41 protein-coding genes (1 of these 41 cut by a window edge) are annotated in these 49,869 nt (G+C 60.8%); 15 read left to right on the forward strand and 26 right to left on the reverse strand.

Going from position 1 to position 49,869, the window contains the following annotated elements:
* The 10 genes from thrC to ffh form a co-directional block, all read right to left on the reverse strand.
* Nucleotides 1-522, reverse strand: the start of a protein-coding gene (gene thrC / locus BM70_RS0104165) for a threonine synthase (RefSeq protein ID WP_025854831.1). The gene continues 888 nt to the left of window position 1, outside the view; only the first 522 of its 1,410 coding nucleotides appear in the window; the start codon lies at nt 520-522; its stop codon lies beyond the left edge, outside the window.
* 67 nt (nt 523-589) lie between these two features.
* Entirely contained in the window at nt 590-1,894 is a 1,305-nt protein-coding gene (locus BM70_RS0104170) for a homoserine dehydrogenase (RefSeq protein WP_025854832.1), read from the reverse strand.
* Between the two features lie 129 nt (nt 1,895-2,023).
* On the reverse strand, nt 2,024-2,755 hold the full coding sequence (locus BM70_RS0104175; RefSeq protein ID WP_010207987.1) for a thioredoxin fold domain-containing protein: 732 nt from the start codon (nt 2,753-2,755) through the stop codon (nt 2,024-2,026).
* A gap of 153 nt (nt 2,756-2,908) precedes the next feature.
* Nucleotides 2,909-3,805 (reverse strand): site-specific tyrosine recombinase XerD, encoded by an 897-nt coding sequence (xerD, locus tag BM70_RS0104180; protein WP_025854833.1) that lies wholly within the window; start codon nt 3,803-3,805, stop codon nt 2,909-2,911.
* A 151-nt stretch (nt 3,806-3,956) separates the two neighbouring features.
* Entirely contained in the window at nt 3,957-4,370 is a 414-nt protein-coding gene (locus BM70_RS0104185; protein ID WP_016977715.1) for an acyl-CoA thioesterase, read from the reverse strand.
* A gap of 81 nt (nt 4,371-4,451) precedes the next feature.
* The gene (gene rplS, locus BM70_RS0104190; protein WP_003175895.1) at nt 4,452-4,802 is read right to left on the reverse strand and encodes a 50S ribosomal protein L19; all 351 of its coding nucleotides are present in this window, start codon (nt 4,800-4,802) and stop codon (nt 4,452-4,454) included.
* Between the two features lie 45 nt (nt 4,803-4,847).
* Complete coding sequence (trmD, locus tag BM70_RS0104195; protein ID WP_177326528.1) at nt 4,848-5,621, reverse strand: tRNA (guanosine(37)-N1)-methyltransferase TrmD; 774 nt, start codon at nt 5,619-5,621, stop codon at nt 4,848-4,850.
* On the reverse strand, nt 5,603-6,139 hold the full coding sequence (rimM, locus tag BM70_RS0104200; protein WP_025854835.1) for a ribosome maturation factor RimM: 537 nt from the start codon (nt 6,137-6,139) through the stop codon (nt 5,603-5,605). Before rimM ends, trmD begins: the two co-directional genes overlap by 19 nt.
* A gap of 5 nt (nt 6,140-6,144) precedes the next feature.
* Entirely contained in the window at nt 6,145-6,396 is a 252-nt protein-coding gene (gene rpsP / locus BM70_RS0104205; protein ID WP_025854836.1) for a 30S ribosomal protein S16, read from the reverse strand.
* A 251-nt stretch (nt 6,397-6,647) separates the two neighbouring features.
* Entirely contained in the window at nt 6,648-8,024 is a 1,377-nt protein-coding gene (gene ffh, locus BM70_RS0104210) for a signal recognition particle protein (RefSeq protein ID WP_003175900.1), read from the reverse strand.
* A gap of 234 nt (nt 8,025-8,258) precedes the next feature.
* On the opposite strand from ffh, the gene BM70_RS0104215 reads away from it, so the two are divergent.
* From BM70_RS0104215 to BM70_RS0104225, 3 genes are all read left to right on the forward strand, one after another.
* On the forward strand, nt 8,259-9,071 hold the full coding sequence (locus BM70_RS0104215; protein WP_025854837.1) for a cytochrome c biogenesis protein CcsA: 813 nt from the start codon (nt 8,259-8,261) through the stop codon (nt 9,069-9,071).
* A 12-nt stretch (nt 9,072-9,083) separates the two neighbouring features.
* Nucleotides 9,084-10,322 (forward strand): transporter associated domain-containing protein, encoded by a 1,239-nt coding sequence (locus BM70_RS0104220; RefSeq protein ID WP_025854838.1) that lies wholly within the window; start codon nt 9,084-9,086, stop codon nt 10,320-10,322.
* Nucleotides 10,323-10,693: 371 nt separating this feature from the next.
* Complete coding sequence (locus BM70_RS0104225) at nt 10,694-12,004, forward strand: MFS transporter (RefSeq protein WP_025854839.1); 1,311 nt, start codon at nt 10,694-10,696, stop codon at nt 12,002-12,004.
* Nucleotides 12,005-12,107: 103 nt separating this feature from the next.
* Here the strand turns inward: BM70_RS0104225 and purT are convergent, their stop codons facing one another.
* From purT to BM70_RS0104250, 5 genes are all read right to left on the reverse strand, one after another.
* Nucleotides 12,108-13,289, reverse strand: coding sequence for a formate-dependent phosphoribosylglycinamide formyltransferase (gene purT, locus BM70_RS0104230; protein WP_019817237.1), 1,182 nt, complete (start codon nt 13,287-13,289; stop codon nt 12,108-12,110).
* A gap of 69 nt (nt 13,290-13,358) precedes the next feature.
* Entirely contained in the window at nt 13,359-13,826 is a 468-nt protein-coding gene (locus tag BM70_RS0104235; protein WP_025854840.1) for a VUT family protein, read from the reverse strand.
* A gap of 165 nt (nt 13,827-13,991) precedes the next feature.
* Complete coding sequence (locus BM70_RS0104240; RefSeq protein ID WP_025854841.1) at nt 13,992-14,207, reverse strand: DUF1289 domain-containing protein; 216 nt, start codon at nt 14,205-14,207, stop codon at nt 13,992-13,994.
* Nucleotides 14,204-14,728: a gamma carbonic anhydrase family protein gene (locus BM70_RS0104245; protein ID WP_010207972.1), complete on the reverse strand. Its 525-nt coding sequence runs from the start codon at nt 14,726-14,728 to the stop codon at nt 14,204-14,206. The genes BM70_RS0104240 and BM70_RS0104245 overlap by 4 nt, the downstream gene beginning before the upstream one ends.
* Before the next feature lie 36 nt (nt 14,729-14,764).
* Entirely contained in the window at nt 14,765-15,367 is a 603-nt protein-coding gene (locus BM70_RS0104250) for a CoA pyrophosphatase (RefSeq protein WP_016971944.1), read from the reverse strand.
* Nucleotides 15,368-15,513: 146 nt separating this feature from the next.
* Between BM70_RS0104250 and BM70_RS0104255 the strand changes: the two genes are divergently transcribed.
* The 7 genes from BM70_RS0104255 (at nt 15,514) to nagE (ending at nt 24,013) form a co-directional block, all read left to right on the forward strand.
* A complete protein-coding gene (locus tag BM70_RS0104255) occupies nt 15,514-16,062 on the forward strand; it encodes an NUDIX hydrolase (protein ID WP_025854842.1) in 549 nt (182 codons plus the stop codon).
* A 20-nt stretch (nt 16,063-16,082) separates the two neighbouring features.
* Nucleotides 16,083-16,586 (forward strand): murein L,D-transpeptidase family protein, encoded by a 504-nt coding sequence (locus BM70_RS0104260; RefSeq protein ID WP_025854843.1) that lies wholly within the window; start codon nt 16,083-16,085, stop codon nt 16,584-16,586.
* A gap of 263 nt (nt 16,587-16,849) precedes the next feature.
* The gene (locus tag BM70_RS0104265) at nt 16,850-17,611 is read left to right on the forward strand and encodes a GntR family transcriptional regulator (RefSeq protein ID WP_025854844.1); all 762 of its coding nucleotides are present in this window, start codon (nt 16,850-16,852) and stop codon (nt 17,609-17,611) included.
* A 10-nt stretch (nt 17,612-17,621) separates the two neighbouring features.
* Nucleotides 17,622-18,728, forward strand: a complete 1,107-nt coding sequence (nagA, locus tag BM70_RS0104270) for an N-acetylglucosamine-6-phosphate deacetylase (RefSeq protein ID WP_025854845.1) — start codon at nt 17,622-17,624, stop codon at nt 18,726-18,728.
* On the forward strand, nt 18,709-19,731 hold the full coding sequence (locus BM70_RS0104275) for an SIS domain-containing protein (RefSeq protein ID WP_025854846.1): 1,023 nt from the start codon (nt 18,709-18,711) through the stop codon (nt 19,729-19,731). The genes nagA and BM70_RS0104275 overlap by 20 nt, the downstream gene beginning before the upstream one ends.
* A 36-nt stretch (nt 19,732-19,767) precedes the next feature.
* Nucleotides 19,768-22,281 (forward strand): phosphoenolpyruvate--protein phosphotransferase, encoded by a 2,514-nt coding sequence (gene ptsP, locus BM70_RS0104280; protein ID WP_025854847.1) that lies wholly within the window; start codon nt 19,768-19,770, stop codon nt 22,279-22,281.
* Nucleotides 22,282-22,306: 25 nt separating this feature from the next.
* A complete protein-coding gene (gene nagE / locus BM70_RS0104285) occupies nt 22,307-24,013 on the forward strand; it encodes an N-acetylglucosamine-specific PTS transporter subunit IIBC (protein ID WP_025854848.1) in 1,707 nt (568 codons plus the stop codon).
* A gap of 208 nt (nt 24,014-24,221) precedes the next feature.
* Here the strand turns inward: nagE and BM70_RS0104290 are convergent, their stop codons facing one another.
* Together BM70_RS0104290 and purL are read right to left on the reverse strand one after the other, a co-directional pair.
* Complete coding sequence (locus BM70_RS0104290; RefSeq protein ID WP_025854849.1) at nt 24,222-24,533, reverse strand: NGG1p interacting factor 3 protein, NIF3; 312 nt, start codon at nt 24,531-24,533, stop codon at nt 24,222-24,224.
* Between the two features lie 4 nt (nt 24,534-24,537).
* Complete coding sequence (gene purL, locus BM70_RS0104295) at nt 24,538-28,434, reverse strand: phosphoribosylformylglycinamidine synthase (RefSeq protein WP_025854850.1); 3,897 nt, start codon at nt 28,432-28,434, stop codon at nt 24,538-24,540.
* Nucleotides 28,435-28,721: 287 nt separating this feature from the next.
* Here purL and mltF point away from each other — a divergent pair, with 287 nt between their 5' ends.
* Nucleotides 28,722-30,182 (forward strand): membrane-bound lytic murein transglycosylase MltF, encoded by a 1,461-nt coding sequence (gene mltF, locus BM70_RS0104300; RefSeq protein WP_025854851.1) that lies wholly within the window; start codon nt 28,722-28,724, stop codon nt 30,180-30,182.
* Nucleotides 30,183-30,260: 78 nt separating this feature from the next.
* On the opposite strand, the gene BM70_RS0104305 is transcribed toward mltF, so the two are convergent.
* From BM70_RS0104305 to treP, 5 genes are all read right to left on the reverse strand, one after another.
* A complete protein-coding gene (locus tag BM70_RS0104305) occupies nt 30,261-30,551 on the reverse strand; it encodes a PTS transporter subunit EIIB (RefSeq protein WP_025854852.1) in 291 nt (96 codons plus the stop codon).
* 2 nt (nt 30,552-30,553) lie between these two features.
* A complete protein-coding gene (gene ptsP / locus BM70_RS0104310; RefSeq protein ID WP_025854853.1) occupies nt 30,554-33,070 on the reverse strand; it encodes a phosphoenolpyruvate--protein phosphotransferase in 2,517 nt (838 codons plus the stop codon).
* A 181-nt stretch (nt 33,071-33,251) separates the two neighbouring features.
* Nucleotides 33,252-34,472 carry a carbohydrate porin gene (locus tag BM70_RS0104315; RefSeq protein WP_025854854.1) on the reverse strand — a complete coding sequence of 407 codons (1,221 nt, stop codon included), beginning with the start codon at nt 34,470-34,472 and terminating at the stop codon, nt 33,252-33,254.
* Nucleotides 34,473-34,627: 155 nt separating this feature from the next.
* Nucleotides 34,628-36,274, reverse strand: a complete 1,647-nt coding sequence (gene treC, locus BM70_RS0104320) for an alpha,alpha-phosphotrehalase (RefSeq protein ID WP_025854855.1) — start codon at nt 36,272-36,274, stop codon at nt 34,628-34,630.
* A 118-nt stretch (nt 36,275-36,392) separates the two neighbouring features.
* Nucleotides 36,393-37,835: a PTS system trehalose-specific EIIBC component gene (treP, locus tag BM70_RS0104325; RefSeq protein WP_025854856.1), complete on the reverse strand. Its 1,443-nt coding sequence runs from the start codon at nt 37,833-37,835 to the stop codon at nt 36,393-36,395.
* Nucleotides 37,836-38,114: 279 nt separating this feature from the next.
* Here treP and treR point away from each other — a divergent pair, with 279 nt between their 5' ends.
* Nucleotides 38,115-38,819 (forward strand): trehalose operon repressor, encoded by a 705-nt coding sequence (gene treR, locus BM70_RS0104330; RefSeq protein ID WP_025854857.1) that lies wholly within the window; start codon nt 38,115-38,117, stop codon nt 38,817-38,819.
* 47 nt (nt 38,820-38,866) lie between these two features.
* Here the strand turns inward: treR and BM70_RS0104335 are convergent, their stop codons facing one another.
* On the reverse strand, nt 38,867-39,592 hold the full coding sequence (locus tag BM70_RS0104335; protein WP_025854858.1) for a Fic family protein: 726 nt from the start codon (nt 39,590-39,592) through the stop codon (nt 38,867-38,869).
* Entirely contained in the window at nt 39,585-40,277 is a 693-nt protein-coding gene (locus BM70_RS32985; protein ID WP_043274159.1) for a hypothetical protein, read from the reverse strand. The genes BM70_RS0104335 and BM70_RS32985 overlap by 8 nt, the downstream gene beginning before the upstream one ends.
* Nucleotides 40,278-41,189: 912 nt before the next feature.
* On the opposite strand from BM70_RS32985, the gene BM70_RS0104355 reads away from it, so the two are divergent.
* The 3 genes from BM70_RS0104355 to BM70_RS0104365 all read left to right on the forward strand — a co-directional run bounded on the left by BM70_RS0104355 (nt 41,190) and on the right by BM70_RS0104365 (nt 46,435).
* Complete coding sequence (locus tag BM70_RS0104355; protein WP_256220876.1) at nt 41,190-42,902, forward strand: TerD family protein; 1,713 nt, start codon at nt 41,190-41,192, stop codon at nt 42,900-42,902.
* 74 nt (nt 42,903-42,976) lie between these two features.
* Nucleotides 42,977-43,840 carry an alpha/beta hydrolase gene (locus BM70_RS0104360; protein WP_051556737.1) on the forward strand — a complete coding sequence of 288 codons (864 nt, stop codon included), beginning with the start codon at nt 42,977-42,979 and terminating at the stop codon, nt 43,838-43,840.
* A gap of 291 nt (nt 43,841-44,131) precedes the next feature.
* Nucleotides 44,132-46,435, forward strand: coding sequence for an autotransporter outer membrane beta-barrel domain-containing protein (locus tag BM70_RS0104365; protein WP_025854864.1), 2,304 nt, complete (start codon nt 44,132-44,134; stop codon nt 46,433-46,435).
* A gap of 129 nt (nt 46,436-46,564) precedes the next feature.
* Here BM70_RS0104365 and guaA read toward each other — a convergent pair whose 3' ends face one another.
* On the reverse strand, nt 46,565-48,142 hold the full coding sequence (gene guaA, locus BM70_RS0104370) for a glutamine-hydrolyzing GMP synthase (RefSeq protein WP_016971976.1): 1,578 nt from the start codon (nt 48,140-48,142) through the stop codon (nt 46,565-46,567).
* 80 nt (nt 48,143-48,222) lie between these two features.
* The gene (gene guaB, locus BM70_RS0104375) at nt 48,223-49,692 is read right to left on the reverse strand and encodes an IMP dehydrogenase (protein WP_010207937.1); all 1,470 of its coding nucleotides are present in this window, start codon (nt 49,690-49,692) and stop codon (nt 48,223-48,225) included.
* Nucleotides 49,693-49,869 lie beyond the last annotated feature (177 nt).

Below are 49,869 nucleotides of genomic sequence, written 5' to 3' on the forward strand. Positions count from 1 at the left end.
ACGCTGCACTTCCGACACGCGCTTGTGCGGGTGCAGGATGAAGATGTCGACGTTTTCGCAGTGCTTGCAGCCTTCGATGGCGGCCGAACCGGTATCACCGGAGGTGGCACCCATGATCACCACGCGCTCGCCGCGCTTCTCCAGTACGTAGTCCAGCAAACGACCCAGCAGTTGCAGGGCGAAGTCCTTGAACGCCAGGGTGGGGCCGTGGAACAGCTCCAGCACCCATTCGTTGCCGTTCAACTGGCGCAGAGGCGCGATGGCGTTGTGGGAGAACACGCCGTAGGTCTCTTCCAGAATCTTTTTAAAGTCCGCATCCGGGATGCTGCCGGTGACGAACGGGCGCATCACCCGGAACGCCAGCTCGTGGTACGGCAGGCCGGCCCACGAAGCGATTTCTTCCTGGGTAAAACGTGGCAGGTTTTCCGGCACGTACAGGCCGCCGTCAGTGGCAAGACCTGCCAGCAGGACGTCTTCGAAATTCAGGGCCGGTGCCTGGCCGCGGGTGCTGATATAACGCATGACTGGCTCCTCTAGAGCATTCCTGGACAAGGGCCGCCGAACCTGCGGGGCCCTTGTCGCAAAACGATTAGTTCAGGTGTTCGACGCGAATCCGCACCACCGGGCCGACCACGCCTTGCAGGGCTTCCAGGGCAGCGATGGCATCGTTGATGTGCTGCTCGAGCACGCGGTGAGTCAGCAGGATCATCGGCACCTGGCCGTTTTGCTCCTCGACTTCCTTCTGCATGATCGACTCGATGTTGATGCCGCGCTCCGACAGGATGCTGGCGACCTGGGCCAATACGCCCGGGTGATCCTGGGCCTGGATGCGCAGGTAGTAAGCGCTTTCGCAGGCTTCGATCGGCAGGATCGGGTGCGCCGACAGCGAATCCGGCTGGAAGGCCAGGTGCGGTACGCGGTTTTCCGGGTCGCTGGTCATGGCGCGGACCACGTCCACCAGGTCGGCGATCACCGACGAAGCGGTCGGTTCCATGCCGGCGCCGGCGCCGTAGAACAGGGTCGAACCCGCCGCATCACCGTTGACCATCACAGCGTTCATCACGCCATTGACGTTGGCAATCAGGCGATCGGCCGGGATCAGTGTCGGGTGCACACGCAACTCGATACCGGCTGGCGTGCTGCGCGCCACGCCCAGGTGCTTGATGCGGTAGCCCAGGGCTTCGGCGTAGTTCACGTCGGCGGTGGTCAGCTTGGTGATGCCTTCGGTGTACGCCTTGTCGAACTGCAGCGGGATACCAAAGGCAATGGACGCCAGGATGGTCAGCTTGTGGGCAGCGTCGATGCCTTCCACGTCGAAGGTCGGGTCGGCTTCGGCATAACCCAGGGCCTGGGCTTCGGCCAGCACGTCTTCGAAGGTGCGGCCCTTCTCGCGCATTTCCGTGAGGATGAAGTTGCCGGTGCCGTTGATGATACCGGCCACCCAGTTGATACGGTTGGCGGACAGGCCTTCACGGATCGCCTTGATCACCGGTATGCCACCGGCCACCGCGGCTTCGAACGCGACGATCACGCCCTTCTCACGCGCCTTGGCGAAGATCTCGTTGCCGTGCACGGCGATCAGCGCCTTGTTGGCGGTGACCACGTGCTTGCCGTTCTCGATCGCCTTGAGCACCAGCTCGCGGGCCACGGTGTAGCCGCCCACTAGTTCGATGACGATATCGATTTCAGGGTTGGTGGCAACGGCGAACACGTCGTTGGTAATCGCAATACCGGTCGTTTGGAACTGAGGCTTTGGCGAACGCGTGGCAATTTGCGCCACTTCAATCCCGCGCCCTGCACGGCGGGAAATTTCCTCAGCGTTACGCTGAAGTACGTTAAAGGTGCCGCCACCGACGGTCCCTAACCCACAGATGCCTACTTTGACCGGTTTCACTGAAGAACTCCCCATGAAACGGCCGACGCTAGGTCGGCCGTGGAAAACAGCCGCACAACTGCGGCTTTCAATTAATGGCCCGTCGACTTATCCACAGGCCATGATCGTCAAAGGTTCGACGATGCTGGTTTATTTGGCACTCAGCGCCAGTTTGGCAACTTGTGGCGCCGGCTGGTAGCCCGGAATCACTTGGCCGTCAGCCAAAACGATGGCCGGTGTACCGTTCACGCCGATGGACTGGCCCAGGGCGAACTGCTTGGAAACCGGGTTGGCGCATTTCGCCGCCTTGATTTCCTTGCCGTCGACCATTTTGTCCATGGCTGCTTTCTTGTCGGCCGAGCACCAGACGGCTTGCAACTGCTCGTCACCCGGCGAACCCAGGCCCTGGCGCGGGAACGCGACGTAGCGCACTTCCACACCCAGCTTGTTCAGCGCAGGTACTTCGGCGTGCAGCTTGTGGCAGTACGGGCAGGTGGTGTCGGTGAACACGGTGATGTGGGTCTTGGTCTCGCCGATGGCGGGGTAAACCACGGTTTCAGCCACCGGGATGCCATTGATCAGCTTGGACACGCCCAGGCGTTCGGCTTTCTCGGTCAGGTTGACCGGCTTGCCGTCCTTCAACTGGAACAGGTAGCCCTGGACGATGTACTGGCCGTCGGCACTGGCGTACAGCACACGGCTGCCCTTGAGCTTGACTTCGTAAAGGCCGGCCATCGGGCTGGCGCTGATGCTTTCGATCGGCGTGTCGAGCTGCAGGTTCGCCAGGCTCTTGCGGATGGTCTGCTCGGCCGCGTCATCGGCAAACGCAAAGGTGGAAACCAACGCAATGGCTGCGGCGGCAATAATCTGGGTCAAGCGCATGGGAACTCCTGAAGGCAGATGTAGGGACGGGAAGGAATACTGCTTGGAAAAACACAGCGCTGGGCCGTCCCCTTTGCTAACCGGCAAAGCCTACCACAGTTGGGCCGCAGGGCAGCCCGTGGCGGGATAAATTGGCTTTTTACAGGATGTTTTTCAGCCTCGCGGGTGATGCTTGGCGTGCATATCCTGCAAGCGTGCGCGCGCCACGTGGGTGTAGATCTGGGTTGTGGATAAGTCGCTGTGGCCGAGCAGCATTTGCACCACGCGCAAATCCGCGCCGTGATTGAGCAGATGCGTGGCAAATGCATGGCGCAACGTGTGGGGCGACAGGGCCTTGCCGATGCCGGCGACCTTGGCCTGGTGCTTGATACGGTGCCAGAATGTCTGGCGGGTCATCTGTTCGCCGCGCAGGCTGGGGAACAGCACATCGCTGGGGCGCCCGCCGAGCAGCTCACTGCGAGCATCGCGCATATAGCGCTCGACCCACACAATCGCCTCCTCGCCCATGGGCACCAGGCGCTCCTTGCTGCCCTTGCCCATCACCCGCAACACGCCCTGGCGCAGGTTCACTTGCTCCAGGGTCAGGCTGATCAGCTCGGTCACCCGCAGGCCGCAGGCGTACAGCACTTCGAGCATGGCGCGGTCGCGCTGGCCGATGGCTTCGCTCAGGTCGGGGGCGGCGAGCAAGGCATCCACGTCGGCTTCCGAGAGGGATTTAGGCAATGGCCTGCCGAGTTGCGGCATGTCGACTTGCAGGGTGGGGTCGAGGGCAATCAGCTTTTCTCGCAGCAGATAACGATAAAACCCACGCACACCGGAGAGGAATCGTGCGGTAGAACGTGGCTTGTAGTTCTGCTCCAGGCGCCAGGCGAGGTGATCGAGGATCAGCTCACGGCCAGCGTTGATCAGTTCGAGGTTTTTTTCCTGCAGCCAGCCATTGAACAGCGCCAAGTCGCTGCGGTAGGCCTGGCGCGTGTTGTCTGACAGGCCTTTTTCCAGCCACAGTGCGTCAAGGAAACGGTCTATCAGGGGGTGGTCAATGGCAGGCATGGAGGCTCAGGCGGATTTCTGTAATGTCTGTTAGATCCTATCGCAGGCAAGCCAGCTCCCACAGGGGTTTTGTGTCGGGCGCTTAGATGTGCCCGACACCGATCAAATGTGGGAGCTGGCTTGCCTGCGAAGGCCGCAACTCGGTCCCAGCTCAGTCGGCAAAGCCAGGTAACACCGGCACTGGGCGTTTGTCCGCATCAATGGCGACAAAGCTGAACACGCCCTGGATTGCTTTTTCGCGGCCATCGGCGCTCATGCTTTCGACGAACACTTCCACCTCGACCTTGAGGCTGGTGTTACCCACTTTGATCACACGGCCGATCAGCTCGACGATGGAGCCCGCCGGGATCGCGTGGTTGAAGTCGATACGATCGGTAGACACCGTCACCAGCGGCAAGCGGCAAAACCGCGTGGCGGTAATGAACGACACTTCATCCATCCACGCCAAGGCGGTGCCACCGAACAGGGTGTTGTGGTGGTTTGTGGTCGGCGGGAACACCGCCTTGGTCACGTGGGTGACGGACAGGTCAGTGCGGCGCTGGATTTCTTCGAGGCGGGTGGTCATGGACAAATACCGGCAATGGACAAATTTCAGGCACAAAAAAGCAGCCCGTAGGCTGCTTTTTTCTGCATCGGGAAGCTGGACTTAAGCCAGTTTTTCCTTGATGCGAGCTGCTTTACCGGACAGGTCACGCAGGTAGTACAGCTTGGCTTTACGTACGTCACCGCGACGCTTGACGGCCATGCTGTCGATTTGCGGGCTGTAGGTCTGGAAAGTACGCTCTACGCCAACACCGTTGGAGATTTTACGAACAGTGAAAGCACTGTTCACACCACGGTTACGCTTGGCGATTACCACGCCTTCGAACGCTTGCAGACGCGAACGGTCGCCTTCCTTCACTTTCACCTGAACGACAATGGTGTCGCCCGGGGCAAAGGTAGGGATCTCTTTGGTCATCTGCTCTGCTTCGAGTGCAAGGATGATTTTGTTAGTCATGCTGTGCTCCTAAGGTAAGTCAATGGACCTACCATCGATACGTTGTTAACTATCGTCCCGCGCGAGGATGTATTCCTCGAGCAGCTTCTTCTCTTCTCCAGAAAGCGAGCGGCTTTCCAGAAGATCGGCGCGTCGTTCATAGGTCCGACCAAGGGACTGCTGTAAACGCCAACGCCGGATGTGTGCGTGATTGCCACTTAGCAATACGTCGGGAACACGCTGATCCGCATACACCTCCGGGCGGGTGTAGTGCGGGCAATCCAGCAAACCATCCGTGAAGGAATCTTCCTCCGCGGAGTCCGCATGCCCTAAAGCTCCAGGCAGCAGTCGTGTAACCGCATCTATCAGGACCATCGCCGGCAGCTCACCGCCAGACAGGACATAGTCCCCAATCGACCACTCTTCATCGACATGAGCATCAATAAAACGCTCGTCAATGCCTTCATAGCGACCGGCAATCAGGATCAGTGCTTCCTCATTCGCCAGTTCGCGTACCGCAGCCTGTTTCAGCTGACGGCCTTGAGGGGACAGGTAAATTACCTTCGCCTTCTCCCCGGCGGCGGCCTTGGCCTGAACCAACGCGTCTTCCAGGGGCTTGATCTTCATCACCATACCCGGACCACCGCCAAATGGGCGATCGTCCACCGTGTGATGCCGATCCGTCGTGTAGTCTCGCGGGTTCCAACAGGTAAGCTGCAACAGCCCCTGTTTCACCGCCCGACTGGTGATGCCGTACTCGCTGATGGCGGAAAACATCTCGGGAAACAAACTGATCACTTCAATGCGCAAATTAGCCACGCTTAGAAGTCCGCGTCCCATTCCACCCTCATCTCGCCCGCTGCCAGGTCGACGGCCAACACGCATTGCTCGGTATACGGCAACAGGCGTTCGCGATCATCCAGGCTGCCAGCGCAAGGCTTGACCACCATTACATCATTGGCGCCGGTTTCCAGAAGATGATCGATTTTCCCGAGCAGTTGCCCGAGTTGATCAATAACCTTCAGACCTTCCAGCTGGTACCAGTAGTACTCGCCGTCGGTCAATTCAGGGAACAGGTTGCGTGGCACGCAGATCTCATAACCGGCCAGAAGACGAGCTTCTTCACGGTCATCAAGACCCTTGAGCTTCGCGACCAGGAACTTATCGCTCCCGCGTCCACTGACCAGCTCGACCTGTTTCACACTACCTTCGCGCTTGAGCGTCCAGGTCTTGTACTGCAACAGGTTTTCAGTCGGATCCGTAAAGGAATACACCTTCACTTCGCCGCGAACGCCATGAATAGAGTAAATCTTGCCGATAACGATCAAATCATCAGCAACAGCTGGCGTCGCGTTCATATTGCTCAGGCTGCGGCCTTAGCCGAGTCCTTCAACAGCTGAGCAACACGCTCAGATGGTTGTGCACCAACGCTCAGCCAGTAGGCTACGCGCTCTTGGTTCACGGACAGACGAACTTCTTGACCACGAGCGATCGGGTTGAAGAAGCCAACTTGTTCCTTGTGAGAGCCGTCACGTGGGTTGCGGCTGTCAGTTACGGTCAAGTGGTAAAACGGGCGCTTTTTGGAGCCGCCAAGGGCAAGACGGATTGTTAGCATGTGAACATCGTTCCTGTAGTCGGTGCTGCAAATCTAAATGCACAGCGGGCATAGGTGCCCGAAAGGCCGCATATTCTAAGGAATATCCGGACTTTTGCAAATGTCTTTTTCTGGCGCCTATCGGCGTGCCATTCAGATCTGCTATAGAGCCGTCGGTTAAAACGGCGAGTCAGCGCCCGCCAATCGCGGGTTTGCTGGAGATCCCACGTCCCTGTGGGTCGGAGCAGGAGCTGGGCTCCCGCTCGAATTCTTTACATTTTCGGCATGCCGCCGCCGGGCAACATGCCGCCCATGCCGCGCATCATCTTGGCCATACCGCCTTTGGCGGAGAATTTCTTCATCATCTTCTGCATCTGCTTGTGCTGCTTGATCAAGCGACCGATGTCCTGCACCTGGGTGCCGGAGCCCATGGCGATCCGGCGCTTGCGCGAACCGCTGATCAGCTCAGGGTCGCGGCGCTCGGCCGGGGTCATGGAGTTGATGATGGCTTCCATCTGCTTGAACTGCTTCTCTGCCGCGCCCTGGGCATTGCCCATTTGCGCCAGGTTCACACCACCGATGTTCGGCAGCTTGTCCATCAGGCCGCCAAGGCCGCCCATGTTCTTCATTTGTTGCAGTTGGTCACGGAAGTCTTCGAGGTCGAAGCCCTTGCCCTTCTTCAGCTTCTTGGCCAGTTTGTCGGCCTTGTCCTTGTCGAGGGTCGCTTCGGCCTGTTCGATCAGGCTGAGCACATCACCCATGCCGAGGATACGCGAGGCGATACGCTCAGGGTGGAACGGTTCGAGCGCTTCACTCTTCTCGCCCATACCGATGAACTTGATCGGCTTGCCGGTGATGGCACGCACCGACAGCGCAGCACCGCCACGGGCGTCGCCGTCGACCTTGGTGAGGATCACACCGGTCAGCGGCAATGCATCGCCGAAGGCCTTGGCGGTGTTGGCGGCATCCTGGCCCGTCATGGCGTCGACCACGAACAGCGTCTCGACCGGATTGATCGCGGCATGCAGCGCCTTGATCTCGCCCATCATCTCTTCGTCGATGTGCAGGCGACCGGCGGTATCGACGATAACCACGTCGATGAATTTCAGCCTGGCTTCTTTAATAGCCGCGTTGGCGATGTCGACCGGCTTCTGGCTCAGGTCGGACGGGAAGAAGGTCACGCCCACTTCGCCCGCGAGCATTTCCAATTGCTTGATGGCCGCCGGACGGTACACGTCGGCCGACACCACCATCACGGACTTCTTCTTGCGCTCTTTAAGGAAGCGCGCCAGCTTGCCGGCGGTGGTGGTTTTACCGGCACCCTGCAGACCGGCCATCAACACGACGGCCGGTGGCACGGCGCTGAGGTTCAGATCTTCGTTGGCGGCGCCCATCAGGCTTTCGAGTTCGGCCTGGACGATCTTCACAAAGGCCTGGCCCGGGGTCAGGCTGCGGGACACTTCGGTGCCGACCGCGCGTTCCTTGACCGAGTTGACGAAGTCCTTCACCACCGGCAAGGCCACGTCGGCTTCCAGCAACGCCATGCGCACTTCACGCAGGGTGTCTTTAATATTGTCCTCGGTCAGCTTGGCCTTGCCGGTAACGTGGCGCAGCGTCTGCGAGAGACGGTCAGTCAAGTTTTCAAACATGCGCGATCCTTTCAGGCCCTATTCATCGAAATGCATTGGTAGACCGAGGTAATGGCAGCCCAGGCTGTGGCAGATCGCTATTAACAACAGCGCTCGGCGAGCCTGCGGCGTGGGCAGATCACGGATTATAGCGAAGACTGCCGCCATGCACACCCGCTGTCTGGCCTGAGAGTCTTTCGTGTTACGCGGGGGTATGCCAAACTCAGCGCCTTTCGGGCCTGCTTAACAGGATTTATGCTCCCTTTGTCACCCAGTTTGCTACCCAGCCTCGCCGCCGCCATCTTGTATGCCGCTGCGACCCTTTATCAGGGCACTCGTCTGGCCAAAGGCGCCAAGGCCGACAAACGCCTGCTGGTAGGCCTTGGCGTTCTCGCCCTGCTGGCCCACGCCGCCAGCCTGTTCACGCATTTGATGACGCCCGTCGGCCTGGGCCTGGACTTTTTCAGCGCCGCCAGCCTGATTGCAGCCGCCGTCATCGCACTGACGCTGATGGCCTGCTACCGAATTCCCGTCGAGAACCTGCTGGTGCTGCTATTCCCGCTGGGAATGCTGACGGTGCTGCTGGCGCAATTCGCTCCCACCGGCACCGTGCAGGTGATTGATGAGGAGCCGGGCATCCTCGCGCATATCCTGCTGTCGATCCTGGCCTATGGCATGTTCACCATCGCGGTGTTCCAAGCCCTGCTCCTGCTGCTGCAGGACCACCAGCTCAAGCACAAGCACCCGTCCGGACTGATCAAGAACTTCCCGCCGCTGCAAACCATGGAGAGCCTGCTGTTCGGTTTCCTGTGGGCCGGCTGGACCCTGCTGTCGCTGTCGTTGATCTCCGGCTGGCTGTTCGTCGAAAACCTGTTCGCCCAGCACCTGGTGCACAAGACCCTGCTGGCGTGCCTGGCCTGGGTGGTGTTCAGCGTCCTGCTGTGGGGCCGTAACCGCCTCGGCTGGCGTGGGCACAAAGCGATTCGCTGGACCCTGGCCGGTTTCTGCCTGCTGATGCTGGCCTATTTCGGCAGCAAGCTGGTTCGCGAATACATCCTGCATATCTGACGGGCAGCGATCATGGACAACTTGCCCCTGGGGCCGATGCTTGCGGTAATCGCCTTGCTGGTTTTGTGGGCGGCGCTGTTTACCGCCATCGAAGCCGCGCAACAACACCTGCTGGCCCTGCGCCCCGGTACTCGCCAGGGCGACAAGGCTGCCGCCCGCCTGAACTTCCCGCGTCATAGCCTGATCCTGTGCAACAGCCTGTGCCGCGCTGCGGTAGTGATCCTCTGCACACTGCTGGCGATCTACGCCTGGGCGCAGAATGGCCCATGGCTCGGCTGGCTGATCGCCTGTGCACTTTTGCTGATTTTCGCCGACTACCTGCCCCGCGCCCTGGCCACCCGCTATCCACAAGCAGTGCTGGGCTTTGGCAATACACTGCTGGGCGTACCACTGAAAATCCTCTACCCGCTCGCCTGGCTGCTCAATGGCATCAGCCTGTTGCTGCTGCGCCCATTTGCGCGCAAGGCCGGCGTGGTGAAGAAGAGCGACGAACCGCTGCCCGACCAAGACGATGAGCCGGAACCCGAGTCTGACGAAGGCCGCACCCCAGGCATGCCCGGCATCCACGCGCTGGACAACATCACCGTCAATGACATCCTGGTGCCACGCAGCGAAGTGGACGGTATCAACCTGGATGACTCGGTCGAGGACATCATCGAGCAACTGCGCACCTCCCCACGTACGCGCCTGCCGGTGTTCCACAGCGACATCAACCAGGTCCAGGCCGTGCTCAACACCCGGCAGGTCCAGCACCTGCTGCCCGATGCCAGCCTGACCAAAGAGGCGCTGCTCGCCGCTTGCCACGAACCCTACTTCGTCCCGGAAAGCACGCCCCTGCAACTGCAACTGCTGAACTTCCACAAACAGCAGCGTCGCCTGGGCATGGTGGTGGACGAGTACGGCGAAGTGCTGGGCATCGTGACCCTGGAAGATATCCTCGAAGAAATCGTCGGCGAATTCGAAAGCGAACAGAGCGCCGACAACCCGCATATCGAGCCCCAGCCGGACGGCCGCTACATCATTGACGGTGCCGCGTCGATCCGCGACTTGAACAAGAGCCTGAACTGGCACCTGCCCAGCGATGGCCCCAAGACCCTCAACGGCCTGGTCACCGAAGCCCTGGAGACCATCCCGGACTGCGCGGTGTGCCTGAAAGTCGGTCGCTACCGCCTGGAAATCCTCGAGACCGAGGACAACCGGGTGAGCAAGGTGCTGATCTGGCACACCAGCAAAATGCCCGTTGCCGCCTGAATCAACTCGGTTCATGTGGGAGCTGGCTTGCCTGCGATAAAATCGCCTCGGTTTCACTGAATGACCGAGGTGCCTGCATCGCAGCGGTGCGACGACTCGACAAGCCAGCTCCCACACAGACCCAGTTCCAAACCTTAGATCCTCACCAGCCCACTTGTTGTATGTTCAAACCCCTTCCTATAATCCCAGCGGCTTACCAGAGCCCCGCCCGACCGCGTGCTACCCGCACTGAACGCGTCCAGGCACCGCTTAACTGTGTCTGACCGGTGTTCGCTCCCATCCCGAGCCGCCCCGCGCGCACCCCTGATCCATGGGTGTTCGACCAATAATAATCCGCGTTCAAACGCGCAATGACCGTCAGGGATACCGCCATGAGCACCACCTATAACGAGGCCGCGACCGCCGCCCCGACCAACTCGACTGCACGGGTCGCCACGGCGAGCATCGTCGGCACCGCCATCGAGTTCTACGACTTCTATATCTACGCCACGGCTGCTGCGCTGGTGATCGGCCCGGTGTTCTTCCCGCAAAGCTCCGGCACGGCGCAGATGCTGGCATCGTTCCTGACCTTCGGTATCGCCTTTATTGCCCGCCCACTGGGCTCGGCGCTGTTCGGCCACTTCGGCGACCGCATCGGGCGTAAATCCACCCTGGTGGCGTCACTGCTGCTGATGGGCGTGTGCACCACGCTGATTGGCTTGCTGCCCGGCTATGACAGCATCGGGGCCTGGGCGCCGATCCTGCTGTGTGTGCTGCGTTTCGGCCAGGGCCTGGGCCTTGGCGGCGAATGGGGCGGCGCGGCGCTGTTGGCGACCGAGAATGCGCCCAAAGGCAAACGCGCCTGGTTCGGCATGTTTCCCCAGCTGGGTCCTTCGATCGGCTTCCTGGCAGCCAACGGTTTGTTCCTGATTCTGGCCATGAGCCTGAACGACGAGCAGTTCCGCAGCTGGGGCTGGCGCATTCCGTTCATCCTCAGCGCTGCACTGGTGATGGTTGGCCTGTACGCACGCCTGAAACTGCATGAGACGCCTGTCTTCGCCAACGCCGTGGCCAAGGAAGCCCCGGTCAAAGTGCCGTTGGTGGAATTGTTCAGCCAACACTGGCTGCCCGTATTGCTGGGTGCCGCGTCGATGGTGGTGTGCTATGCACTGTTCTACATCACCACGGCGTTTTCCCTGAGCTACGGGGTTTCCACCCTGGGCTACAGCCGAGAAACCTTCCTCGGCCTGCTGTGCTTTGCCGTGCTGTTCATGGGGCTGGCGACACCGCTGGCGGCCTTGGCCAGTGATCGCTACGGGCGCAAGCCGGTGCTGATCGTCGGCGCGATCCTGGCGATTCTGTCGGGCTTTACCATGGAGCCATTGCTCACCCACGGTTCGACCTGGGCCGTGGCGCTGTTCCTGGCGCTGGAGCTGTTCCTGATGGGCGTGACCTTCGCACCGATGGGCGCGCTGTTGCCGGAACTGTTCCCGACCCGCGTGCGTTATACCGGTGCTTCGGCGGCGTATAACCTGGGTGGGATCGTGGGGGCATCGGCGGCACCGTTTTTCGCGACCAAGCTGGTGGCGATGGGTGGCCTGAGTTATGTCGGTGGGTATGTGTCGGCGGCAGCGCTGCTCAGCTTGATTGCTGTGCTGTGCCTGAAAGAGACGCGCAACAACGATTTGAATCGCGTGGGCTGATAGACCGCTATCGGGGGCAAGCCCCCTCCCACATTTGAATGTATTCACAAATCTAACTCTGTGAACTGGATCAAGTGTGGGAGGGGGCTTGCCCCCGATGCTTTTAGAGCTCTACCACCACTGCCTGGGAAGCCCGGGTAGCCTTGGCCCGGGCCGCTTCAATCGACTCATCCCGCGCCAACGCCACACCCATGCGGCGCTGGCCATTCACTTCCGGCTTGCCGAACAGGCGCAGCGCGGTATCAGGCTCGCTCAACGCAGCGCCCAGGTTGGCGAACGCGGTCTGGGTCGACTGCCCTTCCACCAGAATCACTGCAGAGGCCGAAGGCCCGAACTGACGGATCAATGGGATCGGCAGGCCGAGGATGGCACGTGCATGCAGGGCGAACTGCGACAGATCCTGGGAAATCAGGGTCACCAGGCCGGTGTCATGCGGACGCGGCGACACTTCGCTGAACCACACCTGATCACCTTTGATGAACAGCTCCACGCCAAACAGGCCACGGCCACCCAGGGCTTCGGTCACCGCTTTGGCAACGCGCTCGGATTCGGCCAGGGCAATCGGGCTCATGGCCTGCGGCTGCCAGGATTCCTGGTAGTCGCCCTTCTCCTGACGGTGGCCGACTGGCGCGCAGAAGGTGGTGCCGCCGATGTGACGCACGGTCAGCAGGGTGATTTCGTAGTCGAAGTCGATGAAGCCTTCGATGATCACACGGCCTTTACCCGCACGCCCGCCCTCCTGGGCGTAGTCCCAGGCTTTCTGCACGTCGTCGGTGCTGCGCAGCAGGCTCTGGCCCTTGCCCGACGAACTCATCACCGGCTTGACCACGCACGGGAAGCCCAGGTCCTGCACGGCCTTGCTGTAGTCTTCGAAGGTATCGGCGAAGTGGTACGGCGAGGTCGGCAGGTCCAGCTCTTCGGCGGCCAGGCGGCGGATGCCTTCGCGGTTCATGGTCAGCGAGGTGGCACGCGCGGTCGGGATCACGGTGAAGCCTTCGGCTTCCAGTTCCACCAGGGTGGCGGTGGCGATGGCTTCGATTTCCGGCACGATGAAGTGCGGTTTTTCCGCTTCGATCACCGCACGCAGGGCGGCGCCGTCGAGCATGTTGATCACGTGGCTGCGGTGCGCAACCTGCATGGCCGGCGCGTTGGCGTAGCGATCCACGGCAATCACTTCAACGCCCAGGCGTTGCAGTTCGATTACCACTTCCTTGCCCAGCTCACCGCAGCCACACAGCAAAACGCGGGTCGCGGTTGGCGACAATGGAGTTCCGATTCGGGTCATCTCAGGTCCTCAGGGGAGCGGATCATTTGGAGAAAGGCCGGCATTTTACATGAACTGCAGGAATTGGCCTCAGTTGGCGACGGCCCGCTTGCGCACACGCCACGCCATGATCAGCCACACCACCGTGACCCCGGCGAATTTCGACACCAGCGCGGTGCCCGCTACTGCTGGAGTGAGCGCGCCGATCAGGCCGAAGAAGATAAAGGTGTCGAGGGGAATGCTCAGCGCCGAACTTATCCACAGACGGTCGTGCAGCGGACGCCTGGTGATGCTGAACACCAGCCAGTCGATGCACTCGGACACCGCGAACGCCGTGGCGCTGGCCAGGGCGATGGACGGGTCGGAGGTGATATACGACAGCACCAGCGCCGCCAGCATGGCGATGATTGCGCCGTGGCCGAAGCGGGTTTGCACCATGTCACGCAGGATGAATACCAAGCCACCCCAGGCGGACCAGATAACGTCCAGGTGCGGGGCGGTGGAGAAGGCGAAGTTGATCAGCACGACGCTGCTGATGTAGGCGATCAGGAAGAGCATGGGAAAGTGGACCTGTGGGTTATGCCGCACAGGGTACTTCACAATTAGAAATATGTCGTCTGGGCGGGCCCTATCGGGGGCAAGCCCCCTCCCACAGGTGACCGCGTGTAATCTGTAGGAATGCGGTCAAAATGTGGGAGGGGGCTTGCCCCCGATAGCGGCGGTTCAGGCACCGGATTTGCCGGGAATCATCCACACCAACCCACTCGCCTTCGCCCGCTCATGACACAACCCCAACACCACCCGGCGCTCGGCATTGTCCATGCGACTCCAACGCGTGATCTCATCCACCGTGCGCTGGCAGCCGGTGCAAATGTCGTCATCGTCCAGCGCGCAGATGCTCACGCACGGCGAAGCGACAGGGCGCTCTACCGGGCTCATTCTTCCTGCTCGACCAAGTCCCGTGCGTAACGCTGGGAGTTATGCACATAGTGCGCAGCGCTGGCTTCGAGCATGCGCTTTTGCGCGTCGGTCAGTTCACGCACCACCTTGCCCGGCGAACCCATCACCAGCGAACCATCGGGAATTTCCTTGCCTTCACCGATCAGCGAATTGGCGCCGATAATGCAGTGCTTGCCGATCTTGGCACCGTTGAGGATCACCGCGTTGATACCGATCAGGCTGTAATCATCCACTGTGCAACCATGCAACATGGCGTTATGGCCAATGGTCACGCCGGTGCCGAGGGTCAGCGGATAGCCCATGTCGGTGTGCATCACGCTGCCATCCTGCACATTGCTGTTCTTGCCGATCAGGATCAGTTCGTTGTCGCCACGCAACACCGCGTTGAACCAGACGTTGGCGCCCTCCTCCAGCTTGACCTTGCCCACCAGCGTGGCATTCGGCGCCACCCAGCTCTGTGGATGAGTCTCGACGCGGGCGTCGCCCAGGCGGTATTTCATGGTTTTTCCTCACGGCGTTGCCATTCAGGCGATGGCTTAGATATTGATGAAGCTCTTGGGTGGCTGGTGCAGGCTGATCTTGGCGTCGTCATAGAGCAGATTGATCAGCTCCACGATCATGATGGCCGTCAGCCCCCAGATCTTGTATTCGCCGAACCGATAACTGGGCACGTACCAGCTGCGGCCCTGGTAATCGATCCGGTGGGTATGTTCACGCGGGTCCTGTCGGAAGAAGTCCAACGGCACGCTGAAAACGGCAGCAATCTCGGCATCGTTGGCCAGGTATTCGACGTAATCGGGAATGACGCCGACATAAGGTGTAACGCGAATGCCGTGCAGGGAGATCAAGGGGCTCAGTGGGCCGATCACCTCGACCAGTCCGGGCGGCAGGCCGATTTCTTCTTCGGCTTCGCGCAGCGCGGTGAAGATCAGGTCCGGGTCTTCGGGGTCGCGGCGTCCACCGGGGAAAGCCACTTCGCCACCATGGGTCGACAGGCCGCTGGCGCGCAGGGTCAGGATCAGCTCAGGTTCGTCACTGCGGGTAATCGGCACCAGTACCGCGGCCTCGGGGAAACGCCCGTCGGTTTCCAGCGTGTGGGGGGTGTGATTGCTTACCCGGCGAAGTAGCTCGTCCAGCATGAGTCATCTCGGTCTGTTGGCTACCTTGCATCATGCACCAAAGCGTGCGGGCGCCCAACCCCAAAACCCGCGCAGTGTCGCTAAACGACAACTTGCAGCGCCCAGCCCGTCACGCCAAGATAGACGCACTTTCCAGGAACCCCAGCATGAATTTCTGCAGCCAGTGCGGCAAACCGGTTACCCAGCGCATCCCCGAAGGCGACGGCCGCCTGCGCTTTGTGTGTGATCACTGCTCGACCATCCACTACCAGAACCCCAATATCGTCGCCGGCACCGTACCGGTGTGGGGCGATAAAGTGCTGCTGTGCCGCCGCGCCATCGAGCCGCGCCTGGGTTACTGGACCCTGCCCGCGGGTTTCATGGAAAACGGCGAGACGGTGGAACAGGCCGCCATGCGCGAAACCCAGGAAGAAGCCTGCGCCCGCGTACACAACCTGAGCATCTACACGCTGATCGACGTGCCGCATATCAATCAGGTACATATCTTCTACCGCGCCGACCTGCTCGACCTCGACTTCGCCGCCGGCCCCGAAAGCCTTGAAGTGCAACTGTTCGACGAAGCCGACATCCCTTGGTCCGAGCTGGCTTTCCGCACGGTCGGGCGTACCCTTGAATACTTCTTCGCAGACCGTCGGCAACAGTCGTTCCCGGTGCGCAGCGAGGCCGTGCCGCCAATGGGCAAGCCCGCGCCATGACACAAGGGATACCCGTTTTGATGCGTTGGTTGCTTGCTCTGCTCTGCCTATCATTCGCCACACTGGCGCCAGCCTCCACGGTGCAAACCCTGGGCGGCAAAACCGTCGAAAAAGTCCTGGTGCTCAAGTCCGCCCATCAACTTCAGTTGATCAACGACGGCAAGCCCTTCAAGACCTACCGTATTTCACTGGGTAAAAACCCCAAGGGCCACAAGCTGATCGAGGGCGACCGCCGCACGCCAGAGGGGCTCTACTGGATCGATTGGCGCAAGACCAGCGACCGCTTCAACCTGGCCATGCACATCTCTTACCCGAATATCAGCGACGCCGCCCGCGCCCGCCGCGAAGGCGTAAAGCCCGGCAGCATGATCATGATCCACGGCACGCCCGACACCGAGGAATACCCGGAACAGTGGTTCCACACCCTGGACTGGACCGACGGCTGCATCGGCATGCGCAACGTGGATATGCGCGAAGTGTGGAACCTGGTCAAAGACGGCACCCTGATCGAGATTCGTCCGTAATCTCGTACCGTTGGTAAAATAATTCAAAAATATTTCCTCCCCGGCCCTGCGCCCGCCGGTGAATACCAGTTCACCCCAGCGGGCTGCGCACTTCTGCGCGCGACAAAGACCTCTCTAATACCACTTGATACCAGGCACCATTAAAGGGCCCTAAAACCAGTGTATGCACCGTTTTCGCTGCATTGACATGGTATTTAAGTGGTATTAATTTCCGGCCAATACCGGGCGACAACACTCCAATAACCGCATCGGAAACCTGACAGATGAATTCCATCCTGGCCCTGCGCCCCGACGACAAACAATCCACGCCGCTGTACCTGCAACTGGCGCGCAAGCTGGAAGCGGCGATCCATGCCGGCCAGTGGACATCCGAGCAGGCGCTGCCGTCGGAGCGGGCGCTCAGTGAGCAACTGAGCATTTCCCGGGTCACCGCCCGCAAAGCACTGGAAGTGTTGTTTGCCCAAGGCCTGATCCGCCGCAGCCAGGGCTCCGGCACCTTTATCACGCCGCGCCTGGAGCAACCGCTGTCGCGCCTCTCGGGCTTCAGCGAGATGTTGCGCCTCAAGGGTTTTGTGCCCAGTTCCCAGTGGCTGGAGCGCGACATCACTCCGCCGACCCACGAAGAACTGATCCGCCTGTGCCTGTCGACCAACGATAAAGTGGCGCGGCTCAAGCGCCTGCGCAAAGCCGACGACACGGTCATGGCCATCGAGATGACCGCCGTGCCCGCTTCGGTACTGCCACAGCCACAGGCCTTGGGCAGTTCGCTGTACGAATACTTTGAAAGCATCGGCAAGCCCATCGTCCGCGCCTTGCAGCATGTACAAGCCATCAACGCCTCGGACGAGTTCGCCAGTCTCGTGGGCATCGCCCCCGGCACCGCCATGCTGCTGATGACCCGAGTCGGCTACACCGCCGACAACACGCCGATCGAAATTACCGACACCTACTGCCGCAACGACTACTACGACTTCGTCGCAGAGCTGCGCCGCCATGACTATTCCGCTGAACTGCGAACTTTTTAGAGAACTGCCCATGTCCGAAGACAACATCCTCACGCCCAACGGCTGGATTCGCGGCCGTCTGGTGCACGAGTACGGCAAGGTGGTCGCCATCGAAGGCACGCCGTGCGACCCGGCTGACAACGACTTGCCCTACCTGCTGCCAGGCTTTATCGACCTGCATGTGCACGGCGGCGGCGGCAAGGACATCATGGAAGGCGTTGCAGCCTTCGAGACCATCACCCGCACCCACGTGCGTTTTGGCACCACCTCGCTGCTGGCCACCACCATGACCGCACCGGCGGATGAGATCTCCAGCGTGCTCGGCCAGCTCGGCACTTTCTGCGAGCAACGTCCTGCTGGCAGCGCCCGTGTGCTCGGCGTGCACCTGGAAGGGCCCTACATCAATCCGGGAAAACTCGGCGCCCAACCCAACTTCGCCCACACCGCGTTGATGGCCGAAGTGGAAGCCTACCTGCGCCTGGCACCGATCCGGGTGATCACCATCGCCCCCGAAATTGCCGGGCATGACGGTCTGATCCGCGCCCTCAGCGAACGCGGCGTGCGCATGCAGATCGGCCACACCCTGGGCAGCTACGAAGAAGGCGTCGCCGCCCTCGCCGCCGGCGCCACCAGCTTCACCCATTTGTACAACGCCATGAGCCCGCTGCATCACCGCGAGCCGGGCATCGTCGGCGCTGCCCTGGCTCACGCCAAATACGCCGAGCTGATCCCGGATCTGCTCCATGTTCACCCTGGCGCCATGCGTGTGGCCCTGCGTTCGATCCCGTGCCTGTACTGCGTCACCGATTCCACCGCCGCCGCCGGCATGCCGGATGGCGAATACAAGCTGGGCAGCCACACCGTGACCAAATGCCTGGGCGGCGTGCGCCTGGCCGACGGCACCCTGGCCGGCAGCACGCTGACCATGGACCAGGCGCTGCGCAACCTGGTGAAGATCGGCCTGCCTATCAGCGAAGCCTCACAACGCCTGTCGCAATTTCCTGCGGACTACCTGGGCCTGGAAGAACGCGGTCGCCTGCAACCCGGCAGCTTTGCCGACTGCGTGCGCCTGGACCGCTCCCTGACACTCACCGACGTAATGGTCGAAGGAGAAACCATTGACTTCAAAAATGCTTGAAGAGGCCCTGGCCTCCTGCGACGCCGTCGCCGCTCAACTGCAACGCCTGGACCCGCTGCTGGAAGAAGTGGCCGGCCGCCTGCGCCGCCAGCCGCCGCAAGTGGCGATGACCATCGCACGCGGCAGCTCGGACCATGCCGCCAGCTACTTCGCCTACCTGGCCATGCAACACGTGGGTATTCCGGTGGCATCGTTGCCCATGTCAGTGGTGACGTTATTGCAGGCACCGTTGAAGGTCAGTGGCCAAGTGGCCTTTGGTTTCTCCCAGTCGGGCCAGAGCCCGGACCTGGTCAACAGCCTGCGCCTGCTGCGCAAGCGCGGTGCCTTGAGCATTTCGCTAGTCAACGCCGAAGAGTCGCCGCTGGAAGCCGCCTGTGAATTCCACGTGCCACTGTGCGCCGGGCCGGAAACGAGCGTGGCGGCCACCAAGAGTTTCATCGCCACCCTCAGCGCCAGCGCGCAGTTGATCGGCCACTGGAATCAGGAAGCCAATCTGCTGCAAGCCTGTCGCGCCCTGCCCGGCGACCTGCGCGCCGCCGCCCGACAGGATTGGACGATCGCCATCGACGCCCTGCGCGATACCCAGCAATTGATGGTCATCGGCCGAGGCGCCGGTTTTGCCATCGCCCAGGAAGCCGCGCTCAAGCTCAAGGAAACCTCGGCGATCCAGGCCGAAGCCTTCAGCAGCGCCGAAGTGCGCCACGGGCCGATGGCGTTGATCGACAAGAATTACCCCTTGCTGGTGTTCGCCCCACGCGGCGCCGAGCAAGCCGGCCTGTTGAGCCTGGCCGCCGATATGCGCCAACGCGGCGCCCGCGTGTTGCTGGCCGCGCCGGACGATATCGTCGAACGCGACCTGACCCTGAGCCGCGCCGAACACCCGAGCCTGGACCCGATCCTGGCCATCCAGAGTTTCTACGTCATGGCGGCAGGTTTAGCCGAAGCCCGGGGCATGGACCCGGACCAGCCGCGCCACTTGAGCAAAGTCACCCGCACTCACTGAGTCGATTGCCGTGTTTTCCTGATGAGTACCGTGCCCATGTCCAACAACAATAATGATCTGACCCTCAGCGCCCCTCTCACCGGGCCGGTGCTGACCCTGGGCAATGTTCCCGACGAGGTGTTCGCCAGCGGCGCCATGGGCGACGGCATTGCCATCGACCCGCTGAATGACTGCCTGCATGCGCCGTGTGACGGGGAAGTCATCCACGTCGCGCGCACCGGGCATGCGCTGACGATCCGCGCCGAGAACGGTGCCGAGGTATTGATGCATGTGGGCATCGATACGGTGGAATTGAATGGCGAAGGGTTCGCCTTGCTGGTGAAGGACGGCGCGCGCGTAACCAAGGGCCAGGCGTTGGTGCAGTTTGATCTGGACCGCATTGCGCGCCAGTGCAAGAGCCTGGTCAGCCTGATCATCCTGACCAATGGCGAGCGTTTTGAGTTACGCCAGGTTGCGGGAAAAACCGTCAAGGTCGGCGAGCCGTTGCTGCACATTGCCGCCCGTTCAGCGGCGCCGGTACCGGCGGCTGTGGACAACTCGTCGGTCACCGAAGTCCGCGCCAGTGTACGCATTACTCACCGTGGCGGTTTGCATGCACGCCCAGCCGCGTTGGTGCGCAAAACCGCGCAAGGTTTCAGCAGCCATGCGCAGTTGCACTTCGCCGGCAAGTCGGCGGCGTGCGACAGCCTGATCGGTTTGATGGGGCTGGGCATTGGTGAAGGTGATGAAGTACGGATCACCTGTCGCGGCAAGGATTGCGAGGCAGCGTTGCAGGCCTTGGTTGCCGCGTTGTCTGTGGCTGTCAGCGAAGAACACCACGCGCCGGTGGTGGTGGCTCCACGCAAGGCGAATACCGAAGCCGGCGTGCTGCAAGGTGTATGTGCCGCACCCGGCCTGGTCTGCGGACCGCTGTTCCGCCTGACTGGCATCGAACTGCCGGCCGACACCGGCAAGCATGTCGCCGACGAACAACTGCAACGCCTGGACGTGGCACTCGAGCAAGTGCGCGGCGAAATCCGCGCCACCCTGGATCACGCCCGCCAACGCAAGAGCGTCGATGAGGAAGAGATCTTCGCCGCCCACCTTGCGCTGCTGGAAGACCCGGCCCTGCTGGACGCCGCCACCATCGCGATCGAACACGGCAGCGCCGCCACCCACGCCTGGCGCGATGCAATCCAGGCGCAATGCGCGGTGCTACTGGCCTTGGGCAAACCGTTGTTTGCCGAGCGCGCCAATGACCTGCGCGACCTGCAACAACGGGTGTTGCGTGCCCTGCTGGGCGAAGCCTGGCATTTCGAATTGCCGGCCGGGGCGATTGTCAGCGCCCATGAATTGACCCCGTCTGACTTGCTGCAACTGAGCGCGCAACAGGCCGTCGGCATCTGCATGGCCGAAGGCGGCGCGACGTCCCATGTGGCGATCCTGGCCCGCGGCAAAGGGCTGCCCTGTGTGGTCGCATTGGGCGCTGACGTACTCGACGTGCCACAAGGCCAACGCGTGGTGCTGGACGCCGCGAACGGCCGCCTTGAACTGGCGCCGAGCGACGCTCGCCATGCCCAAGTGCACCAGATTCGCGATGCGCAAAACCTGCGGCGCCAGCAGCAACAGGCCCAAGCCCAGCAGCCGGCACGCACCAGCGATGGCATGACCATCGAGGTCGCCGCGAATGTCGCCTCCAGCGCCGAAGCCCTCGTGGCATTTGAAAACGGTGCCGATGGCGTCGGCCTGCTGCGCACCGAATTCCTCTTCGTCGACCGCCGCACCGCGCCGGATGAACAGGAACAACGCCACGCCTACCAAGCCGTTCTGGATGCCATGGGCGACAAGTCAGTGATCATCCGCACCATCGACGTGGGTGGCGACAAGCAACTCGACTACCTGCCACTGCCGGTCGAGGCCAACCCGGTGCTGGGCTTGCGTGGTATTCGCATGGCCCAGGTACGCCCGGAACTGCTCGACCAGCAACTGCGCGCGCTGCTGCAGGTCTCGCCGCTGGAGCGCTGCCGGATCATGCTGCCGATGGTCAGCGAGGTCGATGAACTGCTGCAGATTCGCCAGCGCCTGGATGAGCTGTGCGTGGAGCTTGAGCTGACCCAGCGCCCCGAACTGGGCGTGATGATCGAGGTGCCCGCCGCTGCACTGATGGCCGAGCAACTGGCCAAGCACGCGGACTTCCTGTCCATCGGCACCAATGACCTGTCCCAGTACACCCTGGCCATGGACCGCGATCACGCCGGCCTCGCCGCGCGGGTCGATGCCTTGCACCCGGCGCTGCTGCGGCTGATCGCCCAGACCTGCGCAGGGGCTGCAAAGCACGGGCGTTGGGTCGGCGTGTGCGGCGCCCTGGCGTCCGACCCGCTGGCCACGCCGGTACTGGTTGGCCTGGGGGTCAGCGAGCTGTCCGTCAGCCCGCTGCAGATCGGAGAAATCAAGGACCGCGTCCGCCACCTGGACGCGGCGCAATGCCGGCAACTGAGCCACAGCCTGCTCGACCTGAGCAGCGCCAAGGCCGTTCGCCAAGCCTGTCAACACCACTGGCCGCTGAGCTGATAACAACAACAAAAGGAGACACGCCATGTACCAACATTTCATCGAAGGCCTGCAACGCCTGGGCCGTGCACTGATGCTGCCGATCGCGATCCTGCCGATCGCCGGCCTGTTGCTGCGCCTGGGTGACACCGACCTGCTGAACATCGCGGTGATGCACGACGCCGGGCAGGCGATCTTCGCCAACCTGGCGCTGATCTTCGCCATCGGCATCGCCGTGGGTTTCGCCCGCGACAACAACGGCACGGCGGGCCTGGCCGGGGCGATCGGTTACCTGGTGATGGTCTCCACGCTCAAGGTGATGGACACAACCATCAACATGGGCATGCTCGCCGGTATCGCCAGCGGCCTGATGGCGGGCGGGCTGTATAACCGCTTCAAGGACATCAAGCTGCCGGAGTACCTGGCGTTCTTTGGTGGGCGGCGATTTGTGCCGATTGTCACCGGCTTTTCGGCCGTCGCGCTGGGCGTGATCTTCGGTCTGATCTGGCCGCCGATCCAGCATGGCATCAACAGCTTCGGCGTGTTGCTGATGGAAAGCGGCAGCATTGGTGCCTTCGTGTTCGGCGTGTTCAACCGCCTGCTGATCGTCACCGGCCTGCACCATATCCTCAACAATATGGCGTGGTTCGTGTTCGGCAGCTTCACCGACCCGGCGACCGGCGCCGTAGTCACGGGCGACCTCACCCGCTACTTCGCCGGCGACCCGAAAGGCGGCCAGTTCATGACCGGCATGTTCCCGGTGATGCTGTTCGGCCTGCCCGCAGCCTGCCTGGCGATGTACCGCAACGCCCTGCCGGAACGCCGCAAAGTGATGGGCGGGATTTTCCTGTCGATGGCGCTGACCTCGTTCCTGACCGGGGTGACCGAGCCGATTGAATTCGCCTTCATGTTCCTCGCACCGTTCCTGTACCTGATCCACGCCGTACTGACTGGCCTGTCGATGGCGGTCACCGACATGCTGAATATCCACCTGGGCTTTACCTTCTCCGGTGGTTTTATCGACATGGTGCTGGGCTGGGGCAAGTCCACCAACGGCTGGCTGGTGGTGCCCGTAGGCCTGGCTTACGCGGTGATCTACTACAGCGTATTCAACTACTGCATTCGTCGCTTCAACCTCAAAACGCCGGGGCGTGAAGATATCCAGGTGGTCCAGGCCGAAGTGATGAGTGATAACCAGCGGGCCACGGCTTACATTCAGGCGCTGGGCGGAGCGGAGAATCTGCTGAGCGTCGGCGCCTGCACCACACGCCTGCGGTTGGACATGGTGGACCGCAACAAGGCGGTGGATGCGCAGCTGAAAGCACTGGGCGCCATGGCGGTCGTGCGACCGGGTAATGGCGGGAGCCTGCAAGTGGTGGTCGGGCCGATGGCCGACAGCATTGCCGATGAGATCCGGTTGGCCATGCCATCGTTTGTTGCCAGTGCGCCGATAGCGGTTGCACCTGTGGATAAACCGGTGGCAGTGAATGTGCAGGAGGCCGAGAAATGGCTGAGCGCTTTGGGTGGCCGGGGCAATGTGCGTCAGCTGGACGCCGTGGCGATGACCCGGTTGCGCGTGGAATTGGGCGATGATTCGGTGTTGTCCGAAGCGGATCTCATGACACTGGGATGCCAAGGTGTGAGCCAGTTGGACAGCGGTGTTTGGCACCTGTTGATTGGTGACAAGGCGTCAGGGCTGAGTGAGGCGTTGGAACGCCTGGTCAATGGCCGTGAGGTGGGTGCCAGGGTTTAGAGGTGCAGTGGCTGGCCTGGCCTCATCGCCGGCAAGCCGGCTCCCAGTTGATCGCATTGCCACATCAATCTGGCAATCGATCCATCATCAACCGGTGAAAGCGTTACCTCTGTAGGAGCCGGCTTGCCGGTGATGAGGCCCGTACAGGCAACAAAAAACCCGCTGACCAAACTGGTCCAGCGGGTTTCTTGTTTATGCAGCCAACGAATCAAAAATCCGCCAACTGCCACACCTCATACGCCGGTGTCTCATACGGATGGCTGAGTTTGAGCGCAGCCACAACAGCCACGATCAACTCATCCGCCACCACCAGCTCAACCTTCCACTCTTCAACCACTTCAACCTGGCCGACCTGCCCGATAAACGGCTGGCTGCCGTCCAACGCGCGGAATTGGCCCTGGCCCAGCACTTGCCAGGCGCAACTGTCGTAGCTGCCGATGCGCCCGCCGCCAGCGGCAAAGACGGCGGCTTTCACCGTCTCCACATGGCTTGCAGGCACGAAGAAGGCGAGCTTGTACACCGTCTTAGTTCACCCACACGCGAGCGTTGCGGAACATGCGCATCCAGGCGCCGTCTTCGTTCCACTCTTCCGGACGCCACGAGTTCTGCACGGCGCGGAACACACGCTCCGGGTGCGGCATCATGATGGTCACGCGACCGTCACGGCTGGTGAGGCCGGTGATCCCGCGCGGCGAGCCGTTCGGGTTGGCCGGGTAGGTCTCGGTGACCTTGCCGTGGTTGTCGACGAAACGCATGGCCACGCAACCGGACAGGTCGGCTTCGAGCAAGGCTTCTTCGCTTTCGAACTCGGCATGGCCTTCACCGTGGGCGATGGCGATTGGCATGCGCGAACCGGCCATGCCTTGCAGGAAGATCGAGTTGGACTCCTGCACCTGCACCATGGCGACACGGGCTTCGAACTGCTCGGAACGGTTACGCACAAAGTGCGGCCAGAACTCGCTGCCCGGGATCAGTTCATGCAGGTTGGACATCATCTGGCAACCGTTGCACACACCCAGGGTGAAGCTGTCGTTGCGCTCGAAGAAGCCCTGGAACGCGTCGCGGGCACGGCTGTTGAACAGGGCCGACTTGGCCCAGCCTTCACCGGCCCCCAGCACGTCGCCGTAGGAGAAACCGCCGCAGGCGACCAGGCCTTTGAACTCGTTGAGGTCAACGCGACCGGCGAGGATGTCGCTCATGTGCACGTCGATCGCATTGAAGCCGGCGCGGTCGAACGCAGCCGCCATTTCCACCTGGCCGTTGACGCCCTGCTCACGCAGTACGGCAACTTGTGGGCGAATGCCTTTCTTGATGTAAGGCGCGGCGATGTCCTGGTTGACGTCGAAGCTGAGCTTGGTGCTCAGGCCCGGGTTGTCTTCTTCCAGGATCACGTCGAATTCCTGCTCGGCGCAGTCGGCGTTATCACGCAGGCGCTGGATCTGGTAGCTGGTCTCGGCCCACTGGCGTTGCAGCAAGCGGCGCTGGCCGGCAAACACGGTGTCGCCGTTGAACGAGATGTTGATCTCGCCATTGTTGATCGGCTGACCGATCACTGCCACGCAGTCGTCCAGGCCAGCGGCGCTGAATTGTGCAAGCACGTCCGGGGTAGCGTCCTGGCGAACCTGGATCACCGCACCCAACTCTTCGTTGAACAGGATGCCGTTGATTTCAGAGGCATCCTCGGCAACGCTGTCGAGCACGATGTTCAGGCCGCAGTGACCGGCGAAGGCCATCTCGACAACGCTGGTCAGCAAGCCGCCATCGGAACGGTCGTGGTAAGCCAGCAGGTGGCCATCGGCATTCAGGCCCTGGATTACGGCGAAGAAGGCTTTCAGGTCTTCGGCGTCATCGACGTCCGGTGCCTGCTTGCCGAGCTTGCCATGGGTCTGTGCCAGGATCGAGGCGCCCATGCGGTTCTGGCCACGGCCGAGGTCGATCAGGATCAGGTCGGTGGTGCCCTTGTCCATGCGCAGTTGCGGGGTCAGGGTCTGGCGGATGTCGGTGACCGGAGCGAAACCGGTAACGATCAGCGACAGCGGCGAGGTGACGCTCTTGTCAGTGCCGTCTTCGTTCCAACGGGTGGCCATGGACATGGAGTCCTTGCCCACCGGAATGGTGATACCCAGTTCCGGGCACAGCTCCATGCCGACCGCTTTGACGGTGTCGTACAGGCGCGCATCTTCACCTGGGTGACCCGCTGCCGACATCCAGTTGGCCGACAACTTGATGTCGGACAGCTTGCCAATGCGCGAAGCGGCGATGTTGGTGAGGGTTTCACCAATGGCCATGCGGCCCGACGCCGGAGCATCCAGCAGGGCCAGCGGCGTGCGCTCGCCCATGGCCATGGCTTCACCGGTATAGACGTCGAAGCTGGTGGCGGTGACAGCAACGTCAGCCACTGGCACCTGCCACGGGCCGACCATTTGGTCACGGGCCACCAGGCCGGTGATGGTGCGGTCGCCGATGGTGATCAGGAAGCTTTTGCTCGCCACGGCCGGGTGGTGCAGCACGCGTTCGATGCTGTCGGCCAGTTCCAGTGTGCTTGGGTCGAAGTCATCGCCCAGCTCGGCTTCACGTACCGCCGAACGGTGCATGCGTGGGGCTTTGCCCAGCAGCACTTCGAGCGGCATGTCGACCGGGCTGTTGCCGAAGTGGCTATCGGTAACCGTCAGCTGTGGCTCGGCAGTGGCTTCGCCGACCACGGCAAACGGGCAGCGCTCGCGTTCGCAGATGGCCTGGAAGCGCGCGAAGTCTTCAGCGCCGACCGCCAGTACGTAGCGCTCCTGGGATTCGTTGCTCCAGATTTCGTGCGGGGCCATGCCCGGCTCGTCGTTTGGAATGTTGCGCAGTTCGAAACGGCCACCACGGTCGCCATCGTTGACCAGTTCCGGGAAGGCGTTGGACAAACCACCGGCGCCGACGTCGTGGATGAAGCTGATCGGGTTCTTGTCACCCAACTGCCAGCAACGGTCGATGACTTCCTGGCAGCGGCGTTCCATCTCTGGGTTTTCGCGCTGTACGGAAGCGAAGTCCAGGTCCGCCGAGCTGGTGCCCGTGGCCATGGAGGAAGCCGCGCCGCCACCCAGGCCGATCAACATCGCCGGGCCGCCGAGGACGATCAGCTTGGAGCCGACCAGGATCTCGCCTTTCTTGACGTGTTCTTCGCGGATGTTGCCCATGCCGCCGGCCAACATGATTGGCTTGTGATAGCCGCGCACTTCATCGCCACGCGGGGTGGTGATGGACTGTTCGAAGGTACGGAAGTAACCGGTCAGCGCCGGACGCCCGAATTCGTTGTTGAACGCGGCGCCGCCCAGCGGGCCTTCGATCATGATGTCCAGCGCGGTGACGATGCGCTCAGGCTTGCCGTACGGCACTTCCCATGGCTGTTCGAAGCCCGGGATCTGCAGGTTGGACACGGTGAAACCGGTGAGGCCCGCCTTGGGCTTGGCGCCACGGCCGGTGGCGCCTTCGTCGCGGATTTCGCCGCCGGAACCGGTGGCTGCGCCCGGGAACGGGGCAATCGCGGTCGGGTGGTTGTGGGTTTCGACCTTCATCAGGATATGCACCGGCTCCTGCACCGCGCCGTACTGGCGGGTCTCAGGGTCCGGGAAGAAACGGCCGGCGACGGAGCCGACGATCACCGAGGCGTTGTCCTTATAAGCAGAAAGAACGCCTTCGCTGTGCATCACGTAGGTGTTCTTGATCATGCCGAACAGGCTTTTTTCCTGGCTTTCGCCGTCGATGTCCCAACTGGCGTTGAAGATCTTGTGACGGCAGTGCTCGGAGTTGGCCTGGGCGAACATCATCAGTTCGATGTCGTGCGGGTTGCGCTTCAAGCCATTGAAGGCGTTGACCAGGTAGTCGATCTCGTCTTCGGCCAGGGCCAGGCCCAGTTCGGTGTTGGCCTTCTCGAGGGCGGCGCGGCCACCGCCGAGCACGTCAATCGCGGTCAGCGGCTTGGGTTCGGCATGGCTGAACAGGCCGGCAGCCTGCTCCAGCTGGCTGACGATGATCTGGGTCATGCGGTCGTGCAGGCTGCTGGCGATCAGCTCGGCTTCGGCATCGCTGAACTGGCCGGCGACGTAGAAAGCGATACCACGCTCCAGGCGCTGGATTTTTTCCAGGCCGCAGTTGCGGGCGATATCGCTGGCCTTGCTCGACCAGGGCGAGATGGTGCCGAACCGTGGCAGAACCAGGAACAAGCGGCCGTCAGGCTCTTGAACCGGAACGCTTGGGCCGTACTTCAGAAGGCGTGCCAGCACTTGCTGTTCGTCGGCGGTCAACACGCCGGTAACGTCGGCGAAGTGAGCAAATTCAGCATACAGGCCTGTAACAGCTGGAACCTTCTGGCTCAGTTGCTCAAGGAGTTTGCTGTGGCGAAAGGCAGAAAGGGCAGGAGCGCCGCGCAGGATCAACATCTTCGGGACAGCCTCGGGAAGGGGGTGTGCTTTGAGGCCGTGCATTCTAGCGTAAACCGCCGCCAACGGCACCCGAAACGCTACCGGTGGCTGCCGCCGAACGTCAGTTGGCCGGATTCCACCCCTTTCGGGAGGTCATACAGGGCATTCGGCGCAGTTATTTTAACCGTCACAATCCCTCGCCAAGCCGCGTTTCTGCGGGCTGCAGCACAGTTTTGCCGGTGCTAGCAGACAAGTCCCGCGCTGTCGAGATATGGCGCCGTGGGCCGTTTGCGTATACTGCGCAGATGTTCTCCCCAACTGCTTTGCGCCCGCGATGCGCCAAATGGCTCATCGCTACCGGACTCTTCCTGATGCTCAGCGCCTGTGTTGATAAACCCAGCACGCTCGAGCGAATCAAGGAGGATGGCGTATTGCGGGTGGTCACCCGGAACAGTCCGGCGACTTACTTCCAGGACCGCAACGGCGAAACCGGTTTCGAATACGAACTGGTCAAGCGCTTCGCCGACGACCTGGGCGTGAAGCTGGAGATCGAGACGGCCGACAACCTCGATGACCTGTTCGGCCAGTTGGGCAAGCCCAACGGCCCGGTCCTTGCGGCGGCCGGCCTGGTCAGCAGCGAACAGCGCCAGCAGCAGGTACGTTTCTCCCACCCTTATCTTGAAGTCACCCCGCAGATCATCTACCGCAATGGCCAGTCCCGCCCGACCAATGCGGCGGACCTGGTGGGCAAGAAGATCATGGTGCTCAAGGGCAGCACCCACGCCGAGCAACTGGCAGAGCTTAAAAAGCAGAATCCTGCGATTGAATACGAAGAATCCGACGCCGTTGAAGTCGTCGACCTGCTGCGCATGGTGGACGAGGGGCAAATCGACCTGACCCTGGTGGACTCCAACGAAGTGGCGATGAACCAGGTGTACTTCCCCAACGTGCGCGTGGCGTTCGACCTGGGCAATGCCAGCAACCAGAGTTGGGCGGTGGCCGCCGGCGAAGACAACAGCCTGCTCAACGAGATCAACAGTTACCTGGATAAAGTCGAAAAGAACGGCACGTTGCAGCGTCTGAAAGACCGCTACTACGGGCATGTCGATGTACTCGGCTACGTGGGCGCCTACACCTTTGCCCAGCATCTGCAGCAGCGTTTGCCCAAGTACGAGAAGCACTTTCGCGCCTATGCCAAGGAAGAAAAGGTCGATTGGCGCCTGTTGGCAGCCATCGGCTATCAGGAATCGCTATGGCAGCCGGCCGTCACCTCCAAGACCGGCGTGCGCGGCCTGATGATGCTGACCCAGAACACCGCTCAGGCGATGGGCGTGTCCAATCGCCTGGACCCCAAGCAAAGCATCATGGGCGGCGCCAAGTACCTGGCCAAGATCAAGGATGAACTGGACGACAGCATCGCCGAGCCGGACCGCACCTGGTTCGCCCTCGCCGCCTATAACGTCGGCACTGGCCACCTGGATGACGCACGCACGCTGGCCAAGCGTGAAGGCCTGAACCCGAACAAGTGGCTGGACGTGAAGAAGATGCTGCCGCGCCTGTCGCAGAAGCAGTGGTACAGCAAGACCCGCTACGGCTATGCCCGCGGTGGTGAGCCGGTGCACTTCGTGGCGAACATCCGCCGCTACTACGACATCCTCACCTGGGTAACCCAGCCGCAGCTGGAAGGCAACCAGGTGGTCGAAGGCAACTTGCATGTGCCGGGCGTGGACAAGACCAAGCCGCCCGAAGACAACCCGCAACTCTGACCCCCTATCCCGCCCTGTAGGAGACCGGCTTGCCGGCGATAGGGCCCTTGAGACCCCCATCGCCGGCAAGCCGGGCTCCTACAGTTGCGGGGTCAAGCCAGTGATCAGGTGTACAACCCCGCCTGCGAGTACCATCACTGCCGGTACACCCGCTGCCTTCAATGCCGCCGCATCCAACCGCCCCGCCTCCTGCAACTGCACCCGCACCCGCGTCAGCGCCACACGCTGCTGCGACTTGAGGTTATCCGCCCCGCCCAACGCGCTCAGCACGTCGGCCGACAGTAGGTTCTGCGTTGGCGCAGTGACGGTCTCGGCAATCAAATCCGGCGTCAGGGCTTTCCAGAACGCCCGCTGCAATTTCTCGAACATGCTCAAAGCTCCACGACAGGTGAGGTTTCAACGGTGGCTGCGTGATATTGGCGCAAAGCCTCACGCACTTGGGCGGCTTCTTCCAGGCCTAGCACCTGGCGGGCGATGATCTGGCAGTCGGCCAGGTCCAGCTCGCGCACGGTGGCCTTGATGGTGGGAATCAACGGTACGCTGACCGACAGCTCATCCACCCCCAGGCCGATCAACACCGGCACGGCCAGTGCTTCGGAGGCCAATGCGCCGCACACGCCCACCCACTTGCCATGGGCATGAGCGGCCTTGACCGTGGTGGCGATCAGGCGCAGCACCGCCGGGTGGAAGCTGTCGGCCTGGCTGGCCAGGCGCGGGTGGTCACGGTCCATGGCCAGGGTGTATTGGGTCAGGTCATTGGTGCCGATGGAGAAAAAGTCCACATGGGGCGCGAAGACATCCGCCATCAGCGCCGCAGACGGCACTTCAATCATGATGCCCAGCTTCGGCAACTCGGTGAGCCCCAGCGCCAGCGCTTCCTCTTCAAGGATCTTGCGCGCCAGGTGCAGCTCCGACAGCAGGCTGACCATCGGCAGCATGATGTGCAGCCGGGCAACACCGACACTGGCGAGAATCGCGCGAAATTGTTCGCGCAGCAGTTGCGGGCGCTCCAGGCACAGGCGGATGCCGCGCGAGCCGAGGAACGGGTTGGTCTCGGCATCCATGGGCACATAGGCCAACGGCTTGTCGCCACCGACGTCCAGGGTGCGCACCACCAGGTTGCGCTCGGTGCCCAGGGCACGGGCGATGCCGGTGTAGGTGCCAGCTTGCTCCTCAGGGCTCGGTGCACGGTTGCGGTCCAGATAGAGGAACTCCGAACGCAACAGGCCAACACCTTCACCGCCGAGGGCCAGGGCGTGCTCCACTTCCTGCAACGAGGCGACGTTGGCGGTGACTTCGACATGATGGCCGTCGCGGGTGGTGGCCGGTAAAGACGCCTGCGCTAGATCACGCTCATGGCTTAGCGCCTGTTGTTTACGCGCGGCTTCCAAGTGTTCGATTTCGGCCAGGTCCGGCTCCAGGTGCAGCTCGCCTTTGTCGGCGTCGAGCAGCACCTGCTTGCCATTGGCCAACGCCAGCACCTGGGCTGAAACACCGCAGATAGCCGGCAGGCCAAGGGCGCGGGCGAGGATCGCGACGTGGCTGGTCGCGCCGCCACCGACGGTGACAAACCCCAATACTTTGCGTGTATCCAGGCTGGCCGTCTGCGAGGGGGTGAGTTGCTCGGCGATCAGTATCGCGCGCTCGGGCAAGTCCCACGCGCTGTCCTGAATTCCCAGGAGCAGTTTCAGCACGCGCTGTCCGACATCCGCCAGGTCTGCCGCACGCTCGGCAAGCAGCGCATTGCCTGAAGCCAGGAACTGGTTGGCCGTCGCAACCGTGGCACTGTTCCACGCAAAGGCAGCGCTCTTGCCTTCAGCCAGCAGGCCATGGGCTTGCTCCAGCAACGTCGGGTCTTCAAGCAATTCCTGATGGGCCCGGAAGATGTCTGCCTGGGCACTGCCGACAGCCTTGTCTTGCAGCGCTTGCAACGCTTCGGTAGCAGCCATGAGGCCGCGCGCCAGGGCAGCACGCTCCGTCGTTTCACCCGCGCCTTGTGCCGTGATCGTCAGCTCCGGCTCGGTCACTTGAACAACCAGGCCAAACGCCGAACCCGGCGACGCACACACGCCCTTTAGCACCGTCGCCGAAGACACCACCGCGACCGGCTCGGCAACGCTCGCCACCTCCTCGCCACAGCCTTCAGCCAACAGGGCAACCAGCGCCTTGATCGCCGCCTCGGCCTCCTCGCCCGCCGCACTTACTTGCAAGGCGTCGCCCTGCACGGTCTGCAACGCCATGATCGCCACCAGCGACTTTGCGTTGGCGCTCCGGGTTTGCTTGTGCAGGTAGATGCTGGCATTGAAGCCCTTCGCCGCCTGGGCGAACACTGCCGCCGGACGTGCGTGCAAACCGTTGGCATTGGGCAAGGTCAGCGGCTTGGAGAACAGCGCATCGCCCTCCTCCTCGTCCACTGTTTCGACGGCTTCACTTGGGGATAACTGCAACAGTGGCTGGCCCGCCTCCACGAGGCTGCTGGCCAACACGGTAAACGGTTCGCCGCTGACCACTAGCATCAAGGTCAGCAGACTACGCGCATGGAGCGCCACGTAGTCGGCATCGAACTCGATCAGCGCCTGCCCGGCCTCCACCCGCTGGCCTTCCTGCACCAGGCGGGTGAACCCCTTGCCCGCCAGGTTCACGGTGTCCAGGCCGATATGCATCAGCACCTGCACGCCGTTGTCGTCGGTGACACTGACCGCATGCCCACTGTCCTGGATATTGCTGATCACCCCGGCCAGAGGCGCGCAGAGCGTCTGCGACGTGGGGTCGATGCACAGGCCATCGCCGATCAGGCGGCTGGAGAAAACCGGGTCCGGCACCTTGTCCAGCGCCAGCAGCACACCCGACAAGGGCGCCAGCAATTCCAGGGGTTGAGTTGTGGTCATGACTTCACCTGCTGTTTTGTTCTGTAAAAAATCATTGGGTGATGCAACCCCAAGATGACGACGATCCAATGTGGGAGCTGGCTTGCCTGCGATAGCATCGCCTCGGTTTCACTGAAAGACCGAGTCGCCCGCATCGCAGGCAAGCCAGCTCCCACACAAAGCGCACTCACATGAGTTCGCGCTATTTCCACCAATATTCGACCTGCACGCCAAAGTTCGAACCATGGCGCGCCGTGCCATACGAGCCGGTGTCGGACAATGCCGACCCCGCCGCCAATTCATTCGCCGCGCGTTTGGCCGCTTCGTTCCAGGTTGCATAGGTGTAGTACAAGCGCACCTCCGGACGCGCCCAGAAATCCGGGCCTTTGGGTGACCAGGTCGGGGCGAAGGTGAACTTGCTCAGTTTGCGTGTACCGCCGGTGGCGTCGACCTGATCATGCCCAAGCTCGGTGACCAGTTTGAACTGCTCGCTGATGGCATACGCCGGGCGCACACCGATGGACATCCAGGTCTGGTCCTGGCTGCCAGGGCGAATGTCTTTCTGGTACACCGCCTCGACTTGCCCACCAAAACGCGGCGTCACCTGCCAGTCGAAAAACTCCACGGCGCGGTAACTTTTGCTGCTGTTGTCCAGGAAGGTATTGCCGGTGTAGCCGAGGCCGGTACCGGGACCTTCGCCGTACTGCAAGGCGAACTTGTTCTTGCCGCCCAGGAAGGGCTTTTGCACATGCTGCGCGGTGATCGCCCAACCGCTGTTGGTGTCGCGCCCACCGGCCTTTTCGATGTAGCTCAGGCCCAATTCCAGCTCGCCGCCGGGGTTGGTCTTGAAGCCTGCGACGTTGAAGTCGTGACGGGTGGCGTATTCCTTCTGGTACAGGTTGTCCTTGCGGGAAATGGCGTAACTGTATTTGAGGTCGCCGATCAGCACGTCCTCGATCCCACCGCCCGTGGCGCTCTGGTTCCAGTAGTAGAAATCGGAGATATGGATGTCGTTACGTTTGTAGTAACGCCGACCGGCCCACACCGAACCGCCATTGAGCGCAGGCAGGTTGGACCACTGCGCATACATCTGCGGCATACGCGCCGAGCCGTTGTTTTCGCCCTGGAACTTCAGCTCGCGGTCGTACTTGTTGTAGAGCGACGCCATCGCATCGACGCTGAGCACCGAGCCATCATCGAGGGTGAGCAAGTCCTGACGCAGTTCCAGTTCGGCGTATTGTTCGCATTCGTTACCCAGACGGTATTTGGATTGCGCCCCCGGCAACTGGAAGCATTGCTGTGGGCCGCTGCCCGTTGAAGTGCCCGCGCCGCTGCGCAAGTAACCGGCAAATTCCAGTGCTTGAGCGCCGAAGGGCAGGCCCAGGCAAGACGCAACGAGGCCCAGCTTTATGGTTGTTTTCATGAAACGCTCCTTTTATTTTTATTGTTTTCTTACTTTTTTTGCCCGACACGATCCCTTGTAGGAGCCGGCTTTCCGGCGATAGCTGTCCGCAGAGCGATAGCGGTCTTGAGGGCGCTATCGCCGGCAAGCCGGCTCCTACAGGGGATCGTGGTGTTTCAGTCTTTCAGGTGCAGGACGAAGGATTCATAGGGGCGCAGTGCTACCGTGGCGATGCGCTGTGGGCAGTCGGGGTAGTTGCTGATCAGCAGGCGTTGTTCGCTGGTCGGGTTGATCACGTCGTCCGGCAGCTGGATTTCGCACGGCGTGCCGTAGAAGTTGTTCAGCACCAGCAGACGCTCGCCATGGCCTTCGCGCAGGTACGCCCAGACCTGCAGATGGTCTTGCAGCAGTGGGCGATAAACGCCTTCCTGGATCAGCGGTTCATGACGACGCAAGGCAATCAGCGCCCGGTAGTGATGCAGCACTGATTCCGGGTCATCCAACTGGCTCTCGACATTGATCTGCGCCGCGTTGGTCGGGATGCCGATCCACGGCTCGCCGCTGCTGAAACCCGCGTTGGCCTGGGTATTCCACTGCATCGGCGTACGGCCGTTGTCGCGGGACTTCTGCATGATCGCCGCCATGCTCGACGCCTCGGACTCACCCGCATCACGCTTGAGACGGAAGATGTTCAGGGTCTCCACATCGCGGTACTGCTCGATCCTGTCGAAGCCAGGATTGGTCATGCCCAGTTCTTCGCCCTGGTACACAAACGGCGTGCCCTGGAGGAAGTGCAGCGCGGTCGCCAGCATCTTGGCCGAGACCACACGATACTCACCGTCATTGCCGAAACGCGAGACCACCCGTGGCTGGTCGTGGTTACACCAGAACAGCGCGTTCCAGCCGCCACCGGCCTGCATGCCCATTTGCCAGTCGGAGAAGATTTGCTTGAGTTGCAGGAAGTCGAAGTCGGCCTTCACCCACTTCTGCAGGTTCGGATAATCGACTTTCAAGTGATGAAAGTTGAAGGTCATCGACAGCTCTTTCGACTCTGGCCGCGAGTAGCGGATGCAGTGTTCGAGACTGGTGGACGACATCTCGCCGACGTTGATCAGGTCGTGCCCTTCGAAGACTTCGCGGTGCATTTCCTGCAGGTATTCGTGCACGTTCGGGCCATCGGTGTAGAAGCGACGGCCGTCGCTGGTGTCTTCGGGGAAATCGGCGGGCTTGGAGATCAGATTGATCACGTCCAGGCGGAAGCCGCCCACGCCCTTGTCGCGCCAGAAGCACATCAGCTTGAACACCTCGGCGCGCACCTTGGGGTTGTCCCAATTCAGGTCGGCCTGGGTGTGGTCGAACAGGTGCAGGAAGTACTGGCCGGTTTGCGCTTCGTATTCCCAGGCCGAGCCGCCGAACTTGGATTCCCAGTTGTTCGGCTGATCGCGCCAGATGTAGAAGTCGCGGTACGGGTTGTCGAGGCTGCTGCGCGCCTGCTGGAACCACTCGTGTTCGATCGAGGTGTGGTTGACCACGATATCGAGCATCAGCTTGATGCCACGCTTGGCCGCTTCACTGATCAGCAGGTCGCAGTCGGCCATGGTCCCGTAGCTGGGGTCGATGGCGTAGTAGTCGCTGATGTCGTAGCCGTTGTCGCGCTGCGGCGAGCGCAGGAACGGAGTGATCCACAGGCAGTCGACGCCCAGCCATTGGAGGTAGTCGAGCTTGTCCACGATGCCCAGCAGGTCACCGGTGGCGTTACCCGCGTGGCTGTGGAAGCTTTTGGGGTAGATCTGGTAGATCACCGAGTGTTGCCAGTCTTGCATGGTGGGTTCCTTCAGTTGATTTTTTGTGCAGGCCTTGAGGGCTTCATCGCCGGCAAGCCGGCTCCTACGGTTGACCGCATTCCCTTGTAGGAGCCGGCTTGCCGGCGATAGCGGTCATTCAGGCGACGCGATACCCAGGCCGAACAATCTTCATGCTCAACGCACAGGTCAGGACAAACGGCACGACAATCGCGATCACCATCCCGATCACAAACATGGCGATGGAGTGCGGCACGATCGAAATGAACCCAGGCAACCCACCCACGCCGATCGCCGATGCCTGCACCTTGTTCAGCGACAGGAAGATACTGCCCAGCGCCGAGCCCACCAGGGCGGCATAGAACGGAAACTTGAAGCGCAGGTTCACCCCGAACATCGCCGGTTCAGTGATGCCGAAATACGCGGAGATTGCCGAGGTTGAAGCCATGCTTTTGTCCCGCGCATTGCGGGTGGTGTAGAACACCGCGAGCGCGGCGCTGCCCTGGGCCAGGTTGGACATGACGATCATCGGCCAGATAAAGGTGCCGCCCTGGGTGGAGATAAGCTGCAGGTCCACGGCGAGGAACATGTGGTGCATGCCGGTGATCACCAGTGGCGCATACAGCAGGCCGAAAATCGCCCCACCCACCATGGGTGCCAGGTCAAACAGCGTGACCACGCCTTCGGTAATCAGGATGCCGAGATGACGGGTGACCGGGCCGATGATGGCCAGGGCCAGCACCCCGGTGACGACGATGGTGGTGATCGGCACGACGAGCAGTTGAATCGCATTGGGCACCCGCGCCCGCAGCCATTTCTCGATCACACTCATCACGTAAGCCGCCATCAGGATCGGCAGGATCTGCCCCTGGTAACCGACCTTTTCAATCTGGAACCAACCGAAAATATCGAAGTACGGCAGGCTCTGGCCGTCGAGACCGGCGACTGCCTTGCCGTAGTTCCAGGCGTTGAGCAAGTCCGGGTGCACCAGCATCAGGCCGAGCACGATGCCGAGGATTTCGCTGCCGCCGAAACGCTTGGCCGCCGACCAGCCCACCAATGCCGGCAGGAACACGAACGAGGTGTTGGCCATCAGGTTGATCAGGCTCCACAGGCCATCCAGGTTCGGATAGGCCTCCAGCAGTGTCTTGCCCTCGATGAACATGCCCTTGGCGCCCATCAGGTTGTTCACGCCCATGAGCAAGCCGGCAATGATCAGCGCGGGCAGGATCGGCATGAACACATCGGAGAACACCCGCACCAGACGCTGCATGGCGTTGGTCTTGTCGGCGCCCTTCTTCTTCACGTCGGCGATGGTGGAAGCGGCGAGGCCGGTCTGCTCGCGCAAGGCGGCGTAGACCTTTTCCACTTCGCCGGGGCCGATCACTACCTGGAACAGGCCACCGGTAAAGAACGAACCCTTGACCAGATCGACCTGGTTCAATGCACTGCTGTTGACCCGGCTCGGGTCCTTGAGTGCCAGGCGCAGGCGGGTCACGCAGTGGGCAGCCTGCTCAAGGTTGTCGCTGCCCCCGAGGTTTTCGAGAATCTCGCGGGCAATGTTTGAATAGTCGTGGCTCATGCTTGGTTTCCACTTTGATTTTTTTATTTGGGGGCAGTCATTGGCAGCACGCCGAGGGCAAAAGTACTCGTCTGTACGAGTTAAAGCAACAACTCGTCTGTACGAGTTACAAAAAGTTTATTCCGTGTAGGAACCGGCGTGCCGGCGATGGCCCCCGTGAGACCGCCATCGCCGGCAAACCGGCGCCTACAGAAGGATCGTTCTCCGCAAGCCCAATGGACAAACCCCACCTGTGCCACTAAGGTTCCTGCCTGAACGCAAAGGCACAGAGCCATCCCCATGAGCAAATACAACCAGATCTATACGGATCTGCTTGCCAGCATCACCACTGAACGCCTGCAACGCGGCACGCGCCTTCCCTCCGAAACCGAACTGATGGACGCCTACCAGGCCAGTCGTGGCACCGTGCGTCGGGCCATCGAGCAGTTGCAGGAGCGTGGGTTTGCGCAAAAGATCCACGGCAAAGGCACCTTCGTGTTGTCACCCAACCCGATCGAGTTCCAACTGGGCGGCATTGTCAGCTTCCACGAAACTCACGCCGACCTGGGCGATGACGTGCGCACCGAAGTGGTCGAGTTCCTGCAGTTCCCACTGGAAGGCCCGCTGCTGCAACACATCGAAGCCGAACCCGGCACCCTGATTACCCGCATCAAACGGGTACGGCGCATCGGCGGCAAACGCGTGATCCTCGACATCAACCACTTCGTCGCCGATGTGATCCCTGGCCTGGACCGCTCGATTGCCGAGCAGTCGATCTACGCGTTTATCGAACAGACCTTGCAACTGCAAATTGCCTACGCCCAACGCACCATCGAGGCGTTGCCGCGGGGCAAGGACGACCAGACACACCTCGACCTCGAAGGTCAGAGCCATGTGATCGTGGTGAGCAACCAGACGTTTTTGCAGGATGGGCGGCAGTTCGAGTACACCGAGTCGCGGCATACGTTGGATAAGTTTTACTTTTCGGATATTGCGCGGCGGTAAAATCCACGCGCAGGTTTGGGGGGCTAACGGCTTGAGAGCCGCTCCCCTTAATCGATGGTGTAGCCCCGCCGCTGATCAAACTCCTGATATTTTCGGGAAATCGCAGGATCGTCTGAACGCCCTTCGACAGTGTCCGTCGTCACTAAGCCATTCAGGCCGCGGACGGAATGAATAGCGGCTTCCCATGCGCCTGACTCAAGCGGCGGTTCGATAAAGTTTTTCAAGTACTCATCCAGAATACCTTTATCAGGCATCTCGATCTCTTGACTCAAGGCAGATAGGTAGGCCGACTTATCCGTCCGCCCCCAATTGATCGAAAACCCTGCGCGATGACAGAGGACTGAATGAACCACCAGCATCGTTCTTCCATTGCCATCAAGAAACGGATGCCCGTAAGCAAAAAAGCCCATCACCAGCCCCGGTGACGTTTTAAGAACTGCCTTGTTTTGCCCCAAACGAAGCCCTTCTTCAACGGCTCTTTTGGCTTCGTACGGAAGGCAAAAACAGGTGCCTGCTTTAGAGATCGCCAAGTCAGGAGAAGTCGTCATCCTGTCAGTGCCAGCCCACGGATAAAGATCGCCAAACAGAAGCGCGTGGACCTGTAGAAAATCGCGATACGTGATCGTGCGTTTCTTCGCCAAATAGGCCATCGCGTCAGCAAGGTTCGCCGTAAACATGTCGTGTTCAAGCTGCTTGACGATATTGAGGTCTTTTTCACCCACAACGTTTCTGAGATAGCCCTTCGCGTCAAAGTCCTTGAATGGGTCAAACACGCTGCTTTTCCCTCAAGTAGTTAGTGAGCAGGTGAACAGCTTCCAGGCCGGTGACTTTTTTCTCTTTCTTCAGCGCGATGACCAAGTTCTCTATGACGTCAGTGCGAATATCATCTCCCGCCAGACGAGAGACATTTTCTGCCCACTCATCTGCGTAAGTCCTGATATAAGCAACCTGGCATGAAACCGCCAGATCCATCACATAACGCCGTAGTCCAGACTTAGGAATGATCAAGGCACCTGTTTTCGGATGACGCCTTACCGAGCTTTTTGGTTTCCGGGGAGCGGCGCGTTCATTGACATAAACCACTGACCGCCCACCAAGCGATAACTTGCGTCGAATTCGGCGGCTACCCTGTACGCAGATTTTTGCGTCTTTTGACGCCACTGAACGTCCGGACCCGGATTGGGTGACTTGCACAGACGCACTAACGCCCAACCGCTGAAGAACCTCAACGGCGAGTGTTTCAAGGTCAGCTATAGGAGTGACAACTCCCGAATCAGGGTGACACGAAGCTTTCGCGTAGATGCCAATGCCCATGCGGACGATCACGCCTTTGTGTATGAGCTCATCCAACGCAACAGATACCTGTGAATGCCCACCAAGCGCAGAAACATCCATGCGCAGGATCACGTTTCCCAGCATGCCATCAATAGCATTCTGCATACGCTCTTCCAGCTTCATGTACAGGCCTCCAAGATTGCGACCACTTACAGTGAGCGATGGCATCAGCTTGTTAATTCGAACAGAAACAACAAGGTAGCGTTGCTTCGTTTCGATTATGGGCAAGCCCAGGAAATTCTCCAACCCTTCCTAGCTTAAAGTAGAGTTTGTACGGGTCTCCGTTGGAAAGAAAGCACCGTTAACATTCCGGACAAGTGGCGTGGGCAATACCTCGAACGCAACCTTGGGCAGGAATGGGTGCAACCCATTTCTGAGGTTTATGGTGTGGAGCCCAATGAGCAGCGTATGAAGCTCTATTGCCTGCTGGATCGTGAAGCGGCCCCTCTTCTTCTGGCGAAGCAGCTTGTTACTGTTGAAATACGCAGCGACAAGACAAACAGATAAAACCATACGTAGAATGCCATCGTGGCTATGGAACACCTTCCTTCTAACCTCCTATGACCTAGGGGTTTCGCTCTCCACATTGCGCCTGCTTCTTGCAGGCGTTTTTACATCAGCTGTAGCACGACGCTGCAACTCGTCCATCACGGCGGCCAAGGGAGAAAATCAAGCATGAATCAGGAGCTGTTCCTACGTCGCCGTAGCAAAGTTCACGTACCAATGGGCACTGGCGGAGCTACACGGGCTCAGATTGCTTCGGCTGTCCGAGAAGTCGCGGCGTTCCGATACGTACTATCAGAACCTCTGATTGAGCAAGTCGGCAGGTTGTCAGCGACAGAACTCAAACACTGGCTGAGCGAAATTGTCGGGGTCCTTCAGCGGCAGACTGGTGCACATGTTCAGCACAGGCCGTTTTATCCTGACTTTCCAGAGCAAGTCCTAACGGCCTCAGAGGCGGAGTTGTACCTTAACGCCGTCATTCATTACTTCACGCTTCTACGTTTACCACCGACCGAACACGCTCGACCTGCGATGCTTGAAGGCAACTTCATAACTCGCGTGATCGAGCCGGGAAGCGTTTGTGAGTTCGAGTCACTCCTGGAACAGCTGATTTCATCGCGCACCTCACTCTCCGGAGAGGACGCCGCCGATGTCGCCTGGTTTATCCGAGCTTACAAAAGCGATGTGTTCCGAATGCTGCCTGAGGTCGTGCCGTTTCGGGAGATCCGTGCATTGGTTGGCGGCGCACTGATCCTGCATGTAGCTGGCGATGGACGGGTTGAGGCATTTCTGGAGCGAAACGTCGACACCGCGACTGACGTGCTACGACTCGCGGTTGCCCTGAATGGAGGAGACGTGTCACTGGCGACCGCGTCGACACGTTTCACTGCGATGAAGCGCTCGATGCGCCGTCTGCTGTTGCGCCTGCTCGACCGCATACCCAACGCTGCAGAAGACGTGATGCGGCATGCTGAGCGATGGAAACGACTCGCTGAAGTACTGCATCCAGGCGACTACGCCGATAAGTACCCACGAGCGCTAGCGGCGATCACGGCAGCGCGTCGCAACGAAGCGCCCGCTTCATTTGGATCACGTGTCGAAACCTTATTCGCTCAGCGCAATATCGCCACGCTTACGCCCCTACTACAGAGTCGTCCTGGTGAGTTCGCGCGACGGTTGGACGCGACCCTGCGACGTGCGGCGGAACCAGAGCTGGTTCTAGACGCGTTCGAGGCGGTTTCGGCACAAGTGTCCTCACCTATTCTATTGCAATTACTGGCCCAGGTACGCTCGCCGCGCCCTCTCCCTCTGCGAGCCTTCACGCCGAAAGGTGCACTGGCCAAAGTCTTTGCCATCAAAGATCGACGCGAATCTCTAACACCGGGCGTGTTGGCTCGTGCAGCCCGAATCTGCGAGGACGCTCTCGTAAAGCGTTTTGAGTCGCTGCCACCACTAGGTCGCTGTTTCATCGATCCCGCATTACGCGAGTACAAAGTACCGCTGGCACTGCGTGCCTCATCAAAATCACTACGTACGCTGGTGCGGGGTAGTCGATTGCCAATGCCCGACACCCGCTTCATTCGCCTGTTCCTGTGGTGGAAGAACGGCCGTGGACGCACGGACATCGACTTGTCCGCAGCATTTTTCGACGCCAACTTCGTGTTCAAAGAAACGGTCGCTTACTACAACCTTAAGGGTTACGGCGGCTACCACAGTGGTGACATCGTCGATGCACCGAAAGGGGCTTCGGAGTTTATCGACCTCGACCTTGATATCCTCGTCGAGAAGGGTATCCGCTATGTCGTCACGTCTATCAACTCATACACCGAGCAGTCGTACTGCGATCTTCCGGAGTGCTTCGCTGGCTGGATGGCCCGCGCCGACACGGCGTCGGGTGAAGTATTCGAGCCCAAATCCGTGTTCGACCGTATCGATATCGCATCCGACACAGTTATCTGCCTGCCATTCGTGATGGACTTGCAGGAGCGACACATGATTTGGGCCGATCTGGGACTCACTTCATCACCACGCTGGAACAACGTCGATAACAACCTCAGCGGGGTATCGTTGATGCTGCGGGCTTTGGTACATACACCACGGCCGGACTTGGAGACTCTGTTCGATTTACATGTTCGAGCACGGGGAGAACGAGTGGCTTCACCGCAGCAAGCACAGTCGGTGTTTGCACCTGATCAAGGGATAACACCGTTCGATACGGATTTGATTCGATCACAGTTTATCTAAGACCCTACACTAGCCTTTGCTGCAACTTGAAAAACATTTCTACGACCACGTCCCAAAATCCGTTGTGGCATATGATGAGTAGATACTTTCCCTATCGTTGGGCATTGGCCGACTTCTACAAAGCCTGGATGGTGATGCTCAGCGCGCTTCTCATTGCCTGCCAATCACCGCGCGAGGCACTGCAACACCTGGCTGATGAGCATGGCCGACAATTGGAGGTCCTGCCGGGACACAGCTTCCCCCTCTTGTTTCTTGCGCCGCACACTGCAGAAAAGATGACTCGCTTGCGTGTGTACCTGGAAGGCGATGGTCATTCCTGGGCCACGGCCACTCAACCCAGCCTGGATCCGAGCCCGCACAATCTGTTAGTACCACGGCTGGCGATCAATGATCCGACACCGAATGCGTACCTGGCACGCCCCTGCCAGTTCGTCATGACCGCTGCCTGTGAATCAGCACTTTGGACCCACCGACGATTTTCTCAGGAAGTGGTCACCCGCCTCAGCCAGGCGCTGGATCAATTAAAACAGCGCTACGGCAACAGTGAGTTCGAACTGGTCGGGTACTCCGGTGGCGCCGCGCTCGCATTACTGTTAGCGGCGCAACGCAATGACGTTACCCAGGTGCAAACCCTTGCAGGCAATCTCAGTCCACGCCTGTGGGCGACGATGAAAGGCCTGTCGCCACTCGACGGTTCACTGGATCCGCTGGACTATCGTAGTCGACTCGCCTTGTTGCCCCAGCGCCATCTCATCGGCGAAGCAGACCTGATCGTTCCAAGTCGTTTGGCGGACAGATATCAACAGGCGCTTGACTCGCCCCTCTCCGAATTCGTTCATGTACCGGGAGCAAGCCATGACAGGGGGTGGGAAGCGACATGGAGCCGATGGGATAAAACGCCATTGATGCATGAGAATCCTGAAATCAAGGGAAGATAGGTCCGCTTAGAAACATCCGAATACCACTCTTCTAGCGCGACCACAACCACTGCCTAAAAGTTTAATTTGTTGCTCAATTACCCCCGTAACACCGCGAAAAATAACGGTAACGTCGCATTTATTAGATTTTTTTCGTCACTTATCCTTTTTATGATGAATTGTCCTACAGGCATCGTGTAGATTCCCACGCGCTTGAATCAGCAATTCACTGACAAGCTGGCAGGGATGCCTAAAACAGACGCTGACGCGTGGGTTGTTCCCTGTCAGTTTCTGCCCTGTAAGGATACTGCCTTGAATATTTCCCACCTGCGCCGCTCTTTGTTGGCGCTGTCCGTCGCGACTGCTACTGCGACAGCATATGCCGTACCCGCCCCCGACTTGAACCACGACCTGAGCACAGGGGCATACAGCAGCTCCGGTGACGTATTCAATAACGCCACCTTCACCGGGACATCGCAAAACGCAGGTGTAGAGCTGACCAACGTGACCCTGGCGGGCAACCTGGTCAACCAGGGCAAAATCAACCTGACGGCTGCGACCCCCACCGACTTCCCGTCCGGTATCGCCATGACCCTCAATTCCAACGTCGGTGGCGACTTGGTAAATAATGGCGACATTACAGTGAGCGGTAACGCCGTCGTCGGGCTGGACCTGTATCTGGCAAAGATCGCTGGTGAAGTGAACAACAACGGCAACATCACTGTGACAGGCGCCAATGCCGAAGGCATGCTGATCACCTCGACCCAGGCGCGCATCAATAACTCGGGGACTATCACCGCGCATGGCATCGACTCTGTGGGTATCGACATCGAGAACGCACGCTTTACGGGTCAGATGACAGGCGCTCCCTTCCAGAGTGATATCAACAACAGCGGGACTATCTCCGCTGATGGGGTCGGTATCCGCTTTCGCAGTCTCGACACCTCCGTCGGTTCCGACAGCCTCTCTATCAGGCAGACAGGTGGCCTGATCGAAGGCGGCACCGCAGCCATTCTGGCGGACGACAATGCCCCACGTTCGTATTTCTACTGGGAGGGTGGCCAGGTCAAGGGTGACGTGCTGGGCCTGAGTGGTGTACTGGTGCGAGGGGACGCGCTGTTCGATGGCTCGACCATCCGCGCCAGTTACGTCGATATCGACGGTGGCCGCCTGACGCTGCTTCGCCCGCAGACTACGATTGTGGGGGACCTCGACATGGACAGCGCCACTGCGCGCCTGCGCCTGCTGCTGGACAACAATACACTGCCCAACACGCCGATCCTGAAAGTCACCGGCAATACCTTCTTCTCTGCAGGCAGCCAGATCGAACTGCAGGCGCGCTCCGATGACTTCCGCACGTCGGCCCAGGGCACGCGCTACACCCTGATCAACTCTGGCACCTGGGAAGACCCGCAGAACCTGTCCGTGGTTTCCTCCTCGGCGCTGCTTGAGGTGAGGAACTTCGGCATTGAAGGCCAGGACGTGAAAGCACTGGTTGCCACCCGCAGTGATGAGGTGATCACGCAAGACCTGATGAGCGCCCGTGGCTCGCGCAACGCGGTGAGCGCCATCAAGCCATTCAAGAACACACTCATGGGCCAACTGGACGAAAGTGACCCGGTATTCCAGCAATTCGCCAACGCCGCCTCCAGCGAAGAACTGGCCAAACTGGCCGAAAGCCTGACCCCCGACGTCAGCCGTGGCGCGATCAACGCAGCCACCAGCAGCCAAAACCTGGTTGCAAGTACCGTCAACCGCCGCGCCAGCAAAGCGCGTAGCGGCCTGTCCTCCGGTGATGTGCTGGCCGGGCAAGGCGTATGGCTGCAGGCACTGTCCAGCGATGCCAACCAGGACAGCCGCCACGGTATCGACGGCTATGACGCCAACACCAACGGCATCGCCGTGGGAGCCGACGGCAAGGTCAATGCCGATACCACCGTGGGCCTGGCTTACAGCTACCTGACCAGCGACGTGAAAACCGACCAGGGCAACAAAACCGACGTCAGCGGCCATGCACTGACCCTGTACGGCAACTGGGCGCGTGACAACTTCTTTGTCGACACCTCGCTGATGTACGGCTGGAACGACAACGAATCCAAACGCTACATCGCCGGCACCCGCGCCAAGGCCGACTACGACAGTGAGATCTTCGGCGTTAACGCGCTGGCCGGCTACACGTTCCAACTCGACAAACAGTGGCTGTTGGAACCACAAGTCGGTGCGCGCTATGCCAATGTATCGATTGATTCGTACCGTGAAAAAGGCAGCTCAGCCGCCCTCAACGTCGGCAGCCAGCGCTATGAAATCGGCGAAATGGGCCTGGGCGCTCGCCTGGCGGCCGCTTTTGACGTAGGTATGGGCAGCTTTGAACCGGAAGCCAAGCTGATGGCCTGGCACGATTTCATCGGCGACAAAGCTGGCACCACCTCCACCTTCGTGCTCGGCGGTACCCCGTTCACCACCACAGGCGCAACACCGGCGCGCGACAGCTACGAGCTGGGACTGGGCGCCAACTACCGCGTGGGCGCGTGGAGCGTGGGCGGGACATACACCTACCTGACCAGCAGCGGTTTCGACGCTGACACCTTCACTGCGAACGTGCGTTACGACTTCTGATCAACGTCTTCGCCTGAGACAACAAAGCCCGCCAATGCGGGCTTTGTTGTCTCAGGCTAATGGCATCCAGTACTAGCGTGGGCATGAAAAAAACGGCCTAAGCCGGTTCTTTCGTGCAGCACTGCGGGATCACTCCCACTCAATGGTCGCCGGCGGCTTGCTCGACACGTCATACGTCACGCGCGAAATACCTTCGATCTCATTGATGATACGGCCGCTGACAGTTTCCAGCAGTTCGTACGGCAGGTGTGCCCAGCGGGCGGTCATGAAGTCGATGGTTTCTACGGCACGCAGGGCAACGACCCACGCGTAGCGACGGCCATCGCCTACGACGCCAACGGATTTCACCGGTTGGAACACCACGAATGCCTGGCTGACTTTGTGGTACCAGTCGGCCTTGCGCAGTTCTTCGATGAAGATGTGGTCGGCGCGACGCAGCAGGTCGGCGTATTCCTTCTTCACTTCACCGAGGATCCGCACGCCCAGGCCCGGGCCCGGGAATGGGTGGCGGTAGACCATGTCGTACGGCAGGCCGAGTTCCAGGCCCAGACGGCGGACTTCGTCCTTGAACAGTTCGCGCAGCGGTTCTACCAGCTTGAGGTTCATTTCCTCAGGCAGGCCACCCACGTTGTGGTGGGACTTGATCACGTGGGCCTTGCCGCTCTTGGCACCGGCCGACTCGATCACGTCGGGGTAGATAGTGCCTTGGGCGAGGTACTTGATGTTGTCCAGTTTGCTGGACTGGGCATCGAATACGTCGATGAAGGTGCGGCCGATGATCTTGCGCTTCTTCTCCGGGTCGGACTCGCCGGCCAGGTTGTTGAGGAACTGGTCCTCGGCGTTGGCGCGGATCACCTTGACGCCCATGTTCTCGGCGAACATGGCCATCACTTGCTCGCCTTCGTGCAAGCGCAGCAGGCCGTTGTCGACGAAGACGCAGGTCAGTTGGTCGCCAATGGCTTTGTGCAGCAGCGCAGCAACCACGGAGGAGTCAACGCCGCCGGACAGGCCGAGCAATACGTTGTCGGTGCCGACCTGGGCGCGCACCTGGGCGATGGCGTCTTCAGCGATCTTCGATGGGGTCCACAGGGCTTCACACTCGCAGATGTCGAGGATGAAGCGCGACAGGATGCGCCCGCCTTGCTTGGTGTGGGTCACTTCCGGGTGGAACTGCACGCCGTAGTAACGACGCTCGTCACTGAACATGCCGGCGATCGGGCAGCTCGGGGTGCTGGCCAGGATATGGAAGTCTTCCGGCATCCTGGTGACCTTGTCACCGTGGCTCATCCACACGTCGAGGCCGAACAGGCCGTCGGCGTCGACGTGATCTTCGATGCCGTCCAGCAGGCGGCTCTTGCCGACCACGTCTACACGGGCATAACCGAATTCACGCAGCTCGGAACCTTCAACCTTGCCGCCCAGTTGCTCGGCCATGGTCTGCATGCCGTAGCAGATGCCGAAGACCGGTACGCCCAGGTCGAATACGGCTTGCGGGCAGCGTGGGCTGTTGGCTTCGTGCACGGACTCTGGGCCACCGGCGAGGATGACGCCTTTCGGTGCGAATTCGCGGATCGCTTCGTCGTCCATGTCGAACGGATGCAGTTCGCAGTACACGCCGATTTCACGCACGCGACGGGCGATCAGCTGGGTGTACTGGGAACCGAAATCGAGGATCAGGATACGGTGGGCGTGAATGTCGAGGGCCATGAAGTCAGTCTCGTCTAATGAATCAGAAACAACTCGGGGCTGAAGAACAGCCCCGGTTACTTAACATTTTGCTGGAAGCCTCAACCTACGCGGTAGTTTGGCGCTTCCTTGGTGATCTGCACGTCGTGGACATGGGATTCAGCCATGCCGGCGCCGGTGATCCGTACGAACTCTGGCTTGGTGCGCATTTCTTCGATGTCGGCGCTGCCGGTGTAGCCCATCGAGGAACGCAGGCCGCCCATCAGTTGATGGATGATCGCGCTCAGGGTGCCTTTGTACGGCACACGGCCTTCGATGCCTTCCGGGACGAGCTTCTCGGCGCCTGCCGAGGAGTCCTGGAAGTAACGGTCGGAAGAGCCTTGCGCCTGGGACATGGCGCCCAGCGAACCCATGCCACGGTAAGCCTTGTAGGAACGGCCCTGGAACAGTTCGATCTCGCCTGGCGCTTCTTCGGTACCGGCGAACATCGAGCCCATCATCACGCAGGAGGCACCGGCTACGATGGCCTTGGACAGGTCACCGGAGAAACGGATGCCGCCGTCGGCGATCAACGGTACGCCAGTGCCTTCAAGGGCAGCGGCGACGTTGGCGATGGCGCTGATTTGCGGCACGCCGACACCGGCGACGATACGCGTGGTGCAGATCGAGCCAGGGCCGATACCGACCTTGACTGCGTCGGCGCCAGCTTCGGCCAGGGCCTTGGCGGCAGCGCCGGTGGCGATGTTGCCGCCGATCACTTGTACTTCAGGGAAGTTCTGCTTGACCCAACGTACGCGATCGATCACGCCTTTGGAGTGACCGTGGGCAGTGTCGACCACCACCACGTCAACACCGGCAGCGACCAGGGCCGAAACGCGGTCGCCGGTGTCTTTACCGGTACCGACCGCAGCGCCAACGCGCAGACGACCTTGGTCATCCTTGCTGGCCAGCGGGTAGGCCTTGGCTTTTTCGATGTCGTTGACGGTCATCATGCCTTTGAGGGCGAATTTGTCGTCGACGATCAGCACGCGCTCGATGCGGTGCTTGTGCAGCAGTTCGCGCACATCGTTCTTGTCGGCGCCTTCCTTGACAGTGACCAGGCGCTCTTTCGGCGTCATCACTTCGCGGACGGTGACTTCAAGACGGTTCTCGAAACGCACGTCACGGGAAGTGACGATGCCGACCAGGTCGCCATCGTGCAGTACCGGAACGCCGGAGATGTTGTGCAGGCGGGTCAGGTCGAACAGGTCACGCACGGTGGCGTCGGCTTCGATGGTGATTGGATCTTTCACCACACCGGCTTCGTAACGCTTGACCTTGCGGACTTCGGCAGCTTGCTGCTCGATGGTCATGTTCTTGTGGATGATGCCGATGCCGCCTTCCTGAGCCATGGCGATGGCCAGACGGGCTTCGGTGACGGTGTCCATGGCAGCGGAAACCAGGGGAATATTCAGCTCGATGCCACGGGTTAGGCGGGTCTTGAGACTGACTTCGTTAGGAAGCACCTCGGAATAACCGGGCACTAGGAGAATGTCGTCGAATGTCAGAGCTTCTTGGCTGATACGCAGCATCGCGGGGGCTCCCGAGCGGGAAAATGGAAGCGCGCCATTATATACATGCACCCTGTCAGGCTCAATGTAAAACTCTGACAAACTTGGTAATACTGATAGATGGAGAAAAACAGCCACTGCGGGAGCCGGCTTGCCGGCGATGAGGCCCTTGAGCCTGGCGCTCGACCATTGGGCGCC

The organism is Pseudomonas sp. CHM02 (genome assembly GCF_000612585.1).
Classification (GTDB): Bacteria; Pseudomonadota; Gammaproteobacteria; order Pseudomonadales; family Pseudomonadaceae; genus Aquipseudomonas.

What these genes read in the sequence shown, in the direction of transcription:
- ptsP (WP_025854853.1), bottom strand. Translation starts at nt 33,070, where the DNA reads ATGACCACAACTCAACCCCTGGAATTGCTGGCGCCCTTGTCGGGTGTG.
- treC (WP_025854855.1), bottom strand. Translation starts at nt 36,274, where the DNA reads ATGCAAGACTGGCAACACTCGGTGATCTACCAGATCTACCCCAAAAGC.
- trmD (WP_177326528.1), bottom strand. Translation starts at nt 5,621, where the DNA reads ATGGGACGCGGACTTCTAAGCGTGGCTAATTTGCGCATTGAAGTGATC.
- treR (WP_025854857.1), top strand. Translation starts at nt 38,115, where the DNA reads ATGAGCAAATACAACCAGATCTATACGGATCTGCTTGCCAGCATCACC.
- BM70_RS0104245 (WP_010207972.1), bottom strand. Translation starts at nt 14,728, where the DNA reads ATGAAATACCGCCTGGGCGACGCCCGCGTCGAGACTCATCCACAGAGC.
- BM70_RS0104355 (WP_256220876.1), top strand. Translation starts at nt 41,190, where the DNA reads ATGCTTGAAGGCAACTTCATAACTCGCGTGATCGAGCCGGGAAGCGTT.
- xerD (WP_025854833.1), bottom strand. Translation starts at nt 3,805, where the DNA reads ATGCCTGCCATTGACCACCCCCTGATAGACCGTTTCCTTGACGCACTG.
- purT (WP_019817237.1), bottom strand. Translation starts at nt 13,289, where the DNA reads ATGACCCGAATCGGAACTCCATTGTCGCCAACCGCGACCCGCGTTTTG.
- BM70_RS0104220 (WP_025854838.1), top strand. Translation starts at nt 9,084, where the DNA reads ATGGACAACTTGCCCCTGGGGCCGATGCTTGCGGTAATCGCCTTGCTG.
- rpsP (WP_025854836.1), bottom strand. Translation starts at nt 6,396, where the DNA reads ATGCTAACAATCCGTCTTGCCCTTGGCGGCTCCAAAAAGCGCCCGTTT.
- ptsP (WP_025854847.1), top strand. Translation starts at nt 19,768, where the DNA reads ATGTCCAACAACAATAATGATCTGACCCTCAGCGCCCCTCTCACCGGG.
- guaB (WP_010207937.1), bottom strand. Translation starts at nt 49,692, where the DNA reads ATGCTGCGTATCAGCCAAGAAGCTCTGACATTCGACGACATTCTCCTA.
- BM70_RS0104250 (WP_016971944.1), bottom strand. Translation starts at nt 15,367, where the DNA reads ATGCTGGACGAGCTACTTCGCCGGGTAAGCAATCACACCCCCCACACG.
- BM70_RS0104185 (WP_016977715.1), bottom strand. Translation starts at nt 4,370, where the DNA reads ATGACCACCCGCCTCGAAGAAATCCAGCGCCGCACTGACCTGTCCGTC.
- treP (WP_025854856.1), bottom strand. Translation starts at nt 37,835, where the DNA reads ATGAGCCACGACTATTCAAACATTGCCCGCGAGATTCTCGAAAACCTC.
- purL (WP_025854850.1), bottom strand. Translation starts at nt 28,434, where the DNA reads ATGTTGATCCTGCGCGGCGCTCCTGCCCTTTCTGCCTTTCGCCACAGC.
- nagA (WP_025854845.1), top strand. Translation starts at nt 17,622, where the DNA reads ATGTCCGAAGACAACATCCTCACGCCCAACGGCTGGATTCGCGGCCGT.
- rimM (WP_025854835.1), bottom strand. Translation starts at nt 6,139, where the DNA reads ATGAACGCGACGCCAGCTGTTGCTGATGATTTGATCGTTATCGGCAAG.
- BM70_RS0104215 (WP_025854837.1), top strand. Translation starts at nt 8,259, where the DNA reads ATGCTCCCTTTGTCACCCAGTTTGCTACCCAGCCTCGCCGCCGCCATC.
- nagE (WP_025854848.1), top strand. Translation starts at nt 22,307, where the DNA reads ATGTACCAACATTTCATCGAAGGCCTGCAACGCCTGGGCCGTGCACTG.
- BM70_RS0104255 (WP_025854842.1), top strand. Translation starts at nt 15,514, where the DNA reads ATGAATTTCTGCAGCCAGTGCGGCAAACCGGTTACCCAGCGCATCCCC.
- ffh (WP_003175900.1), bottom strand. Translation starts at nt 8,024, where the DNA reads ATGTTTGAAAACTTGACTGACCGTCTCTCGCAGACGCTGCGCCACGTT.
- guaA (WP_016971976.1), bottom strand. Translation starts at nt 48,142, where the DNA reads ATGGCCCTCGACATTCACGCCCACCGTATCCTGATCCTCGATTTCGGT.
- BM70_RS0104360 (WP_051556737.1), top strand. Translation starts at nt 42,977, where the DNA reads ATGAGTAGATACTTTCCCTATCGTTGGGCATTGGCCGACTTCTACAAA.
- rplS (WP_003175895.1), bottom strand. Translation starts at nt 4,802, where the DNA reads ATGACTAACAAAATCATCCTTGCACTCGAAGCAGAGCAGATGACCAAA.
- BM70_RS0104240 (WP_025854841.1), bottom strand. Translation starts at nt 14,207, where the DNA reads ATGAGCCCGGTAGAGCGCCCTGTCGCTTCGCCGTGCGTGAGCATCTGC.
- BM70_RS0104225 (WP_025854839.1), top strand. Translation starts at nt 10,694, where the DNA reads ATGAGCACCACCTATAACGAGGCCGCGACCGCCGCCCCGACCAACTCG.
- BM70_RS0104265 (WP_025854844.1), top strand. Translation starts at nt 16,850, where the DNA reads ATGAATTCCATCCTGGCCCTGCGCCCCGACGACAAACAATCCACGCCG.
- BM70_RS0104305 (WP_025854852.1), bottom strand. Translation starts at nt 30,551, where the DNA reads ATGTTCGAGAAATTGCAGCGGGCGTTCTGGAAAGCCCTGACGCCGGAT.
- BM70_RS0104175 (WP_010207987.1), bottom strand. Translation starts at nt 2,755, where the DNA reads ATGCGCTTGACCCAGATTATTGCCGCCGCAGCCATTGCGTTGGTTTCC.
- BM70_RS32985 (WP_043274159.1), bottom strand. Translation starts at nt 40,277, where the DNA reads ATGAAGCTGGAAGAGCGTATGCAGAATGCTATTGATGGCATGCTGGGA.
- BM70_RS0104260 (WP_025854843.1), top strand. Translation starts at nt 16,083, where the DNA reads ATGCGTTGGTTGCTTGCTCTGCTCTGCCTATCATTCGCCACACTGGCG.
- BM70_RS0104235 (WP_025854840.1), bottom strand. Translation starts at nt 13,826, where the DNA reads ATGCTCTTCCTGATCGCCTACATCAGCAGCGTCGTGCTGATCAACTTC.
- BM70_RS0104315 (WP_025854854.1), bottom strand. Translation starts at nt 34,472, where the DNA reads ATGAAAACAACCATAAAGCTGGGCCTCGTTGCGTCTTGCCTGGGCCTG.
- mltF (WP_025854851.1), top strand. Translation starts at nt 28,722, where the DNA reads ATGTTCTCCCCAACTGCTTTGCGCCCGCGATGCGCCAAATGGCTCATC.